The following is a 55475-nucleotide window of genomic DNA, read 5'->3' as shown; positions in this document are numbered from 1 at the left end:
GATCGTCCTCGCTGATGCTGGCCGTGGCATCGCGGCCCGCCAGCACGATGCGCTGCGGCATCGTCACGGTAATCGAGCCGCTGTCGACCGGCGTCGAGATGCCAAGGACGATGCGGATCGCGGCACCGTCGCGCAACACGTGCCGCCTGGCCTCGATCCCCGACATGGCGCGGGGTGCGGGCAGCCGCAGTTCGAGCGAGCGCCGCCCCGATCCGTTCAGCGCCTGCGCCACTTCCTGGAGCACCATGGTCGAGACATCGGCCTCGATCGACGACAGCTCGCGCTCGATCGGCGACACCGGCATATCCGGGTCGCCGCCGAACAAGGTGGAGACCATGATCGCGATTGCGGGAGCATCCATGACGAGTGTCATCGCGTCCGAGGACGCCGGCGAGCCGACGACGGTCATCGCGAAATTGTCGCCGGCGCGCGAGCGCGCCTCCGGGACGCGGCTGACCTCGACGGCCTTGAGGTCGACAATTACGGGAATGCCGAGCTCGCCCGAGAGTCCCTTCTGCAGCAGCGGCACGGCGCGTTCGGCCATGGCACGGCCGGCGTCGACGACCTGATCGGTCTCACCGCTGTCGCCGACCAGACGCTCGATGATCAACGAACGCGCCTGCGAGGGGCTGCCCGGACTCGTCATGACAGTTTTGGCACCGATCTGTCGCGCATCGCTCAGGCAGCCTTCTTCTCGGCGCTGCCGGTGTTCATGGTGCTCTGCTCGACCGCGTCGATGGTCGGCCGTTCATAGGAGGAGATGGTCTTGCGGCCGAACTCGATCGCCACCTGCGGCAGCGCACCGTTCATGTAGGCGAGCAGCGTCTGCTTGACGATGATGTAGAGGCGGTTCTTCTTCTCGCGCACCGTCTTGATCTTGGTGGCGACAGGTCCGACCACCGCATAGGACAGGAAGATGCCGAGAAAGGTGCCGACCAGCGCTGCGCCGATCAGGCCGCCGAGGATTTCCGGCGACTGGTCAAGCGCGCCCATCGCCTTGACCACGCCGAGCACGGCGGCGACGATGCCGAGCGCCGGCAGGCCGTCGCCGACCGCGACCAGCGCGTGATAGGCCTTCATCTTGTCGGATTTGATGGTCTGGATTTCCTCGTCCATCAGCGCCTCGATCTCGTGTGAGCGGGCATTGCCGATGATGATGATGCGGCAGTAGTCGCAGATGAAATTCATCAAATCGTGATTCTTGAGCACGGTCGGAAAGGCCTGGAAGATCGCCGACTCCTCCGGATTGTCGATATGCGCCTCGACCTCGCTGCGCGACTTGGAGCGCAACTCGCGCATCAGGCTGTGCAGCACGCCGAGCGTTTCCAGATAGTCCTGCTCCTTCGGCACCGCCTGCTTGAAGGCTTCCAGAATGCCCTTGCCGGTATCCTTGACAGTCTTCATCGGATTGGCGACCAGGAAGGTGCCGAGTGCGGCGCCGCAGATGACCACGGCTTCCCATGGCTGCACCAGCACGTGCAGATGCCCGCCCATGGCCATGAAGCCGCCAAGGACGCAGCCAAGCGTCACCACAAGTCCAATCAGAATGCCCACGACCGGTCCTTCCGCATTTCACGTCGGACAAGGGATAGTCCCCGTGCCTTGTGTGAGGCTTGAATCCGAGCCGCCATGGCACGAAACTTGGCGATTCAGTTTCGCGCAAGGAAGTGAGCTTATTGTGCTGGCATAGCTTCGGCCGGAGGCGCGTCCTTGCTCAGTACCTATACCAGCTACCAGTTGATCACCAAAGACATCAACAAGTCGATCGACCGCATCGAGCAACAGCCGACGGTCGACCGCGACACCCAATATTATCTCGCCAACATCACCAAGGTGAAATCGATCGACGATTTCGTCAAAAATGACCGGCTGTTCAAATACGCCATGAAGGCCTACGGCCTGGAGAACATGGACTACGCCAAGGCGTTCATGGTGAAGGCACTCAAGGAAGGCGTCTCCGATCCCAACAGTTTTGCCAACAAACTGACCGACAAGCGCTACGCCGCGTTCGTCAGCGCCTTCAATTTCGCCGCCAACGGCACCAATGCGACGATCTACAACAAGGCGCAGCAACTGGTGACCAGCAACTATGCGCTGCAAGTCCAGATCGGCGCCTCGCAGGCAGGACTCTCCTACTATCAGAGTGAAACCGCCTACTATGTCACCAACATCTCCAAGGTGAAGTCGATCGACGACCTGATGGGCAACAGCCGCCTGCTGACATACGCGATGGCCGCGTTCGGCCTCGACGCCGAGACCGAACCGGCGGCAACCGTCAGGGCCATGCTCGAAGGTGGCGTCAGCGACCCCAACAGTCCCGCCAACAAACTGACCGACAAGAGCTACGCCAACTTTGTCTCGGCCTTCGATTTCGCCCAGTATGGCGATCAGACAACCACGCGCGATGCTGCCCAGCAGGCGGTGCCGAAAGGCTATGTGGCCGGAACCGGACTGAAATTGGTCGAACCGAGCGCCCAGTATATCAAGGGCGAGGCGGACTATTACGCGGCAAACATCTCCAAGGTGAAGTCGATCGACGATCTCATGGCGGACAAGCGCCTGCTCACCTTCGCCATGGCTTCCTACGGATTGGATGCGTCGACTGAAAAGCCGCTGCAGATCAGCACGATGCTGGCGGGCGGCGTCAGCGATCCCAACAGCCCGGCAAACAAGCTGACGGACAAACGCTACGCCAACTTCGTCACGGCGTTCAACTTTGCCCAATATGGCGATCAGACAACGTCGCGCGACGAGGTGCTGAAAGACACGCCGAAGATCTACACCACCGGGTCGGCCCTTGGCCTGATCCCGCCGAACGCGGACTCCATAAAATCGGAGACCGCATACTACCTTGCCAACGTCACGAACGTGAAATCCATCGACGACCTGATGGCCAACAGCCGGTTGTACAACTATGCGCTCTCGGCTTACGGACTCGATCCAGCGACGGAAAGCAAGGATCTCATCCGCAGCGTGCTGACCGGGGGCATTCGCGACGCCGACAGCGTCGCCAACAAGATGACGAACAAGGCTTATGCCGGGCTCGCCGCCGCTTTCAACTTCGAGCAGTACGGCGAAGCAGCCACCACCATCAATCCGGCGCAGCAGCCGACCGTCGACAACTACATGCGCCAGACTCTCGAGGAGGACGCCGGCAAGACCAATGAGGGCGTGCGGCTGGCGCTCTATTTCAACCGCAAAGCATCAACCATCACCAGCTGGTACGACGTGCTGGCCGACACGGCGCTTGCCAGCGTGGTGCGCACCGCGCTGGGGCTGCCCGATTCTTTCGCCACCGCCGACATCGACAAGCAGGCGCAATTGTTCGGGCAGAAGCTCGACATCTCGGATTTCACCGACCCAGTGAAACTGAACAAGTTCCTGACCCGCTTCACCAGCATGTACGAGATCAACAATCCGACCTCGACGGCGGTGACGTCGGTCAGCGTGCTCTTTGCCAAACCGGTCACATCGGGCATCTCCACCGACCTGATGATGGCCATGCAGAAACTGAAGTTCTGATCATGCGAGACAGTCTCTACGTTGCCCTCTCCGCGCAGATAGCCCTCGAGCGCCGGCTCGACACGATCGCCGACAACGTCGCCAACGCCAGCACCGTCGGCTTTCGCGCCACCGGCGTGAAGTTCGAGGACGTGGTGTCTGGCGCAGGGCAGAAGTCGGTTTCGTTCGCCTCCTCCGGCAAGACCTTTCTGTCGGGGGCACACGGCGCCATGACGGAGACCGGCAACCCGTTCGATTTCGCCATCCAGGGCGACGCCTGGTTCGCCATCGACACGCCAGTTGGCACCGTCATGACCCGCGACGGCCGTTTCTCGATGAACGAGAATGGCGAGCTGATGTCGGTCGAGGGCCATCCGGTGCTCGACGCCGGCGGGGCGCCGATCCAGCTCGATCCCCGCAACGGTCCGCCCAAGGCCGGCGCCGACGGCTCGCTGCGCCAGAACGAACAGCTCGTCGGCTCCATCGGCCTCTACAATTTCGACCCGGGCGAGAATTTCGTGCGCTACGGCAATTCCGGCATTGTGCCGGCACGCACGCCCGAACCGGTCACCGACCGCTCCGACATCGGCGTCGCCCAGGGTTTCCTCGAGGAATCCAACGTCAATCCCGTGCTGGAAATGACCCGGCTGATCATGGTCCAGCGCGCCTTCGAGAACACTGCCGCGCTGATGCGGCAGACCGATTCCTCCGCCGAGGAGGCGATAAAGACGCTCGGCTCGAAGTCGTAGCATGTCGTCAGAGCAGCCAGCCCTCCGCGCACCCGAAAGACAGCTCCAGCCGGCGCCGCTGGATCGGCTTGCCGCTTTGGAGCGGATTATCAGGCGCTTTGGCGACAGCGACGGGCTGGTCAAGCGCGGCGGGCTCGTCACCGAAGTCACATCAACGCACTACAAGGTGCGCGGTCTTTCCGATTTCACCAGGCTGGGTGACATTGTCGAGCAGCGCGGCCAGACCGGCTCGCGCCGCGGCGAGATCGTCAAGATCAGCCGTGACGAGGTTGTGATCGCCCCCTTCGAACGCAGCGCCGACGCCGGCATCGGCGATGCCGTGTTCCGCAGGGGTCCGCTCGCGGTGGCGCCGCATGCCTCGTGGCGCGGCCGCGCCATCGACGCGCTCACCCGGGCAATCGACGGTGGTCCGCCCTTGGTCAGGGGCGACGACATGTCGGCGGCCGCCGCGACACCCGGCGCCATGGCGCGGCAGCGCGTCGGTACCGCCTTCATGACCGGCGTCAAGGTCATCGACATCTTCACGCCACTCTGCTTCGGCCAGCGCATGGGCGTCTTCGCCGGATCGGGCGTCGGCAAGTCGACGCTGCTTGCCATGCTCGCCGGCGCCGACGCGTTCGACACCGTCGTCGTGGCGCTGATCGGCGAACGCGGCCGCGAGGTCCGCGAATTCCTCGAGGATACGATCGGCGACAGCATGGCCAAGACCGTGGCCGTCGTCGCCACCAGCGACGAGAGCGCCATGATGCGCCGGCGCGCGCCAGACACCGCCATGCGCGTCGCCGAGCATTTTCGCGACCAGGGCCACCGTGTGCTGCTGGTGCTGGATTCAATCACCCGCTTCGCTCACGCCCTGCGCGAGGTGGCGACGGGAACCGGCGAGCCGCCGGTTGCCCGCGGCTATCCCGCCTCGGTCTTCACCGAACTGCCCAAGCTGCTCGAGCGCGCCGGGCCTGGAACCGAAGGCCCAGGATTGGAAGGCAAGGGATCGATCACGGCCATCATTTCCGTGCTGGTCGACGGCGATGATCACAACGATCCGGTCGCCGATTCGGTGCGCGGCATCCTCGACGGCCATGTCGTGCTCGACCGCGCGATCGCCGAACAGGGCCGCTATCCGCCCGTCAATCCGCTGTCGTCCATCTCGCGACTGGCCGGCAAGGCCTGGAGTGTCGAACAGCGAGCCCTGGTGACGCGGCTGAAGTCGATGATCTCCCGTTTCGAGGACACGCGCGACATCCGGCTGCTCGGCGCCTATCAGGGCGGCGTCGACGCTGAACTCGATATGGCCGTACGCCAGGTGCCCGTCATCTATGAGGCGCTGACGCAATCGCCCAGGGACCGTCCGTCCGCCGATCCGTTCTCCGATCTTGCCCGCCATCTCAAGGGAAAGCAGAATGCCGAACCAGGAGACTGAACGCCAGTACACCGAGCGACTCCTGAACGAGATGATCGCCGAAGCGAACGCCGCGGAGCAGGCTCGAGCGGAGGAGGCCAGGGTCGCCAGGGCAAACGCCGCCGCCGCCATGGCTGCCCGGACCGCGGTTGTTCTGGCCAAGGCCGTCAAATCGGCTCTCCCCAGATCCGAGCCTTTGCCGGCCCGGACTGCCGAGCCCCCTGTGAATTCCCTTCCCCGCGTCGAGGCTGCCGATATGGCTCAAGCCAGTCGCGAATCGCTGATCGATGGCCTGTTTGCCGCCAGCGAATGGCCGCAGCCGCCAAAGCCGCAATTCCCCAGACTGGGCAAGAAGAAGGCGGACCGTCGCAGCGACGTCGTCATCGCCGCGCTCGGCATCACGCTCGGCCTGACCTGCGCCCTGTTTCCCTGGTACATCTTCTTCAACCAGGACCAGTTCGGCGTGCAGGCGATCAAGTTCGGCGGCACCGGTACCAATTCGGGACGTGCGGGAGGTGGCGTGGTCGCCGAGCGCAGCGCGCCGCTGACCGCCAGGGACGTTCCCAACGCCGATGTAGATCTGCTTGCCACCGGCACGGTGCAGGACGATTCCAAAACGCAGCCGCCCGGCGAGCAACCCTTCCCCGCCGACATCGCGAAGTTCCGCATGGTCCATGTCGCCAATGGCCGCGCCATGATCGAGGACGACACCGGCCTGTGGATGGTCCAGCGCGGTTCGACGCTGCCGGATTCCAGCAAGGTATCGGCGATCGAGCAGCGCAACGGCAAATGGGTAATGCTTACCAGCGCCAACCAGGTGATCGAGCTTTCCAGATAAGCCGTCACGGTTTTGTGCCGAGGATGATTTCAGGTCGGATCGTCCTGAAATCATCCGTCTCCATTTCAAGGGATGGAGCATGATGTCGTCCGAAAACCGCTTCACCGTTTTCGCCTTCACGTTCTAGCGACCGATCGCAAGGTCCGCGCAAGACTGGCGTCCTAGTCTTTGGGCACATGCCCGGAGATTCCCATGGAGCCTGTTTCCCTTTTCGATCTCGCCGCCAAGCAAGCGCAGTGGCTGTCGGTGCGTCAGTCGGCGATCGCCGGCAACATCGCCAATGCCAACACGCCGGGCTACACGGCAAACGACGTCGAGCCGTTCGAGAAGGTGCTCGACCGCACCGCGGTGTCGCTCCAGATCACCGAGCCCGGCCATCTCGGCACCGCGGCGACCAATGCCGGCTTCTCCATCAAGCCGCAGGAAGACGACGGCGTGGTCATGCCCTCCAAGAACACGGTCGTGCTTGAAGACCAGCTTCTCAAGGCCGGCGAGGTGCGCCGCTCCTTCGAACTCAACACGGCCATCGTCAAGGCATTCCACTCAATGATGATGATGGCGGTCAAGAGCTGACCATGGACGCACTGACCGCAGCCCTCAAAGTCGCAGCATCAGGCCTTGGCGCTCAGTCCGAGCGCCTGCGCGTGGTTTCGGAAAACCTCGCCAACGCCCAGTCGACAGGCACCACGCCGGGCGCCGACCCGTATCGCCGCAAGACCATCAGCTTCGTCTCCGAACTCGACCGGGCCTCCGGCAGCTCGACGGTGGAGGTGAATTCGATCGACCGCGACCCGAGCAATTTTCCGGTCGAATTCCAGCCCGGCAACGAGGCCGCCGACGACAAGGGCTACGTCAAGATGCCCAATGTGAACGTGCTGATCGAGATGGCCGACATGACCGAGGCCAACCGCTCCTACGAGGCCAACCTGCAAGTCGTGAAGCAGGCGCGTGATCTCATTTCAATGACCATCGACCTGATGAGGAACCAATGATCGTCAACGGCATCGGCGCGCTTAACCTGAAGCCTGGGCTGGGCGATACAGCCACCGATCTGCTGCAGGGTGGCGTTGCGCCGGCGGCATCGGGCAACCTTGGCACCTCCTTCGCCGAAGCGGTGAGCCAGGCTGCCTCCAAGACCGTCAGCACCATGCAGAATGCCGAGCAGGTGTCGATGCAGGCGCTCAAGGGCGACGCCGACACCCGCCAGGTGGTCGATGCCGTGATGAGCGCCCAGCAGGCGCTGCAGACCGCCGTCGCCATCCGCGACAAGGTGGTCTCGGCCTATCTCGAAGTCAGTCGCATGGGCATCTGAGGAGCAGGCCATGAAAGCACTCGCCATCGCCGCCACCGGCATGAATGCCCAGCAGACCAATCTGGAAGTCATCGCCAACAACATCGCCAACATCAACACCACCGGCTACAAGCGCGCGCGCGCCGAATTCTCCGACCTGCTCTACCAGGTCGATCGCACGCAAGGCGTCCCCAACCGCTCCAATGCCTCGCTGGTGCCGGAAGGCGTTTCGATCGGTCTCGGCGTCAAGACGACCGCCGTGCGCAACGTCCACACCCAGGGTGAACTGACCAGCACCGGCAACAGCTTCGACATGGCGCTCACCGGCAGGGGCTGGTTCCAGATCGAAGGCGCCGATGGCGGTACGCTCTATACCCGCGCCGGCGCCTTCAACACCAACGCCACCGGCCAGCTGGTGACGGTGGACGGCGCCAGTGTCATTCCGGCCATCACCGTGCCGACTGATGCGGTCGAAGTCATCGTCAACAAGACCGGCCAGGTCTTCGCCCGCATCGACGGCCAGACCGACCTGCAGAACCTCGGCCAGCTCCAGATCGTCAACTTCGCCAACGAGGCGGGCCTCGCGCCGCTCGGCGACAATCTCTTCCAGGAGACAACGGCTTCCGGCCCGGCCAATGTCGGCGTGCCCGGCGATCCCGGCTTCGCCACCATCCAGCAAGGCTATCTCGAGGCCTCCAATGTCGACCCGGTCAAGGAAATCACCGAACTGATCTCGGCGCAGCGCGCCTATGAAATGAACTCCAAGGTCATCCAGGCCGCCGACGACATGGCCTCCGTCGTCTCCAAGAACATCAGGTAACGGATGATGGCCATGCCGATCTCCTGCTCCGCATTCCGTCGCGCCGCGCTCGCCCTTGCGCTGGTGGCCTGCGGCATGCCGGCTTTCGCCCAGGACTCGGCCAACCAGATCGCCAGCAACCAACCTGCTGGCGAGGTCGTGCTGATCCCCAACCGGGTCATTTATCCCGGCGATACCATCGAACTCGCCGCCCTGAAGCAGGTCACCCTCATTCCCGGCAAGCATAAGCCCGATGCTGTTGCGACCCGTTCCGAGGAATTGCAGGGCAAGATCGCCAAGCGCACGCTGCTGCCCGGCCGCTACATTCCTTCAGCCGCCGTCCGTGAGGCCTGGCTGGTCGAGCAGGGTGCCGCCGTGCAGGTCTTCTTCGTCGCCGGCGGGCTGACGATCACGGCCACCGCCGTGACCTTGCAGCCGGGTTCGGCGGGCGACTTCATCAAGGTCCGCAACAGCGACAGCGGCAAGATTCTCTCGGGCACGGTGATGGCCGACGGCACCATCCAGGTCGGCGCTTCATGATGCGCCCGCTTGCCCTTCTGATTGCGGCCACGCTCGGTCTGCAGCCGGCACTAGCCGATGGCCTGACGCCCAAGGCCAAGCGCGAACTCGCCGCCAGGAATGGCGGTGTCTACGACGATCCCGAATATGATCCCGCCACCACCGCGCGCATGTTCCGCGTTTCGCCCGGACCAAGCTCGCTGCCGCCTGGCCAGGTCGCCTCGCGCATCAAGGATATCGCGCAGCTGCAGAGTTCGCGCGACAACCAGCTCGTCGGCTACGGCCTCGTCATCGGGCTCGCCGGATCCGGCGACAGCCTGCGCAACTCGCCGTTCACCGAACAGTCGATCCGCGCCATGCTCGAAAATCTCGGCATCGCCACGGAAGGCGGCAGCGCACGCGCCAAGAACGTCGCCGCCGTCATCGTCACCGCCAACATGCCGCCCTATGTGCAGTCCGGCGCCCGCATCGACATCGACGTCTCCTCGATGGGCGACGCTACCTCGCTTGCCGGCGGCACGCTGATCATGACGCCGCTGAAGGCGGCGGACGGGGAGATCTACGCCGTCGGCCAGGGCGCGGTCATCGTTTCCGGTTTCACCGCTCAAGGCCAGGCCGAGCAGTTGACGCAAGGCGTACCGACCGCCGGCCGCGTGCCGAACGGGGCCATAATCGAGCGGCAGGTGAAGGCCGAGTTCGATGACCAGTCGACGCTGACACTGCAATTGCGCAATCCCGATTTCTCCACCGCCATCCGCATCGCGGACGCGATCAACGACTACACCGCCCAGCGCTTCGGCATGCGCGTGGCGGCGGAGCGCGATTCCCGCACCGTGCAGATCAGGCGGCCGAAGAGCGTTTCGGCGGCCCGCTTCTATGCCGAGATCGAAAACCTGGTGGTCGAGTCCGACACGCCGGCCCGCGTCGTCATCGACGAGCGCACCGGTACCATCGTCATCGGCAACGACGTCAAGATCTCACGTGTCGCCATCAGCCACGGCACGCTGACGGTGCGCATTACGGAAGCGCCGCGCGTGGTGCAGCCCGAACCCTTCTCTAAGGGCGAAACCGCCGTCGAACCGTTCACAGCCATCGATGCCACCCGGCCCAACGCCCGCGTCGCCGTGCTCGACGGGCCCGACCTGCAAACTCTCGTTTCCGGCCTCAACCGTCTCGGCGTCAAGCCGGACGGCATCATTGCCATCCTGCAAGGCATCAAGTCGGCCGGCGCCTTGCAAGCCGATCTGGTTCTCCAATAGCGATGCCGATGATCACCTCCCTCTCATCCCATCAAGGACGCCCTCCCAGCGCAATCTTGTTCGCGGCCACGGTCCTCGCGGCCATGTCCGTTTCGAGCTGCGGCGCACGCGGCGAGGATGTCGTTCGTCAGATTCTGCCCGGAGCGCAGCCCGCGGTCGCACCGCAGCAACTGACACGAGAAAAGGCGCCGGACCAGAGCGAGATCGAGCGCTTCTGCTCCAACATCGCCGACGCCGCGCGCGACCGCCGCTATGCCTTGCAGGCGGAGGAGTTAAAACAGCTGCAGGCAGGCATCGACGAGCGCATGAAGGCGCTGGACGCAAAAAAAGCCGAATACGAAACCTGGTTGAAGCGGCGCGAGGTGTTTCTGGCCCGGGCCGAGGACGGCGTCGTCAAGATCTATGCCGGCATGAAGCCCGATGCGGCGGCCGAACGCCTGGCGATCGTCAATGCGGACCTCGCCGCGGCCATCCTGATGAAGCTCGATTCACGGAAGGCGGGTGTCATCCTCAACGAAATGGACCAGAAGGCGGCGGCGACGCTCACCGGCATCATGGCCAGCGCAGCCCGAAGGGTAGATCCGTCATGATCCGCAGAATGCTCATCCTGTGCGCGGCGGCAGCCTTGTCCGGCTGCGCAACCAATTTCAAGGAAATCGGTAGGGAACCATCGCTGTCGCCGGTCGGTTCAGGCATCGGCAGCGACGGGACAGCACCCTACAGCTATCCTCAGCCGCCCGCCGCGCCGGTCAAGAAGTTCTCTTTGTGGGACGACCGCCAGAGCCGGCTGTTCACCGATCCCAGGGCGCTGCGCGAAGGCGACATCCTGACCGTCAGGATCAAGCTCAACGACAAGGCCAACTTCAAGAACCAGAACGACCGGAGCCGCACCGCCGCACGCAAGCTGGGTTATGACGTCACGCTCGGATGGGAAGGCAACAGCACCAGCGGCAAGGGCGACGCCGGCTTGAGTTCCAGCACCGAAACCAATGCCGACGGCGAAATCAAGCGCTCCGAAAACCTGGAGCTCAACGTCGCCGCCGTCGTCACCGAGGTCCTGCCCAACGGCAATTTGATGATCAGGGGTTCCCAGGAAGTGCGCGTCAACTACGAGCTCAGGGTGCTCACCATTGCCGGCATGGTGCGCCCGTCGGACATCGGCGCGGAAAACACCATCTCCTATGAACGCATCGCCGAGGCGCGCATCTCCTATGGCGGCCGTGGCCGCGTCAGCGAGGTCCAGCAGCCGGCTTATGGCCAGCAGGTCCTCGACCAGGTTCTTCCGTTCTAGGCATTGGAGAGCGCGGCACCATGGCCAATGTCGATCAGATTCAGCCTCGCAAGGGTCCTTCCCTTGCCGTGCAGGGCGCCATGCTGCTCGTGGTGACGGCCGCCGCCATCGGCATGGGCTGGATGTCGGGCGGCTATCTCAAGGGCGTCGGCGCACCATCGTCGGTGCCAGTCGCGCCTGAAAACGAGGGCAAGGTACCCCAGCCCGAAGCCGCTCAACAAGCTGGCGCGGGGCCGACGCTCGTCGCGCTGGCGCCGATCACCACCAACATCGCCTCGCCCGCGGACACTTGGATCAGGATGGAAGTGTCCGTGGTCTACGACGCTCCGCAGCCGCCGGCGATGGCGGAGGACGTCCAGCAGGATCTTCTGGCCTTCGTGCGTACCCTCAAGATGCACCAGATCGAAGGCGCCAGCGGCTACCAGCATCTGAAGGCCGATCTCGACGAACGCGCCTCGATCCGCAGTCAGGGGCACGTCAAACAGGTTCTCGTCAGGACATTGCTGCTCGAATGAGAAAATTCCTTCTTGCCGCGGCACTGATCGGTGCCGCCACCTCCGTCGCGGCGGCCCAGCAACTGGACCTTGGCGGCATCGGCAAGGCCGATGGCGCCACCGTCGGTTACATCATCCAGATGTTCGGCCTGCTCACCGTGCTGTCGGTGGCGCCGGGGCTGCTGATCATGGTGACCAGCTTCACCCGCTTCGTCATCGCCTTCTCCATCCTGCGTGCCGGCATCGGCCTGCAATCGACGCCGGCGAACCTCATCCTCATTTCGCTGTCGCTGTTCATGACCTTTTATGTCATGGCGCCGACCTTCGATCAGGCGTGGAATACCGGCGTCAAGCCGTTGATGGACAATCAGATCAGCCAGACAGAGGCCTTCGAGAAGATTTCCGATCCGTTCCGCACCTTCATGCTGCACAATGTGCGCGACAAGGATTTCGACCTTTTCGCCGACCTCGCCCGCGAACGCGGCCAGGTCGTTGCGAAGGAGACGGTCGACCTGCGCATCCTGGTGCCTGCCTTCATGATCTCCGAGATCCGGCGCGGCTTCGAGATCGGCTTCCTGATCGTGCTGCCATTCCTGGTCATCGACCTGATCGTGGCCACCATCACCATGGCGATGGGCATGATGATGCTGCCGCCCACGGTCGTGTCGTTGCCGTTCAAGATCCTGTTCTTTGTCCTGATCGACGGCTGGAACCTGCTCGTCGGCAGCCTGGTGCGCTCTTTCACCTGACCGTGCGCGCTCGACATCGGGTATGGCCTGCCTGCGGAATGAGGCAGCGCGCCGCGTCATCGAATTCCTCCGAATTATTTTCGATTAACCGTCCAGTTTAGTCGTTTGGTAGGGACTCGCCGCCATAGTCGCTCGCAGATGGCGGGTGACCCAAACGCAACGGTCATTGGCATGATGCCGCTCCGTCATACCGGACAAACCGGTATGCAAAAAACACCCTGTAAAACAAGGTACGAGTAGCCATGGCCAGTATCATGACCAACGCCTCGGCGTTGACCGCTCTGCAGAGCTTGAACGCCACCCAGAAGAACCTCGACACCACCCAGGCCCGCATCTCGACGGGTTATCGCGTCTCCCAGGCGTCGGACAACGCCGCCTACTGGTCGATCGCCACCACGATGCGCTCGGACAACTCGGCGATGTCCACCGTTTCGGACGCGCTCGGCCTCGGCGCCTCGAAGGTCGACACCGCCTACACCGGCATGGACAGCGCGATCACGACCATCAACCAAATCCAGCAGAAGCTGACCGCATCCTACGGCCAGACGGACGCTTCCAAGGAAAAGACCCAGGTCGAAATCGCCGCTCTTCAGAAGCAGTTGAAGGCCTATGCCGATGGCGCCACCTTCTCCGGCACCAACATGCTCTCGGTCAACAGCGGCGCCACCGCCACGACCGCGGCCGACGTCAAGATCGTTTCGGCCTTCAACCGCAGCGCCACCGGCGCGGTTTCGATCTCGACGATCGACGTCAACGTGGAAAGCATCAAGCTGTATGAAGCCGGCACTGCTGCCGGCGTGACGAAGGGTATCCTCGACGCCGACCGCCTCGGTACCGATGGCAGCGTCGCGGCCGCGGCCTCGAACCCGACCTTGGGCGCTGCCGCAGCGGCCACCGACACTTATTCGGTCGCCAGCCTGAAGATCTTCTCGGGCACCACCGCTGCGAGCGATACCCAGATCCAGGCTATGATGAACGTCGTCGATGCCGCGCTGAAGGGCATGACCAACGCTGCCACCAAGCTCGGCGCCGCCAAGAGCTCCATCGACCTGCAGAAGACCTTCACCTCGAGCCTGATGGACTCCATCGATCGCGGCGTCGGCCAGCTCGTCGATGCCGACATGAACAAGGAATCGACCCGCCTCCAGGCCCTGCAGGTTCAGCAGCAGCTCGGCGTCCAGGCGCTGTCGATCGCCAACGGCTCGTCGCAGTCGATCCTGTCGCTCTTCCGCGGCTGATCCCTCTCGACCGATCAAACCAGGCAAACGGGCCGCGCCAAAAGCGCGGCCCGTTTTGCGTTTGCTCCAGCCCCGCGCAACCCTCGTTTCTTAACCCTCGAAAGCTGGCTTTTAACAGGCCGTTAACCATAACGCGCTAGTCATGGTTAACCAATGACTTACAACGGATTGCCGAATCGGCCCGATCGGGTGACGGTAATCCACGAGCGGGTCGAGCGGCTCGCGAGGGCAACGCCGGTTTGAGAAAGACCGGTCTGGAAAAAGGAGCGAGTTTCTTGGCGAGCATCATGACGAACGCCGCGGCGTTGACCGCACTTCAAAGCCTTAACGCCACCAACAAGTCGCTCGAGCAAACGCAGTCCCGAATCTCGACGGGCTACAGGGTCTCCGAGGCCTCCGACAACGCCGCCTACTGGTCGATCGCCACGACGATGCGCTCCGACAACCAGGCGCTGTCGACAGTCCAGGACGCGCTCGGCCTGGGCGCCTCGAAAGTCGACACTGCCTATACCGGCATGAACAATGCGCTGGATACGATCGGCAAGATCAAGACCAAGTTGCTTTCGACCATCGGCCAGACGGGTGCCGCCAAGGCAAAGACGCAGACTGAAATCACCGCGCTCCAGGCGCAGATGAAGTCCTTTGCCGATGCCGCCACCTTTTCGGGCTCGAATTATCTTTCGGTAACGTCGACGCAGGTCGCCGCCGCCAATGATGGCGTCCAGGCCGACGCCAAGATCGTGTCGTCCTTCAATCGCTCATCGTCGGGCGCCATCTCGCTCGGGACGATCGACATCGATGTCGAGAGCACCAAGCTGTTCGATTCCGGTCTCTCCACCGCCGTCAAGAACCAGGGCACGCTTGACCGCCAGACCTCGGTCTATTCCACGGCGGCCGCCCAGGACCTGTATGATACCGCTTATGCGGCCGCAATCGCCGGCGGCGGCACGGACATTGCCGCCAACAACGCCGGCCAGACCGCGGCCGGGACGGTGGTTCCCAGGATCGACAATGTTTCCGCCTACAATCTCGATATCACCGCGGCCGGCGTGACCGACGACATCATCACCCAGATGGTCGGCAAGATCGACAAGGTCATGAGCCAGTTGACCGACTCCGCCACCATTCTCGGTGCGGCCAAGAGCTCCATCGACCTGCAGAAGACCTTCACGCAGAGCCTGATGGACTCGATCGATCGCGGCGTCGGCCAGCTCGTCGATGCCGACATGAACAAGGAATCGACCCGCCTCCAGGCGCTCCAGGTCCAGCAGCAGCTCGGCATCCAGTCGCTGTCGATCGCCAACAGCTCCTCGCAGTCGATCCTGTCGCTGTTCAAGAACGGCTAACCTTGGACTAGCTGACGGATACTTCGAAATTCACGGGCCGCGCCGCAAGCGCGGCCCGATTTCATTTTCGCACAAGCTTCGGGGGCTAGTGTTCCGGCGGACAGTCATGCTGGGAGTCGCTCAATCGTGCCGGAACAGATCCAGAGCATCATCTCGAATCTCCGCGGCTTTGGCGTCAGGCGCCTGGCCATGCTGGCGGGCATCGCCGTCCTGGTGATGGGCGTCATCGGCATTGCCTCGGTCTACCTCAACCGCCCGGCCTACGACACGCTCTATGTCGGGCTCGATCGCTCCGACGTGAACCAGATCGGCCTGGTGCTGGGCGAGGCCGGCATCGGCTTCGACGTCGGCGCCGACGGAACCTCCGTGCTGGTTCCGGCCGGCACCACGGCGCAGGCGCGCATGCTGCTTGCCGAAAAGGGCCTGCCGACCAGCGCCAATGCCGGCTACGAATTGTTCGACAATGTCGGCGCGATGGGTCTCACCTCCTTCATGCAGCAGATCACCCGGGTGCGCGCGCTCGAAGGCGAGATCGCCCGCACCATCCAATCGATATCGGGCATCAAGGCGGCGCGCGTCCACATCGTCATGTCCGAGCGTGCCAATTTTCGTCGCGACGAACAGCAACCCTCCGCGTCGGTCGTCATCCGCTACGCCGGCATCGACGCGGAGAAGAGCGCCATGTCGATCCGCCATCTCGTCGCCGCCGCCGTCCCTGGCCTGTCGGCCGACAAGGTGACGGTGCTCGATTCCAACGGCAATCTGCTGGCCGCGGGCGATGATCCATCCAACACCAGTGCCGCTCGCACGCTCGGCGTCGAGCAGACCGTGGAGGCGCAGATCGGCGACAACATTCGCCGCGCGCTCACGCCCTATCTCGGGCCCGACAATTTCCGCGCCAGCGTCAAAGCTGATGTCAACACCGACACCCGCCAGACCGAAGAGACGATCTTCGATCCGGAGTCCCGTGTCGAGCGCTCGGTGCAATCGGTGCGCGCCAACGAGAACAGCAACCAGAAACAGGCCTCGACCCCGGCCAGCGTCGAGCAGAACCTGCCGGAGACCCAGGCGACCAGCACCGAGGGTCCGCAGACCTCCTCGGCCAACGACCGCAAGGAGGAGATCACCAACTACGAGATCAACTCCAAGAAGATCGCCACCGTCTCCAATGGCTACAGCGTCACCAAGATGTCGATCGCCGTCGTCGTCAACCAGGACCGGCTGAAGACGATCCTGGGCAAGGACGCCACACCGGACCAGATCGCCAAGCGCGTCGCCGAAATCCAGAAGATGGTAAGCTCCGCCACCGGCTTCGACGACAAGCGTGGCGACGTCATCGACGTCTCGGCCGTCGAGTTCATCGACGGGCTGGACGGCGAGGCGGTGCCACAGGCGGGAATGCTCGATTCCATCGGCCAGCATGCCGGCACGCTGATCAATGCCGGCGCCTTCATCGTGGTGGTGTTCCTGGTCGCCTTCTTCGGCCTGCGGCCGATGGCGGCCGCGCTGACGGCAAAGGCGACGCCCGCTATAGCAGGCCCCAATTTCGATGAGGTCCAGCGCTCCCTGCCCACCCCCGAGGCAGCCGCTTCCGCCGATGCGGGTGCCGCCATTGGCGCTCTGCCCGGCACGCGTGCCGGCGCCACCCCGCTCGACGATCTGCGCCAGAAGATCAGGCCGGCTCCGCAGGAGCGGCTTGCCCGCATGGTCGACATCAACGAGGAACGCACCGCGCAGATCCTGCGCAAATGGGCGGCCCAGGAAGTCGCGGCGTAGACCATGCCCTCCGCAGCCCTCTTTGATCTTCTCCCGGATTTCGGCACGCGCGCGCAACGCGCCAGCCAGCCGCAGGCCACCGCCGAGCACAAGCCCGAGGCGGCAGCACCGACGGCCGATATCGGCACGCTGATCGCCGAAGCCGTTGCCCAGGCGGAGGCGGCGCTCGGCGAACGGCTTGCCGCGGCCCATGAAGCGGCGCTGCAAGCGGAACGCCAGGCAAATGCCGAGGAAGCAAAGGCCTTTCTCGACAGTTTCGGCGGCGATGTCGGCAAGGCGGTCTCGTCGCGCATCGACGCCATGGAGGGGCGCGTGACGGATCTTGTCGCCGCCACTGTCGCCCGCATCATCGGCGGCGTTGTCAGCGACGATCTGCGGAAGCGCTCGCTCGAAGCGCTCGCCGGCGCGATCCGCGAAGCAGTTGGCGACGACGAAGCGGTGCGCATTGCCGTTCGCGGGCCGCTCTCGCTGTTCGAAACGCTGAAGGCGTCGCTTGGGTCCCGCGCCGCAAACCTCGACTTCATCGAGGCGCCCGGCTTCGACCTGATGGTCACCATCGACGAGGCCGTGTTCGAAACGCGCATGGCCGAATGGTCGGTAACCCTGTCCGAGGTCCTGTCATGAGCGTCGCCGAAGCCGATCATGGCAGGCGCGAGATCATCATCGTGCGGCGCGGCCATGAAGACCACGACGAAGGTCATCATGGCGGCGTCTGGAAGATCGCCTTCGCCGACTTCATGACCGCCATGATGTGCTTCTTCCTGGTCATGTGGCTGATCAATGCCGCCAACGAACAGACCAAGACGGCCGTCGCCAGCTATTTCAACCCCGTCAAGCTGGTCGACCGCGAGTCGAGCCGCAAGGGCCTTAAGGATCTCGGCAATGGACCGCGCACGGCCGGGCCGACGGCCGACGACCCGCAGGAAGCGACCACCAAGACTGGACAGGACGGCACCGGCGCCGCGGGCTCGTCCAATCGCAAACAGGACAAGCAGGAGCCGCAGCAGTCGCAACAGTCCGACGAGCATCTTTTCGCCGACCCCTATGCGGTGCTTTCGGAGATCGCCACGGATACCGGTGTCATGCAGAATGTCAGCCAGAAGGGCGATGGCGGCGCGCAGAATTCCGGCCCGGCGACGGGCGCCTCGGGTGGCGCGTCCTACCGCGATCCTTTCGAGCCGGACTTCTGGTCGCAGCAGGTCGCCGCGCCCGGCGCCGAGGCGAGTGCCCAGCGCCCCAGGGTCGAGGGCGATCCGCTCAAGCCCGGCGACAAGGCTGCCGAGACACAGATCGCCAAGGTCAAGGCCGTGCCACCGGCGCCGCCGATCAAGGATGCACCACTGGAGCCCCTAGCCGGGGACGGCAAGGACGCCGCGGCGACAATGGTCAAGACTGCTGATGCCAAGGCCGGCGATACCAAGGCCGAGGCTGGAGACGGCAAGGCCGCGGACATGGCCAAGGCGGGCACGACCGCTGCGATGCAGGAGGCCACACAATCCGAGGCGGCGGACAAGGCTCCGACCGCCGCGGCGCGCAAGGCGGCCGCCGACGTCAAGCAGCAGCTGGCCGATGCCTTCAAGCCCGGCGATAAGCTGCATGACGGCGTCTCGGTGGAAGCCACCGACAAGGGTGTCGTCATCTCCATCACCGATCAGCTCGACTTCGGCATGTTCGAGGTCGGCTCGGCGGTGCCGAGCCGCGAACTGGTGCTGGCGATGGAAAAGATCGGCCGCATCGTCAACGGCCAGAAAGGCACCATCAGCATCAACGGTCACACCGATGCGCGTCCCTTCCGCGGTGCCAACTACGACAATTGGCGGCTGTCGACGGCGCGCGCGCACTCGGCCTATTACATGCTCGTGCGTGGCGGCGTCGATGAACGCCGCATCACCGAGGTTGCCGGCTTCGCCGATCGCCAGCCCAAGGATGCCGCTGATCCGCTGTCGGCGGCCAACCGCCGCATCGAGATCCTGATGGCGACCGGCGGATGAAACGGGCGGCGCTCACCAGCCGTATGATAGGCCTGTTGCTGCTGGCCACGGCTTGTCCCTCTGCGGGCCTCGCCCAGGACACGCTGCAGCCTTATCAGCTGGTCCGCTCGTTGCAGCTCGTTCAGGACCGCATCGCGGCCGGCGATCATGCCGCGATGCCGATGCAGGCCAAGCTGCTCGAGATGACCGATGCGCGGTTGCGTGCGGCGGACGCCGAGGATTTCAAGGATCCCAAGAATTTTCGGGCGTTGCTGGTCTACGGCATGAGCGGCGGCAATCCGGTGACCGTCGAGGCGGCCGTGTCGCGCGCCGCCTCCGATCCGCGGAACCTTGCCATGGCCAAAGGGGTGATCGACTATCTGAACGGCCGGCCAGGCGAGGCGATCGAAGCCCTGAGGCCGATCGACCCGATGACCCTGCCAGGCGACCTCGGCGCGTTCCTCGCTTTGGTCAAAGGCTCATTGCTTGCCACGGATCAGCCGGCGGCCGCACTCACGCTGCTCGATGAAGCCAAGCTGCTCAGCCCCGGCACTCTGGTCGAGGAAGCGGCCTTGCGGCGCTCGGTCGGCATTGCCGTGACGCAGGGCGACGCGGCGCGGTTCGCGCTTGCCTCCACCCAATATGTCGAGCGCTACCTCTATTCGCCTTACGCCAGCCAGTTCGCCGACTCCTTCGTCTCCGGCGTCATTGCACTGCATATGTCGATCAGCCAGGACAAGCTGGCCGACATCACCTCGATGATGGACCCCGAGCGCGAGAAGGTGATCTATCTGCGTATCGCACGCCGCGCCGCGATTGACGGCATGAGTGACTTGTCGGCCTTCGCCTCGGCGCGGGCCGAACAGGGTCGCGACGGCAACACCAATCAGGGCGATCCGCGCGCCCTGCTCTATTCCAGCCTGTCCACGGTGACCTCCGATACCATCGAGGACGTGCGCACCAAACTTGGCAAGATCGACCGCAGCAGATTATCGGACGGCGACCGGGCCTTGCTCGACGCGGCCCAGGCCATCGCCGGCGAAGTGGTGGCGCCGCCTGCTTCCCTTCCGGTCGCAAATCCGGCGCCCGCGCCGGTCGTACCATCGCCCGAACCCGAAATTGCGGCCGCATCGACCACGGATGCCGCCGGATTGCCACCCGTCGAGGGTGCCGTGTCCGAGAAGCCGGCCTTGGCGCCCCTGGCCGCTGCGCCCGCTGCGCCCGCTGCGCCGAACACATCCGCGCCGGCAACCGACGCGGCAACCGTCCTGCCGGCATCGGCCCCGGCGGTCGCGGCCAGCGCCGACACGACAGACCCGACCGACGCCGCCATGACGAAAACCCGTCGACAGCTAGACCTGATCGACCAGATGCTTGGAGCCGCCCCGAAATGACCCCCAGCCTCGGCCCGGCCCTGCCCGGATTTACCGCCGCGCGCACGGCCGAGCAGCCGGCCGCGTCCGGAAAGAAGGACGACACCGGGTTCGGAGGGATGGTGCACGGCGGCGCAAGCCCTGCCCATTCGGAGAAGCAGCCACCGGCCGAGCCAGGCTCCCGCGATCCGCGGTGGAGCAAGCTTGCCGCGGAGCTCGCGGCAAAGGCAGGCGAGGACGAGCCTAGGCCCGCCGGCAAGGCAAGGACCACGCCGAGCGGATCGTCTGCCGCGAAATCCATGAAGGACGGCAAGGACGCCGGGACGGACAAGGATGCCGATGCCGACGCGCCGGCCGCCGAATCGGGCGCGACGCCACTCGACGAGCATCTAGCGCTGCTGATGGCGTTTCATGACCTGCGCCATTTCTCGACATCGACCAAAACGGCCGACCAGAGCGCGGCCGGAACGGGACAGGACGCCGCGGTCGTTGGACAGCTTCCGCCGAAGGCCCACCGGCAGAAATCCGCCGCCGGGCGTGACGGTCTCGAACCCATGGCCAAGCCCGAGCGGGTATCGCTGGTCGACGGACCGTTGACGAAACTCGACGGCCGGCTCATTCGTGATACCGCCGGCACGCCGAAACATGACAGTACGATCGCGGCCGGCCCCTTGCCCGAGGCGCCTGCGGAGGTGCCGGGCGTGGAGACGAAGCAGGCGGCGCCGCAGTTGAAATCGATCGCCGATCTCCAGTCCGCGTTGCGGTCCGAGCCGGGAAAACAGCAGTCGGCGGCGGCACGCATCGACGTCGTTTCCGAGCGCAGCTTCCCCGCCCCGCCGCAGGCACCGATAAGCCAGGCAGCCCTCAACGTGATCGGCGCCATTTCAGCCGATGGCGGTCCGAACCAGGCGCTTTCCACGGCCTCCGCGACCGCTCAGCTGACAGGCTCTGTTGCCGTTCCGACACATGTGTTGAAGATCGAACTTCACCCGGCCGAACTGGGCATGGTGACGGCCCATCTTCGGCTCTCCGGAGAACAACTGTCGATTGAATTGAAGCCCGAAACACACGATGCCTATCGCCAGCTTTCCAGTGACAGCGAGGCGATCGTCAAGTCGCTGCGCGGGCTGGGCTTCGAGGTTGACAAGGTCACCATTCTGCAACCTTCGGTAGCAATTCCCTCTACAACCCGCACGGATGCAACCGCCTCGATGAGCGCTGCACCCGGCCGCGATCCGTCATCCTTCCAGCCCGGAAATTCCGGCGGCGGCAACAGTGGAACCGGCGGCCAGCAGTCAGGTCAGCAATCCGCAAGGGGTAATCATGATGAAGCGCAAGCACATGGCCGCGCCGCTTCGCCTTCTCGCGAGCGCGCTGGCGGCGGTGTTTTTATCTAGCCTCGCGAGCAGCGCAGGCGCCGCCACCAATCCTTGCGAACCCGAGATCCTGCGTGCCGCCGACCGCTATGGCGTGCCTGCCGGCATCCTCTATGCCGTCGGGTTGACGGAAACCGGAAACAAGGGCAGCCTTCAACCCAATGCCTTGAATATAGAGGGAAAAGCAGTCTTCCCGAGAAGCCGGGACGAAGCACTTGCCGCCTTCGCCAACGCCCAGCGCGAGGGCAAGACGCTGATCGATCTCGGCTGCATGCAGATCAACCATCGCTACCATGCCTCGCATTTCCGCAGCGTCGAGGACATGCTCGACCCGCGCCAGAACGTCGACTACGCGGCACGCTTCCTGGCCAGCCTCCATGCCCGCCATGAGACCTGGTCCATGGCCGTCGCCCGCTATCATGCCGGACCCGACAACGACCCGGCGCAGAAGGTCTATGTCTGCAGGGTGATCGCCAACATGGTGGCCACCGGCTTCGGCAAATGGACCACGAACGCACGCGTCTTCTGCAACCCGTAAGCGCATTTTCCACTTCTAATACGTCAGTCCCGTGGCTGCGAAGCGGTCGATTCGACTTGGCCGAGACTTGGACCCGCAAGCATATCTGGCTGCACGCTAATGCAACCGATACGATTCCGGACTCCCAAGAAACTAGTTACAAGAAATGACGGTTGTTCAGGATTCCCGCCAGCGGATACGCCTTTCCCCACGGGGCAAATGTGCTGATTCGGAGGCGGGGCCGATGATCGTTATCGTTGACGAGCGAGAGCTCGTGACAGAGGGCTACAATTCACTTTTCGACCGCGAGGGGATCGCCTGCGCCGGTTTCGCGCCGGGCGAGTTCGGCGAGTGGGTCAACTCGGCCGCCGACACCGATCTGCGATCGGTGCGGGCCTTCCTGATCGGCGACTGTCGCGACGGCGCGATCTCGCCGCGCCAGATCCGCGACCGCACCGGAGCTCCGGTCATTGCGCTCAGCGAGCAGCATTCGCTGGAAAACACGCTGCGGTTGTTCGAGAGCGGCGTCGATGACGTCATTCGCAAGCCGGTGCACATCCGCGAAATCCTGGCCCGCATCACCGCCATCCGCCGCCGCGCCAGCGAGGACGTCGCCTATACCGAGATCGGCGCCATGCGCATCTTCATGGACGGCCGCGATCCCGAGATCGACGGGCAGCCGCTGCCCTTACCGCGCCGCGAGCGCCGTATCCTGGAATATCTGGCGAGCAACCGTGGCCGCCGCGTCACCAAGACCCAGGTGTTCAATGCCATTTACGGCATCTTCGACGAAGAGGTCGAAGAGAACGTGGTTGAAAGCCACATCAGCAAGTTGCGCAAGAAGCTGCGCGAGAAGCTGGGCACCGACCCGATCGATTCCAAGCGCTTCCTCGGCTACCGGCTCGTGTTCTGATGCGGCACCGCGCCAGCCTCGCGCAAGACAGGACGCGTAGCCTCGAAGCCAGTGGCATGGATATTGCGGAGACATCTCGATGAGCCTCTACGGAATGATGCGGACCGGCGTTTCGGGCATGAACGCCCAGGCGAACCGCCTGTCGACGACAGCCGACAACATCGCCAACTCCGATACCACCGGCTACAAGCGGTCCTCGGCCGAATTTTCGACATTGATCATGCCGTCGACCGGTGGCGCCTATAATTCCGGCGGCGTCACCACCACGATCCGCCAGGCGGTCAGCGATCCGGGCGTACTTCAATACACGACCTCGGTCTCCGACCTTGCCGTCAGCGGCGATGGTTTCTTCGTCGTCCAGGATCCAAGCGGCACGCCTTTCCTGACCCGCGCCGGCGCCTTCGTTCCCGACGCACAGGGCCGGCTGGTCAATGCCGCCGGTTTCCAGCTGATGGCCTACAGCTACGCCAATGGCACGCCGGCGGCCACGGTGAACGGCTTCGAAGGTCTCGAGCCGGTTGTCATCTCCGACCAGGGACTGACCGCGACGCCGAGCACCCAAGGCAATTTCAGCGGCAATCTGCCGGCAGGTGCGACACCGGTCGCTGCCATCAACCTGCCCAGCACGAACTCGGCGGGAGCGCAGTATACTTCGAAGTCGTCGATGGTCGCCTATGACAATCTCGGCAACAAGAAGTTGCTCGACGTCTATTTCACCAACACCGGCGCAGGCACCTGGGAGGTGGCGGTCTTCGACCAGTCGAAGGCGACAGCCGGAACTGGCTTCCCCTACGCTGCCGGCGGCGCCCTGGGCACGGCCAACCTGACCTTCGATACCACCACCGGCAAGCTCACCGGCACCCCGACCGGCATTTCATTCACCGTACCGGGCGGCGCCAGCCTTGCCCTCGACCTGTCAAAGCTGACCCAGCTCGGCACCGGCTTCACCGTCACCGACGCCCAGGTGAACGGCAACGCGCCGAGCACCATCGACAAGGTGCAGATCAGCAAGGACGGCACCATCTACGCCCAGTACAAGGATGGCACCTCCAAGCCGCTCTACAAAATTCCGCTGGCCGACGTGCAGAGCCCTGACCAGCTCAAGGCGCTGCCTGGCAATGTCTACGCGCAAGGCACCGACTCCGGTGCGATCCGTGTCGGCTTTGCCAACGAAGGCAAGGCCGGTTCGATCATCTCGGGCGCGCTCGAAAATTCCAACGTCGATATCGCGGAGGAATTGACCGACATGATCGCGGCCCAGCGCAGCTACACCGCCAATTCCAAAGTCTTCCAGACCGGTTCCGACCTGATGGACGTCCTTGTCAACCTGAAGAGATAAACCGGGCTTCGCCCGTGAAAGACCAGCATGTCGCTTTCCTCCGCACTGAGCATCGCCCAATCGGCGCTTCTGGCCACCTCGCGGCAGACAAGCGTCGTCACGCGCAACGTGGCAGACGCCGACAATCCGAACTATTCGCGCCGCATCGCGCTGGTCACCAGCACGACGCCCGGCGCGCGTTCGGTTGATGTCCAGCGTGCGGCCAACGACCTGCTGTTTCGCCAGAACCTCGGCGCTCTGTCCGCCTATGCCGGCCAGAGCGCGCTCTACAACGGCATGGATCAGCTCGACGTATCGGTGAATGGCGTCGACAACGCCTCCTCGCCTTCGACAGCGATCGGCAATCTGCAGCAGGCGCTGCAGCTATACGCCACCTCGCCGTCCAACCAGAATCTTGGCTCGAGCGTCATCGACGCGGCCAAACAGGTCGTGCGGTCCCTGAATGAAGGCTCCAAGGCCATTCAGGATTTTCGTACCCAAACCGACGGCCAGATCGATACCGCCGTCAAGGATCTCAACTCGCTGCTCAACCAGTTCCAGGATGCCAACACCGCGGTCATGTCCGGAACCCGTTCAGGCACCGACGTTTCCGATGCGCTCGACCAACGCGACGCATTGTTGAAGAAGATCGCCAATTACATTCCGGTGTCGACTTTCACGCGTGGCGACAACGACATGGTCATCACCACGGGTGACGGCACGACATTGTTCGAGACGATCCCACGCACCGTCAGCTTCGCCCCGTCTTCGGGGTACGCCGCGGGTGCGGCCGGCAACACGGTCTATATCGACAACGTACCGGTCTCGGCGGGCAGCGGCGGCAACACCACCGCCAGCGGCACCATTGCCGGCCTGCTGCAATTGCGCGACGGCGTCGCCTCGACCATGCAGAGCCAGCTCGACGAAACCGCGCGCGGCCTGATCACCGCCTTTGCCGAAACGGCACCGTCGATGCCCAATGCGGCGGGCCTGTTCACCTGGTCGGGCGCACCGGCGGTGCCAGCCGCGGGCACGCTCGTCGACGGCCTTGCTGGAACGATCAAGATCAATGCCGCGATGGATCCCAGCACCGGCGGCAACCCGACATTGCTGCGCGATGGGGGGGCCAATGGCGTCGCCTACGTCGCCAACACCACTGGCGGGGCTTCATACTCCAACCTTCTGGTCGCCTATGGCGACCAGCTCGACAAGCCGATGACGTTCGATCCCTTGGCCGGGATTTCGGCAACCTCCAGCGTTGCCGACTACGCCGCCAATTCGATCGGCTGGTTGCAGGGCGTTCGTCAGCAGGCTTCGACCGCCGCCGACGCCAAGGAAGCCCTGGCACAGCGCAGTGCCGATGCCTTGTCCAACGCAACGGGCGTCAATGTCGATCAGGAAATGTCGCTGATGCTCGATCTCGAGCACACCTATCAGGCATCCGCCCGGATGATGAAGACCATCGACGACATGATGACGGCGCTGTTGAGCGCGGTGGGATAAGCCATGACCTTTGTCTCCTCTGCTGCCCTTACGAATGCCATGCGCTATCAGCAGATGCGCATGCAGGCCGATCTCGTCAAAGCCACGAAAGAGTCCTCGACCGGCAAGGTCGCCGATGTCGGTCTGGCACTTGGTGGGCGTACCGCCCAGTCCGTCACCTTTTCGCGCGACCTCGACCGGCTCAACGTCGTTGTCGATTCCAACGGACTGGTGGCCGCCCGGCTCTCATCCACCCAGACCTCGCTCGGCCAGCTCTCCAGCGTCGCGCAGACTTTCCTGTCCAGCCTGACCACCGCGTCGTCGGGCGACAACTCCGACAGCCTGACCCAATCGACCGGCCAGACAACGATCCAGCAGCTTACGTCGATCCTCAACACCAGCGTCAACGGCGAATATCTGTTCGCTGGCACCAACACCGACGTCAAGCCGATCAACGATTTCACGGCCGCCGGCTCTCCCGCCAAGGCTGCCTTTGACGCCTCCTTCGTCGCCAAGTTCGGCTTCCCGCCCAGTGACCCGGCCGCGGCCAACATCACCGCGGCCCAGATGGACGATTTCATCACCAACGATGTCACGCCGCAGTTCCTCGGCGCGGGCTGGCAGACCAACATGTCGAATGCGACCGACCAGCAGATCGTCAGCCGCATCGCGCTCAACGAAACCACCGAGACCTCGACCGGGGCCAACAGCGACGGCATCAGGAAGCTCGCCATGGCGGCGGCCTTGGTCTCCAGCCTGATGTCCACCAACATCAGCCAGGCGGCGAAGGACACCATCATCGACCACTCGCAGAAATTGGTCGGCGAGGCGCTGAGCGGCATCGCGCAGGTCCAATCCCAGACCGGCATCGTGCAGAAGCGCGTCTCCGATGCCAGCGACCGCATGAAGACGCAGATCGACCTGTTCGAACGGCACATTCTGGATCTCGAGGCAGTCGATCCGGCGGAAGCGGCGACCCGCGTCGCCAATCTGACGCAGCATATCGAGACGTCTTTCGCCCTGACGGCGCGCCTGCAGCAGCTCAGCCTGTTGAATTACCTGACCTGACACCTCCAGCGGAACGGTAGAGCCACCGATGTACCAATTCTCCTACGCCGACGTTCAGAGCACCTCCGTCGCGGACGCCAAGGACCGCGAGCGGGACCTCCTGACCCGCTCGATCGACATGCTGTCGGCCGCCGCCGCGGCAGGCCAGCATTCGATGGAGGCGGTCGAGGCGCTGCATTTCACCAATCGCGTCTGGACCACCTTCGTCGAGGATCTCGGCTCCAGCGACAATGCGCTCCCCAAGGAATTGCGCGCCAACCTGATCTCCATCGGCCTGTGGCTGCTGCGCGAGGCCGAGGACATCCGCCAGGGCCGCACCGACAATTTCGAGGGGCTGATCGAAGTATCCCAGATCATCCGTGACGGCATTCAATGACCAACACGTTGAAGTTATCGCTGAAGCCCAATGAGAAGATCTACATCAATGGCGCGGTCATCCGCGTCGACCGCAAGGTCACCATCGAGCTGATGAACGACGTGCAGTTCCTGCTCGAGAGCCATGTGATCCAAGCAGACGACGCGTCGACGCCATTGCGGCAGCTCTATTTCATCGTGCAGGTCATGCTGATAAACCCCGCTGGTGCCGACGAAGCGCGCGAGATGTTCCGTCGCTCGCTGCCACTGCTCATTGCAAGTTTCGAAGACGCCGAGATCGGCAGCGCGCTGAAACAGGTCGACCGCATGGTCGGCGAGGATCACATCTACGAGGCCCTGAAGGCGATCCGCTCGCTTTATCCTCTCGAACGCCGCGCGCTTGGCGGCAATGACGATGTTCCGGGCGCCGCGCGCCCGCTGGCCGTGGGAGCACGATACTGATGACCGTGGACATGACGACGACGGTGCCGGTTGGCGCCAACCAGACCACCACGTCGACCTCGAAGACGGCGGTCGACTATCAGTCCTTCCTGAAGCTTCTGATCGCGGAGATGAAGAACCAGGATCCGACCAAACCGATGGATTCGACGGCGTATGTCGCCCAGCTCGCCACCTTCTCCCAGGTCGAGCAATCGGTGCAGACCAACACCAAGCTCGACCAGATCATGCAGTCCTCGGCGCTGTCGCAGGCCGACGCTCTCATAGGCCGCAACATCACCTCGGCCGATGGCAAGACAACGGGCACGGTGGCGTCGGTTACGCTTGGCAGCAACGGACTGATCGCGGTGTTGCAGGATGGCACCACGGTCCCTGTCGGCGCGGGCGTGTCGATCAAGCCGGCGAGCTAGGCCAACCGCCGACATGAATGAGGCCGACGCACTCGACATCGTCCAGTATGCGGTGTGGACGGTGCTGACCGCATCCGCTCCGGTGGTCCTGGTCGCCATGGCGGTCGGCATTGGCATCGCCTTGATCCAGGCGTTGACGCAGGTCCAGGAAATCACCTTGACCTTCGTGCCCAAGATCGTCGCCATCATGCTGGTGGTGGCGCTTACGGGTCCCTTCATCGGCGGCCAGATATCGGCCTTCACCAATGTCATCTTCGAGCGCATCCAGAACGGTTTCTGAGCGATTTCCAGCAAGGGTGCTCGACGCTTCCGCCCAGATTTGCGCCGGGATGGAACGCAGCTAGCAGGCGTCCGGGTTGCGGCTAATGCATTTCGCCCGGAAGTGGTTCCCGGTTCCGGAACAACGACCTGTATAGAATCAGAAGCTTACAGCAAGGTCGGGCGAATCCTGTTCGCCGCGACATGCTGTGGAGTGCCATTCAGGGCGCGACGGTTTGCGGTGGCGGCGCCAGCGTGTGGCCCTTCGCTATCCCCTTGTTGGACCATGATCTTCCCTGCAAGGCATTCGCCCTTTGCGCCGCGATGCCATAGTTTCGGCAAATCATGCGGGGAAACGGATTCCCGCAAGGATCAGCGCGCCGTGGCAGGAACCCATCCATGATTGACGAGAAGCCGGATAGCGAAAGCGTCTCGGCGCTGGCGCCGTTCCGGCATGGCATCTTCCGGGCCGTATGGGGCGCGAGCCTCGTCTCCAATTTCGGCGGCTTGATCCAGGGCGTCGGCGCCGCCTGGATGATGACCACCATCGCCACCTCGCCCTATCAGGTCGCCCTGGTCCAGGCCTCGACCACCTTGCCGATCATGCTGTTCGCGCTTGTCGCCGGCGCCATCGCCGACAGCTTCGATCGCCGCAAGGTGATGCTGGTCGCCCAGACCTTCATGCTGGTCGTTTCGGTGCTTTTGACCGCGTTCACCTATTTGGACCTGATCACGCCGTGGACGCTGCTGGCCTTTACCTTCCTGATCGACAGCGGCACGGCACTCAACAGCCCGTCATGGCAGGCCTCCGTCGGCGACATCGTTCCGCGCAACAAGGTGCCTGCCGCCGTGGCGCTGAATTCCATGGGCTTCAACCTGACACGCAGCGTCGGCCCGGCAATCGGTGGCATCATCGTCGCGGCCGCCGGCGCGGCCGCGGCCTTCGCGGCGAACGCGGTGAGCTATGTCGGGCTTATCGTCGTGCTCGCACGCTGGAAGCCGGATCTGCCGGCCTCGACCTTGCCGCGCGAGTCATTGGGGGCCGCCATGGGCGCCGGCCTGCGCTACGTCGCCATGTCGCCCAATATCGGCAAGGTGCTGGTCAGGGGCGCCGCCTTTGGCTTCAGCGCCGGCGCGGTGCTGGCGCTGCTGCCGCTGGTGGCGCGCGATGTGGTCAAGGGCGATGCGCTGACCTACGGCATCATGCTGGGCGCCTTCGGCATCGGCGCCGTCGGCGGGGCGCTGATCAGCGTGCGGCTGCGGCAGCTGCTCTCCAGCGAGACGATGGTGCGCTGTGCCTTCGCCGGCTTTGCGGCCTGCGCCTTCAACGCCGCCGTCAGCCAGCATGCCTGGCAGACCTCGCTCGGCCTGCTGGTCGGCGGTGCCTGCTGGGTGATCGCGCTCTCGCATTTCAACGTCACCGTGCAGATGGCGACACCGCGCTGGGTGGTCGGCCGGGTTCTGTCGGTCTACCAGACCGCAACCTTCGGCGGCATAGCACTGGGCAGCTGGATCTGGGGTGTCGTCGCCGACGCGCATGGCGCCGAGACGGCGCTGATCGCCGCGGCCATCGCCATGCTGGCCGGGGGCGCCATCGGCCTCGTGCTGCCGCTGCCGCAACAGCAGGTGCTCAACCTCGACCCGCTCAACCGCTTCAAGGAGCCGCACCTGGCACTTGACCTGAAGCCGCGCAGCGGTCCGATCGCCATTATGATCGAATACATCATCCGGCACGAGGACGAGGCGGAATTCCTCGCCACCATGGCCGAGCGCGGCCGCATCCGCCGTCGCGACGGCGCCCGCAACTGGACACTGGCGCGCGATCTCGAAAATCCGTCGATCTGGATCGAGCACTACCACACGCCGACCTGGCTCGAATATGTCAGGCATAACGGTCGCATCACCCAAGCCGACGCCATGGTCGGCGAACGCTTGCGGGCGCTGCACTCGGGCAACGAGCCGCCGCGCGTGCGCCGCGTCATCGAGCGCCCGACGACCGCCGGCACCGCGTTGGTGATGGCCAAGGGGCCGATCGAGCACTGACGAATTCGAAGGTTCGCGGCGCCTCACCCCTCGCCCGACAGGTCCCGCCGCGCCTTTTCGAGTTCCTCGGCATAGCGCCGCATCAAATGGCCCTCGGTAAGCAGCCCGAGCACGATGTGGTCGGCGAAGTCCTCGACCACGGCCAGTTCCTCGGCGCCGGCGCGCTGGAAGGTCTCGGCGGCAGCCTGCACGTTCATGCTGGGCACCAGGACGGCATCCTTGTACTGGGCAAGGTCGCGCACCGGCACCTCGCCCCCGGAGGGATCGCTATGCAGTTCGGCCACGATCAGCACGCCGACATACTCATCCCCCGGGTCGACGGCGATCACGCGCTGGGCCGAACCCAGCGGGAATTCCTTGCGGAAGGCGGCCAGCGTCGTCGACGCATCGACGGTCTTGATGTCCTCGCGCATCATCGAGCCGACGGTCAGGCTGCGCATCCAGCCGACATCGTGGGCGCTGCGGATCGTCTCGCCGCGCAGGTGGAAGCGCCAGGTCGAGAACGAATAACCGAAGGTCTCGCGCACCAGGATCGCCGCCATGATCGAGGCGGCCAGCACCACGCCGGTGAGCGTCAGGTCGCGGGTCGATTCCAGCGCCAGGAAGGTCATGGTCAGAGGCCCGCCGACGACGCCGACGGCAAGCGACGTCATGCCGACAACGGCGGCGACGGAGGGGTCGATACCGGTCGCCGGCGACACGAGCGCCATGACACCGGCGAACGACTTGCCGAGCAGCGCACCAAGGAACAGCGAGGCGAAGAACAATCCGCCGCGAAAGCCCGAACCCAGTGAGATCGCCGACGCCGCCAGCTTCAGCACGAAGACGCTGGCCACCACCGCCAGCCCGTAATTCATGGCGAACTCGCGATGCAGCGCGCCGTGGCCGCTGGACAGGACCTGCGGCGTGATCAGGCCGAGGAGGCCGACCAGCACACCACCGATGACGGGGCGCAGCGAGGCGTCGACCGACAGGCGGTTGAACCCACGCTCGATCAACGTCACGAGTTGCATGATGGCGATCGAGGCAGCACCGCCAAGCAGGCCGAGCAACAGGAAAGGCACATATTGGCTGGCGGTGAGTTGCGGCAACCCTGAAAGCTCGAGCGGAAAGGGCACGCCGCCGAACACTTCCGCCGTCAGCGACGCCGAGATCGCGGCCGTCATGACGGGGGCGACATTGGCGACCGAGTAGATGCCGATGACCAGTTCGAAGCCGTAGAAGGCGCCAGTCAGCGGCGCGTCGAAGGCGGCCGATATGGCGCCGGCGGCACCACAGCCGACCAGGATGCGGACGTCGTTGCGGCGCAACCGGAAAGCGCGCGCCAGCCGTGAGGCGACGCCTGAGCCGACCTGCGTATAGCCCGCCTCCAGACCGACCGAAGCGCCGAAGCCGCTGGAAATCATCGTCTGCACGACGATGATGAAGGTATCGGTCAGAGACATGCGCCCGCCATAGAGCGCGTTGGCCTCGATCGGATCGACCGGCGTGCGGAATTTCCGGAGCCTCAGCCAGACCACCGATATCCCGAGCAGGATACCGCCGATCGCCGGGATCAGCGCCTGTATCGGATTGGCGAGCGAGAACATGCCAGACAGGCGCCCGCCGGGCTGGACGCCGAACAGCAGCCCGTGCAGGTCCTGTACGATCTGGCTCATCGCGGTGACCAGTATGCCGGCTATGACGCCGACAACGCCCGCCAGCATGACCACGGCGATGCCGCGTGCCTCCAGCAGAGGGACTGACCTCAAAAGAACCGCGCGCAGCCGGCGGGCGTAGACTTGGGGTTGGTTTCTGGAAAGCACCGGGGCGGCTCGCCGATATCAAGGCAAAGGAAGACCCGCCTGATACGCCGCGCGGCACGTCGTGACAACCACAACGCCGACATCAAAGGCGCCATTATGGCCGCGAAACCGCCCGATCCGGCCTTTCCCGCCTTTCCCGCCTTGGGCGGGCGGGGCTGCCCGCCAGTTGCGAATTCACCATGCCCTTTCGGCACGATGCGTACACCGAGCCGGAGCCGGCGAGGATCTAGCCGCCGGACCGCTCAGGTCGGCATGGCTTCGCCGGCCTCGTAGAGCACGAGATTGCGCTCGCCAATGCCGAGCCCCGGCCAGCTCGCGCGCCAGTCGGCAAGATGCGGCGAGCGGAAATGCGCATCCAGGGCCGGTCTGGCGCGCCACACCTCGGTGATCCGGATCAAGCCGGGATCGAGCACATCCTGCGCATAGGAATATTCAAGGCAGCCGTCCTCGGCGCGGCTGGCGCGAACCATGCGCTCCATCACCGGCCTTGCCTCGTCGAACCTGTCGGGCGGCAGGCGGATCGTACCGATGATCAGCAGCATGAAGTGTCCTTCGCGAGAGAGTCGATCCCGTCACTCTCCCACCCTCGCGCAAGCTTGGCCAGCTACCCTCGCCGGGCTGTCGCATGCTCGGCAGCCCAGGGGTTCGAGGACGAGAATGGCGATCAGCGAAAGCATCCAGCCCGGCGCGGTGGCCAAGAACGGCCGCGACGTCTTCTTCGCGCTCGGCATCGTCGTCATCCTGGCCGTTCTGTTCCTGCCGATCCCGGCCTTTCTCATCGACATCGGGCTTGCCTTCTCGATCGCGCTTTCGGTGCTGATCCTGATGGTGGCGCTGTGGATCCAGCGGCCGCTCGATTTCTCGTCCTTCCCGACCGTGCTGCTCATTGCCACCATGCTGCGCCTGTCGCTCAACATCGCCACCACGCGCATGATCCTGTCGCATGGCAATGAGGGCACGCACGCCGCCGGCTATGTCATCGCCGGCTTCTCCAAGCTGGTGATGGCCAGCGATTTCGTCATCGGCCTGATCGTCTTCATGATCCTGATCGTGGTGAACTTCATCGTCATCACCAAGGGCGCCACCCGTATCGCCGAGGTCGGTGCGCGCTTCACCCTCGACGCCATCCCCGGCAAGCAGATGTCGATCGACGCCGACCTCTCCGCCGGCATGATCGACGACAAGACCGCGCAACTGCGCCGCCGCGAACTGGAAGAGGAATCCTCCTTCTTCGGTTCGATGGACGGCGCCTCGAAATTCGTCCGCGGCGACGCCATCGCCGGCCTCATCATCACCGCCATCAACATCGTCGGCGGCATCGCCATCGGCTACATCAGGCACGGCATGGGCATGGGCGAGGCCGCCGACGTGTTCATCAAGCTGTCGGTCGGCGACGGTCTCGTCACTCAGATCCCGGCGCTCATCGTCTCGCTCGCCGCCGGCCTGCTGGTCTCCAAGGGCGGCACGCGCGGCTCGACCAACCAGGCCGTGTTCGGCCAGCTCGGCGCCCATCCGCGCGCGCTCTACGTGGCGGCCGCACTGCTGGTGCTGCTCGGCCTGATGCCCGGCCTGCCGCTGTTCCCGTTCTTCGCGCTCGCCGCCGGCATGGCCGGCCTCGGCTATGTCATTCCAATGCGCCACAACCGGGCCGTCGCCGAGGCCGAGGCGCTGAAGAGCCAGGAAAAAGCGAGCAAGGCCGAGGAAGAAAAGAACTCGGTCAAGGCCTCGCTCGCCACCGCCGAGATCGAACTCCTGATCGGCAAGCAGCTTTCGACCCGGCTCCTGGTCTCGCATCAGGAACTGGTCTTCCGCATGTCCAAGATGCGCAAGAAATTCGCCCAGCAGTATGGCTTCGTCGTGCCGGAAGTGCGCGTCGCCGATGACTTCGCCATCCCGCCGAAAAGTTACCAGATCAAGGTGCACGGCACCGTGGTCGCCGAATATTCGATGCGCGTCGGCGAGATCATGGTGCTGCTCGGCAACCGCGACATGCCCGAAATCCCCGGCGAGGAAATTCGCGAGCCCGCCTTCGGCATGCGCGCCTACTCCGTCATGGAAACCTTCGCCGAGGATCTGAAGCGCGAGAACTTCACCTTCGCCGACAACATGTCGGTGCTGCTCACCCATCTCTCGGAAGTCATCCGCAACAACCTGCCGCAGCTCCTGTCCTACAAGGACATGAAGGCGCTACTCGAACGCCAGGACCAGGAATACCGCAAGCTCGCCGACGAGATCTGCACCACCCACATCTCCTATCCCGGCCTGCAGGCGGTGCTCAAGCTGCTGCTTGCCGAACGCGTCTCGATCCGCAACCTGCATCTCATCATCGAGGCCATCGCCGAGATCGCGCCGCATGTGCGCCGCACCGAGCAGATCGTCGAACATGTGCGCATCCGCATGGCCCAGCAGATCTGCGGCGACCTCTCCGAAGGCGGCGTGCTCAAGGTGCTGCGCCTCGGCAACCGCTGGGACCTTGCCTTCCACCAGAGCCTCAAGCGCGACGCCAAGGGCGAGGTGCGCGAATTCGACATCGATCCGCGCCAGTTGGAGGAATTCGGCCAGGACGCCACCAAGGCGATCAAGAAACACCTCGAAGCCGGCGAGCGTTTTGTCCTCGTCACCGCGCCCGACGCCCGCCCCTATGTGCGCATGATCATCGAGCGCCTGTTCACCACGCTGCCGGTGCTCTCCCATGTCGAAATCGCCAAGGGCGTCGAGATCAGGGTGCTCGGGACCATATCGTGAGCGTTCTCTCGCAGGCCGTCGTCATCGCGGCGTTCCTCGCCTTCTGCCGCATCGGCGCCTGTTTCATGCTGATGCCTGGCCTGTCCAGCGCCCGCGTCCCGGTCCAGGTCAGGCTGTTCGTCGCGATCGCCGCCACCGGCGGCCTGCTTGCCTTCCTGTGGGACAAGATCTTTCCCTTCGTTGATCCGCGTCCGCAGATCCTGGTGCCGATGATCATCTCGGAGTTGCTGGTCGGCGGGCTGATCGGCGCCATGACCAGGCTTTACATGGAGGCGCTTCGCTTCATGGGCTCGGCCATCGCCATGCTGATCGGCTATGGCGGTTCCGGCGGACCGGCGATCGAGGAACCGGAGCCGCAGGCAGCCCTTGCCGCCATCATTTCGTTCTCGGCGCTGCTGATGCTGTTCGTCTTCGACTTCGATCACGAGATCGTCCGCGCCCTCGTGGCGTCCTACACGGTCGCGCCGGTCAACGTCTTCTTCAACCCGCAGGCGGCGCTGGTCGACATCACCGACACCGTGTCGGACACTTTCTTCCTGGTCATCCGCCTCGGCAGCCCGTTCGTCGCCTACGCCATTCTCGTCAATCTGACGATCGGCTTCGTCAACAAGCTGACGCCGCAGATCCCGATTTATTTCATCTCGCAGCCCTTCGTCATGGCCGGCGGCATGCTGATCTTCTATTTCGCCGCCGGCACCATGCTGTCGCTGTTCGTCGACGGCTTCGTCGACCTCACGCTGGCGAGGTGACATGAGCACGCGCAAGGATCGCCTGAGGAAACTGGTCAAGGTGCAGGAACAGCTGAAAGCCCTGCACGAGACCCGCCACGCCACCTTCGTCGCCGCGGCAAGCGCCGCCGAGACCGAGGCCCGCGAATTGATCAGCCATTTCGACCAGGACAATTCCCTCTCCAGCCTGTTCCCCGATCTCTATCATCGCCGCATCGCCCAGGCCGTCGTGCGCCAGGAGGAGAGCCTGGAAAGCGCCAGGCAGGAAGCCGGCCTCATCGCCGCGGCAACCGCCCGCACGAACATGGTCGAGCGCGCCTACAGGGACCTGCGCAACCGCGACGAGCGCGAGACATCAGACCGCGAGCGGCTTGACCTGATCGCGCAGAAGCGGGGACAGGAGTAATTGGCGGAGCCGGAACGTTGCCCGAACTCATCAATGTTGCGTAGAGAGTCCATCCGCCTGCCGGCTAACGTCCATGCTTACTTCCGTAACCAGCTTGCGGCGAAGGGCCATCACATAGTCACTCGGTCCCTTCGGCGTTATGACGAAGGCTTGGGAGCCGCCAATGACCGATTTGGCAAAATAGGATGCCAACGGTTGATCGGGATCCTCATCCTGCGTTGGAATGGCAATCGCGTTGATTGTATACCCCTTGGCAACGGCGTTCAGCCTGCTCGGCTGAACAGGAAGCCCATCATTATTCTCGCCGTTGGCTGAGATGTCGATTACTTTCTTTGCTGCCGTTCCCGGAAACTGGTCGAGCAGAAGGGTACCGACATCAATAGCCGACGATACGGACGTTCCGCTCCGCCCCCGACGGGCGAAGCCGGTATCTCCTTTCTTGCTAATCACCGATGCGGCCGCTCTGGCGTCTTCCAGCCCGCAGATGTTTGTCCACGGCAGCACGACGCGTGAGTGTCCGGGACTTGACCACTCAAAGTAGGCAACGCTGATGCAGCCGACGTAATTGCGCGCGATGGCGGCGATGATCTCTGGAGAAGTAAGTGCCGCAGCATGACCTTCGCGCTGTAGATCGGCGACCTTTGGATCGACCGAGGATGAGAAATCGACAGCGAATACTACGGCAACATCGACGTTGGCCGCCCAGGCCTGCGGCGCCCAAACCACCGAAGCTCCAAGTGTCCCTACCAGCGCCAAAAATAGGCCGGCACGCTTTGCTGGCCCTTCGGCTGACCGCTCTGTCCCCGATATCAGGGTACCCCTGCATATCGCGCACGCCTGCTCGCGAAAAGAGGCCGCTACGGACAGGGCACCTACGCCCCGATGCATACTACCCAACATGTTATTCTCCACCTCAAGAACGGGCATTTTCAAACAGCATTTTTTCAACATGTGGAAATCTCGCGAAGAGCCTTGCTCCGCACGCCGAGCAGCAGCAGATCCGCCTTGGTCCATAGAAGGTAACAGCCCAGCAAAGTCAGTTGCATGGCGAGCGCCGCGAAGGACTCGCCCAACCAGACCCGCGGGAAGGTCCCCCCGAGGGCTACGGTTGTCGCTAGCATTGCCGGCAACCGGCTGGCGAGCACTGCACTACGGAAGGGATCGGGCCAGGCGAGGCCCCATATAGCGGCCGCCAACAGCAGCAGCAAATTGGCTCTGATCTCAGACACCCGGCACCCCTCAAGCCAAGTTCTTGATGACTCGGCCCCCTAACTCGCCGGACCTAGACGATCCTGCATCACGGCAGCGCTTGAGGGTGGGGCGCTACTGTTTGCGAAGCGTTAGTTTTGAGTTAGAATTTCGTCAGGCGGGGAGAGCAAATGCAAAATGAAGAGAAGGACGAGACAAATAGAATCTCACTCTTCGGTGGTTTCAGGATCGAAAATGCCATGGCGGATTCGCTCCGGCTGACAGGAAAACGAGGGCCTGCGATCATCGCTTATCTGTCCCGGTCTCCAGGCATGGCAGCGACACGGGAGAGGCTGGCTGATCTATTCTGGAGTGACAGCGATAGCGAACACTCCCGCAACAGTCTGAGGCAAACCCTCAGTATTCTGCGCCGGGATTTATCGCGGGCAGGCGTGAATCTTATCCATTCCCGCGGGGAATCGATTGGCCTCACGCCAGACGCGGTTCGGGTTGACGTGGACGAGTTCGAAGCAGGCCTCACGGCCCGTTCTGTGCCGGAACTCGAAAAGGCTCTGGCGAACTACAACGGGCCGTTCCTCGACGGGTTTTATCTGGGAAGCGATGGGTTCGATGGCTGGGTCGCATCCGAACGCGACAGATTGCTGAGCCGCGCACTTGAAGCTTTCGAAAAATTGGCCCGTCTCGTTGACACGGAAACCGGAATCATACTGGTCGATCGCGTTCTCGTCATGGAACCGACGCGGGAAGAGGCCTATCGGCTCAAGATGGAATTACTGCTTGCGTCGGGTCAACGCGACAGGGCGATCAGGACATACGAAGTTTGCAGAAGCATGTTGAAGAAAGAATTCGGGGTCGAGGTCGGCCCGGAAACGCGAGCGCTTTGGCAATCCATGCTGTCTGCCGATACGGCGTCGAATACACAGTCGGCAAATACTGTTCCAGCCAACCAGCGCCACGGGCGCCCATCGATCAGCGTTGCCGACTTCATCAATCTGACCGGAAAGCAAGGCGACGACTTTTTCTCCAAGGGGCTCATGCAGGATATCACCACGGCTCTTTCCGAGGTGGCCGATTACGTCGTGCTCTCCGCACAGCCGCCTGCGGAGAAAAGTGGTGCCGAAGGAACCAAGATCCCGGGAACGCTCCGTGCGCGATACGTGCTTAGCGGCAGCGTCCAGAGATCGGGCAATGGGCTGAGGGTGAACATCCAGCTTGTCGATGCCGCTGGCGGCCACAACGTCTGGGCCCAGAAGTTCGACGGGCAGTCCGAGAATGCGCTCGAATTCCAGGACAGGATCGCACAGTCTGTTGTCTTGGCCGTGATCCTCGACCTTCAACTGACCAACTGGAAAGTCCGCGACAAGAGCCCGCCTGGTCCCCCCGAAGTGCGCAGGTTGGTGAACGAAGCTTTGATGAAGTATTTCGAGATGACCCGGGACTCGCTTCTGATCGGGCTAGAACTTGCCGAGAAAGCTGTCTCCATAGGCGCCGACAACGCGCGTGCGAAGCGGACGCTCTCGATTATAATTTCAATGGGCGTGGCGTTCGGCTCGTTACCTAGGGAGCCGGGCCAGATCGAGCGGGCGGTCGAGCTTGCGGCGGCGGCGGTACGGGCGGTGCCTGACGACGAAATTGCCCGCTGCATCCTGTCATTCGCGCTCGAAAGCTGTGGCCGCATCGACGAAGCGATCGCCGAATGCCAGCACGCGATCAGTCTCAATCCAAGCTATCCGACCGGCCACGGCGACATTTCGATGCTGTTGGCATTGCGCGGAGAGGTAAACGAAGCAGTGCGAGAGGCGAACGAGGCAATCCGGCTCGGAACGCATGACGTCATCGATTTCTGGCGTCATCATGGCTTGGTTGTCGCACTGTTTGCGGGCGGCGACGATCGGCGGGCGCTCGAAGTCGCCCGCAGGGTGGTCAGGACAAAGCCGGGATTTGTTCGCGGCGCCCTTTACTGGGCCGCGTCCGCGTCGGCGACCGGAAACAACGAAGAAGCCTCTAGGGCCATACACCATTGCCTGTCACAACTTCCTCATCTCAACCTGGGCAATGTCTGCCCCGGCTTTGTGCCTCGCTATGTGAAGGATCATCATCACGCGAGATTCCTCGAAATGCTGTCGAGAGCTGGCCTTCCTGCTTCCTGACGGAAGGTGGCTAGACGGCTTGGACCCGGAGAAACCAGATCAAGCCCGCCTCCGCAAGCCTGCCACAAGCTTGTTGAGGCATGGTCCTGGCTAAGGAAACCCGGCAAAAGGCGGACCTTCTTGGCGATTTCTCCACCCAGCGACATCGTGATGGATGTCGCCCGAGCTGCCGATCCGATGGATATCGAGGCTGCCCGCGCCGCGCTGACCAAGCGCGCCGGCAGCGTCGCCGGCACGTTTTCGGTCGACACTGCGGCTTCGCTCGATGCCGGCTCGATCCTGTCGCGCGAGACGGCGGACAAGGCCGCCGCGACAGCCGACCCGGCCAAGAAGTTCAAGAAGTTCGAGGCGATGGTCCTGCAGACCTTCATCCAGAACATGCTGCCCAAGGACACCGAGGGCGTCTATGGCACGGGTCTCGCAGGCGACATGTGGAAATCGCAGCTCGCCGAGCGTGTCGCCGACGTCATGGCTGACCGCGGCGGCATCGGCATCGCCAAGTCGCTGCTCGCCGACCACTACATGGACGGCAAGCGCAAGATTCCGATCGGCCCGGTCTCGAATGGGCCGGAAAAAACCGAGATCGATCAGCAGACCCGTCTGTCCACCTCGCTCGTCCAGGAGCTGCAGCGCAAGGCCGCCAAGTCGATGACCGGCGACGAGACAACCAAAAAAACAGACATCAAGATCTAGGACTGGGAAACACATGGCCGACTCTTCGGAATTCACCGCCAAGCTGCCCGCGCGCACCACCGCGTCGGACGCACCGACTCCTTTCGCGCGGCCTGGAAACCTTGCCGCCATCATCGGCCGCATCGAGGAGGTGGTCGAGGAAGAGACCGCCGGCATCCGCAGCGATACAAGCTATGACCTCAAGGCGTCGAACGCCCGCAAGAGCCGCTATCTCTACGAGCTGACCCGGGCCATGAAGGGCGGCAGCGAAGCCGAGTTCCTCGAGCAGCACCGCGAGGGCCTGACCCGGCTGCGCCAGAAGCTGGCGAAGAACGAAGCCGCTATCCTGGCGCATCTGAGCGCCGTCAACGAGGTCGCCAGCCTGCTGCGCAGTGCCATCCAGCGCGCCGAGACCGACGGCACCTACTCCGCCGGCGAGTTCGGCAGGATGAAAGGTTAGAGCGCGGCAATGCCGAGCTCGCGTTCAAAATGATCAAGGTCATCGCCATAGCGGTCTGGATCTGCGCCGCCACGCTCGGCGCGGTGTTCTATTCGTTCCAGGCCGCCGGTGAACAGGGCGTCGGTGAGAAACCCAAGCCGATGCTGGGCGGGCTGGACTACGTCAAGACCGACATCATTTCGGTGCCGCTGATCCACGACTCCAAGATCGACGGCTATTTTCTGGCCAAGCTCGTCTACACCGTCGAGCCGGAGCAGATAAAGAAGCTGTCGATCCCGGCCGAGGCGCTCATCACCGACCAGGTCTACACCTACCTCTACGCCAACCCCCAGATCGACTTCACCAAGAAGGCGACGCTCGACCTCGATGCCTTTCGCGCCGCGATCCGCGACACGATCAACACCCGGGTCGGCGCAACCCTGGTCCATGAGGTCCTGATCGACCAGGTCAATTTCCTGAGCAAGGATGAGATCCGCGACAACTGGCTGCGTCGGCGGCAGGATGCCAGCACCCAGGCGACCGAGACTCCCAAGCCGGTCAGCGCGCACTAAGCCATCGGCCCGGTGCCGGTGGCCCTAGAGCAGTCGGCGTTGGGGCCAATCCCTGCAATTCGCGTTGACGTAAACGTCAATCCGAAGCTATATGCGGCAGCGATCATGATCGCCAGTGATGCCGCATGAACTTCGGCTGGACCGAAGTGCGTAGCGTGACAGATGCAACCAGACAGGGAGAACAGCGTGAGCGTTCAGGATATAGCCGAGAAGATCAAGTCGCGCGTGGCCAGCAGCGGCTTCGACCGTTCCGTGAAGTTCGACACCGGCAGCGACGGCGTCATCGTCATCGACGGCGCGACCGTCTCGACCACGGACGCTCCCGCCGACTGCACCATCAAGCTGTCGCTCGACGATCTGGATTCGCTGATCGCGGGTGACCTGAACCCGACCATGGCGTTCATGACCGGCAAGATAAAGGTCGAGGGCGACATGACCGTCGCCATGGCGCTGAGCCAGTTGATCGGTTGACAGGCACGACTTCGAGATAAACGAAACGCCGCCTTTTCAGGCGGCGTTTCGTTTGAAGGGCAGTCGCGCTTAAGGCTTCATGCGGCCAAGGTCGGCGCCTGTGCCTTGAGCTTGCGGCCGGACGCCTTCAGCGTACCCCTGGCGCCGTCAAGCACGCCCTCCACCAGTTCCAAGGCCAGCAGACGGTGCCGTTCGTAAGGCCCCGGCATGGCGAGCGCCCCGGTCCTGGCAGCCGAAAAGCCGAAGCGGCCATAGTAAGGCTCGTCCCCAACCAGCAGGATCGCGGCGTGGCCGAGGCGCGCGGCTTCCGCGATGGCATGCCGCATCAGCGCCGAGCCGATGCCGGCACTCTTGAGCGACGGGTCGACGGCGAGCGGGCCAAGCAGCAGCGCTGGCGGACCGCCCTCGCCCAGCGTGACATCCCATAGCCGCACGGTGCCGGCCACGCCGCCCGAGGCATCGCGTGCGACGAAGGCAAGCCCCTCCGAGGGCCGGCGGCCGCGGCGCAGCTTCTCCGATGATTTGGTCTTGCGCTTCGGCCCCATGGCGCGATCGAGCAAGGCTTCGCGCGCCGCCACGTCGGCAGCGGTTTCGGCGACCATGGCGAAGGCCGGCGCATGAGCTACGAATTCGACTGACATTTCCATTTCCGCGATCCCTTCACGAGCGGAGATATGTTCCACAGGCGAGCCCAAGTGGGCGACGGGCGCCCACCTGGGATGATCTGAACAGCTCTAATGAGCCGTCAGATCACGTAGGATCGGAGAGGCTCGAAGCCGTTGAAGGCGACCGCCGAGTAGGTGGTCGTGTAGGCGCCGGTGCCTTCAATCAGCACCTCGTCGCCGATGGTCAGTGACAAGGGCAGCGGATAGGGCGTCTTTTCGTACATCACGTCGGCCGAATCGCAGGTCGGGCCGGCGAGCACGCAAGGCGCGGTCTCGCTGCCGTCATGGCGGGTGACGAGGGGATAGCGGATCGCCTCGTCCATGGTCTCGGCCAGACCGCCGAACTTGCCGATGTCGAGGAACACCCAGCGCACATTGTCGTTGTCGGCCTTCTTCGAGATCAGCACGACTTCCGACTTGATGACGCCGGCATTGCCGACCATGCCGCGACCCGGCTCGATGATCGTCTCGGGAATGGCGTTGCCGAAGTGCTTGCGCAGCGCCGAGAAGATCGCCTGGCCATAGGCCTGGGCCGCCGGCACGTCACGCAAATAGCGCGTCGGGAAGCCGCCGCCCATATTGACCATCTTGAGCACGATGCCTTCTTCCGCGAGCGTCGCGAACACCTTCTTGGCGTCGGCCAGAGCACGGTCCCACGCGGTCAGGTCGGTCTGCTGCGAGCCGACATGGAACGACACGCCATGGGCGTCGAGGCCGAGGCCCCTGGCATGGCGCAGCACGTCGACGGCCATGTCGGGCACGCAGCCGAACTTGCGCGACAGCGGCCACTCGGCGCCCTCGCCATCGGTCAGCACGCGGCAGAACACGCGGGAGCCTGGAGCAGCGCGCGCGATCTTCTCGACTTCCTCGACGCAATCGACCGCGAACAGCCGGATGCCGAGCTGGTAGGCGCGTGCAATGTCACGCTCCTTCTTGATGGTGTTGCCGAAGGAGATGCGGTCCGCCGGCGCACCGGCGTCCATCGCCATCTCGACTTCGGCAACGGAAGCGGTGTCGAAGGACGAGCCCATCGCAGCAAGCAGGCGCAGGATTTCCGGCGCCGGGTTTGCTTTCACCGCATAGTAGATCTTGGAATCGGGCAGAGCCTTCTCGAAGGCGCGGAAATTGTCGCGGACGACGTCGAGGTCGACGACGAGGCAGGGGCCGGACGGACGTCGGGTGGCGAGGAAGTCGAGGATGCGCTGTGTGGCCATCGGGTTTCTCCATCGCGCCTTTCGGCGCGCACAAGGGTGCGGGCGCGGGCTGTCGGCCTCGCGAACACGCGGTCAAACAAAGGCGGGACGGAAAATCCATGGAACCAGCCGGTGGAGACCCCGGAACCATGAAACGCCGTCTCGCGGCGATGAACCTTAGCCTTGCCCGGCTTCGGTTCGCTTTGTCTGCCTTGGCTTGGATTGGGAGAACCCCGTTCCGCACTGCCGGCAATGAAGGTGTGCCTCTTCAGTAACCCCGGTCTTTGGACAACCGGCAGAGAACCAGAAAGGCCCGCACCGTCGTTGCTTCAAGGTGTCCTCGGTCTGGCGGTTGGCCGCTAAACCGACTGGAGGGGTTAGCTCCAGTTACCTTACCGATTTCCCTCACCATTCGAGGATCGGCGGACACCCACAGGCACGTGCGACTTTGGGCAAGCGCGATATAAGAGCGAAGCATTTCACAATCAATAAAAATCGTATCGCAGGTTGTAAAATTTCTGGCATCGAACAATGTTGGCCCACCGTATACGGATATCGAACGATGACAGGCACGCACGGCCCTTTCAACGCCTTTCTCGACCTTCGCCAGATGCCGGTGGCGCATGCCGAACTTGGACCCCTGGCCGGCCTGCGGCTGGCGGTCAAGGATATTTACGACGTTGCCGGCTACCGCACCGGTTGCGGCAATTTGCAGAAATTCGCCAATGGCCACGCCGCTTCGCGCACGGCGCCGGCCGTGCAGGCAATTCTCGACGCCGGTGCGCGCTTCATCGGCAAGACGCAGACCGACGAACTCGCCTTCGCTCTGTTCGGCCAGAACGCGCATTTTCCGTTTCCGGTGAACCCCGCGGCTCCCGACCGTGTCACCGGAGGTTCGTCGTCGGGGTCGGCGGCGGCGGTGGCGGGCAGATTGGCCGACATCGCCACGGGATCCGACACCGGCGGTTCGATCCGCGCGCCGGCGAGTTTCTGCGGGCTGATCGGGCTGCGCACCACGCATGGCCGCATTTCCCTCGACGGCACCATGCAACTGGCGCCGAGTTTCGACACGTTCGGCTGGTTCGCCGACGACATCGAAACCTATGAGACTGTCGGCAAGCTGCTGCTTGGCCGCGATCCGCACCAGCATTCCCTGGACCGTCCGCTGGCGCTCAGTTGGCTGGACGAGATGGTCGCCCGGCCGGCGGCCGCCGAATATGCCGGAATGAAGGCGCTGGTGGGCACGGTGTTCGGCACGCCGGCGATGCCAACGACGCGCTTCAGCTCGTCCCCGGACGAACTCTACTGGTGCTTTCGCCGCCTGCAGGCCAGGGAGGCCTGGACAGTGCATGGCGAATGGATCACCAGCGGCGAGCGCGAACTCGGGCCCGGCGTCGAGGAGCGGTTCGGCTTTGGCCGTGCGGTCGACGACCGGACGGCACAGACCGAGAAGGTGCGCCGGCTGACCTTTCGCGGCGAACTCAGCGCCTTGCTTGGCAAGGACGGCTTCCTTGTCCTGCCGACAGTGCCGGGTCCGGCACCCTATATCGACAGCACACCGGAGCAATTCCAGGCCTACCGCGAACGCGCGCTCCATCTTCTATGCCTGGCCGGGCTCTCCGGCTTTCCGCAGATCACCTTGCCGATCGGCTCGGTCGCCGGCGCTCCGTTCGGCCTGTCGCTGCTTGGCCCTTCCGGCAGCGACATTGGCCTGATACGGCTCGGCCGAAAACTTCTCGACGCAGCACAAAGAGCCTGAACAATGGACACACTGACCCGCATGCGCGCCTTCATCGACGTCGTCGAAGCCGAGGGCTTTTCGGCGGCGGCGCGCAAGATCGGCCGCTCCAAGGCGCTGCTGTCGAAATATGTGCGCGAGCTGGAGGACGAGCTCGGCGCTCTGCTGCTGAACCGCACCACGCGCCAGTTCTCGATGACCGAGGCCGGCCACACCTACTACCGCCGCGCCTCGGAAATCGTGCGCGAAGTCGATAGCCTGGCCGACGCCGTGCGCGAATCCTCCGGCGACGTGCGCGGCCGCATCAAGCTGTCGGCGCCGCGCACCTTCGCCGACGCGCCGATCGGCCAGTCGCTGATCGACTTCGCCAAGCAGTATCCCGACATCGTGCTCGACATCCAGCTCGACGACCGCTTCGTCGATCTGGTCGAGGAGGGCTTCGACCTCGCCGTGCGCATCTCGCGGCTGGAGAACTCGTCGCTGATCGCCAGGCGGCTGGCGCCGTTTTCGATCAAGCTCTGCGGCTCTCCAGAACTGATCGCCAAGCATGGCATGCCGACACGACCGCAGGATCTCGGCCACATGCCCTGCATCGTCGACACCAATGGCCGCGGACTGAACAACTGGCCCTTCAAGGGCGACAATGGCGATCCGGTAAGCATCGCCGTCTCCGGCCCGATCGAGGTCAACAGCCCGATGGCCGCGCGCGCCGCGGCCTTGTCGGGGCTTGGATTTTGCATCCTGCCGGATTTCATCGCCGCGCCAGACCTCAAGAGCGGCCAATTGGTGGCGGTGCTCGACGACCGCATCCTGTCGGGCGGCGGCATCTTCGCCGTCTATCCGCATCGCCGTTACCTCCCGGCGAAGGTCCGCGTTTTCGTCGACTTCCTGGTGCAGTGGTTCAGGACGCGCGAGAGCGCCTGACCCGCCCCAGCCCGGATACCGCACGCGTTGAACTCTCGTGCGTGCGTGGCGCTATCCCAAAGCCTCGCGCACTTTTAGGTGACATCCGCCGGCAGTCCCAATTTCGCCCCCTTTCTGGTAACCTTCGACAACGCTTTCGAAAGCCAAGGGAATCGCTACCGCGAATGCATCTGAAACGGCACGCAATCATGCTGGCTTCGGCCCTGGCCGCGACATTTGCCGCCGTTGGGCCGGCCGAGGTGCATCCGCACGTCTTCGCCGAGGCGCGCCTCGACGTGATCCTGTCCCCGGATCACCAAAGTGTGAAAGCGTTGCGTCATCTATGGCGCTTCGACGATCTGTTTTCGAGTACGGTGATGATGGAGTTCGACAAGAACTCCGACCTGAAGCTTGACGACAAGGAGCTGAAGGAGGTCGCCGACACCGTCCATGCCTCGCTGGCCGAGTTCAATTATTTCCAGCTCGTCACGCAGGACGGCAAGGACGTGGCGATGACGCCGCCGCCGCATCTGATGGCCAATTTCGACAACGACCAGTTGATCATCCTGTTTGAATCCGAACCGAAGGCGCCGATCAAGCTGTCCGGCACGATCGACATCGGCGTCTACGATCCGACCTTCTACACGGCGATCGACTTCACCGAGGATTCCAACATCACCGTCGAGGGCCTGCCGTCGAACTGCACGAGCAAGGTCGTCCGGCCGGACCCGGACGAAGCGATCAAGGAAAACCAGAAGACCCTGACGGATGCCTTCTTCAACGATCCGACAGGCACCGACATGAGCAAGATCTTTGCCACCAAACTCGAACTGACCTGTCAGCCAGAAGGATAGATCCGGTGAACCCGATCGGGAACTGTTCGAAACCGTCCCTGCGTTTGGCAGTCGGCCTGTTGGCCCTTGCCTTTGCCATGATGCATTTCGCCAATGCCGCGCACGCCCAGAGTTCGCTCGGCATCGGCGTCAATGACGGCATGGCACCCACCACCGGTCCGTTCGCCCATATCCTGATGTGGATCAATCTGAGGCAGCAGGAATTCTACCGCGCGCTGGCGACCGCCATGAAGGCAATGCGCCAGGACAACAGCAAGATCTGGATACTCATCGGCCTGTCCTTCGCCTATGGCATTTTCCACGCCGCCGGCCCCGGCCACGGCAAGGCGGTGATCTCGTCTTATATGGTGGCCAACGAAGTGGCGCTGAAGCGCGGCATCCTATTGTCCTTCGTCTCGGCGCTGCTGCAGGGCCTGACGGCGATCCTGGTGATGCTGCTGGCCTATTTCGTCCTGCGCGGCACCACCATCTCGATGACCGATGCGGCCTGGTTCATGGAGATCATGAGCTTTGCCCTGGTCACCCTCTTTGGCGCCTGGCTTTTGTGGCGCAAGCTCGGCCCAGCCGTCCTGCGCCTGTTTGGCAAGGGCCCGGCCTACAGCCTGTCGGCGGCTCACGCCGGTCATTCCCATGCCGGCCATTCGCATGGCGCTCACGACCATGCGGCGCACGCTCATTCCCACGCACTGCACGGGCATGGCGATCACGACCATGGGCATGGCCATTCGCACGATCATTACGGCCACGGCGCGCATGATCGTGCGCATCACGACCACGCCAGCGGCGAGGTCTGCGACACCTGTGGCCACTCGCATGCGCCCGATCCGGCGCTGCTGTCGGGTGACCGCTTCGACTGGCGCACCGCCTGGTCGGCGGTGGCCGCCGTCGGCATCCGCCCTTGCTCCGGTGCGTTGATCGTTCTCAGCTTCGCGCTGCTCAACGGGCTCTGGCTCGGCGGCCTGCTGTCGGTGCTGGCAATGTCGATCGGAACCGCGATCACCGTCTCGGCCCTGGCCACACTGGCGGTGACCGCCAAGAACTGGGCGGTGTATTTCGCCGGCGACGGCCGCATGGGCAACCGCATCCACTCGATCGTCGAGATCGGCGGCGCGGCCTTCGTCTTCCTGTTCGGACTGCTGCTGCTGTCCGCGAGCCTGACGGGCAGCGTTTAGACCCTACCATTCCGTTGGAATGGGATAGGCACCGTGCGCTACTGACCGAATCTTGCCGCCCAGCTCATCCTCGATATGCGCGCGGATGATCTCGTCAAAACTCTTTTCGGCACTGAAGCCAAGTTCCCTTGACCGCCGCGCCTCGAAGCGGGTCGGCCAGCCCTTGACGATTGCCCAGATCGTCTCGTCGGGCACCTCGCGGATCAGGCTTGTCGCCTGCGATCCAGCCACCCGTTCCAGCGCCTCGATCTGCTCGCCAACGGTGACGGCGACACCCGGCATCGTCAGGTTGCGGCGCGGCCCCACGGCTGCGCCCTCGATCTCCGCGCCATGGATCAGGAAACTCACCGCCGAGCGCGGGCTGGCATGGGTGTGCACGACCGAGCGCGGCACCGGCAGGATCGCCTCCTGCCCGCTCAAGGGTTCACGAATGATACCGGAGAAGAAGCCGGACGCCGCCTTGTTGGGCTTGCCGGGCCGCACGCAGATCGTCGGCAGCCGGATGCCGATGCCGTCGAAGAAGCCGCGCCTGGAATAGTCTGCCAGCAGCGCTTCGCTCATTTGCTTCTGCGTGCCGTAGGAGGTCAGCGGCGTCGGGTGGAATTCGTCCGGTATGACATCCGGGAACGGCGCGCCGAAAACGGCGATTGACGACGTGAAGACGACGCGCGGCGCAAACCCTGCCAGGCGGATGGCGTCGAACAGCGCACGCGTGCCGTCGAGGTTGACGCGGTAGCCGAGGTCGAAATTCGCTTCCGCCTCACCCGACACGATGCCGGCGAGGTGGAAGACGACATCGGGGCGCGACACAACCAGGCTTTCCGCGGCGCCTGCTTCGGCAAGGTCCCCCGTGTGCAGCGCGACGCTGACGCCGTCCATGGCTGGCGCTTGCGGCGGCACGATGTCGTGCAGGTCGAGCGCGGTGATCTTCTCGCCGCGCAGCGTGCCGTCCTTGGCCAGCCGGGCGATGAGCTTGCGGCCGACCATGCCCGCGGCGCCGGTGATCAAAATGCGCATGTCCGATATCCCTTACTTCCGATTTTTGCGCTGGGTGCGCGCGCGCAACCAGAACACCAGGAAAAACGCCAGCACGAAGACGGTGCCGAAGATACCCGCCAGCACGGTCGAATAACTGCCGAGTGCCAACATCACGGTCGGCAGGTAGAAAGCGGCAATGCCGAACAGAAGCATGATCCAGACCGCCGCAATGGCCGCATTGCGCGTGTCACGGTCCATCATGCCGCACCGGAACGGCGGTCGTTCATCGAGCTGAGTTGCAAAGCTGGAGGACTCCTGAGGGTCCGATCAATGGTCATCGATCGATCCTAGTGATAGTGGCCGTGATGCGCGGCCGCATCGTGCTCATGCTCGTGATGATGGTCGTCGCCATCGTCGGCGCACCGGCCGAATTCCGGTTCCACGGTGGCATGGCTGATGCCGTGCTCGCTGGCAAGCCGCTTCTTGATGGCGCTGACCGCCTGATGGGCATCGACGCCCTCGTTGAGGCAGGCATGCAGCGTCGCCATGCTGCTCGACCCGTCGAGCGACCAGATGTGCATATGGTGCACCTCGCGCACGCCCTGGACCGTTGCCTGAATGTCCCCGGCGATCAGGTCGCGATCGAGGCTTGGCGGCACGCCTTCGAGCAGGACGTGGGCGGCGGCGCGCATCAGCGACCACGCGGTGGACAGGATCAGCAGCGAGACCAGCACGGACAGGATCGGGTCGATCGGCGTCCAGCCGGTCGCCAGGATGACCAGTGCCGCGACGATCGCGGCTGCCGAGCCGAGCAGATCGCCGAGCACATGCAGGATGGCGCCGCGCATGTTGAGGTTGTCTCGATCGCCGCCATGCAGCACAAGGAAGGAGCCGATATTGACCAGCAGGCCGAGGATCGCCACCACCAGCATCGGCCCGCCCAGCACCGGCGCCGGTGTCAGCAGGCGATCCCACGCTTCGTAGACGATCCACAGAGCGATGACGAAAATGGCGATGCCATTGGTGTAGGCCACCAGCGTCTTGACGCGGCCGAAGCCGTAGGTGAGCTGGCCGGTTGCCGGCCGGCCCGCCAGATGGAAGGCATACCAGGCCAGGCCGAGCGCAATGGCGTCGGCGAGCATGTGGCCGGCATCGGCCAGCAGCGCCAGCGACCCGGTAAACAGGCCGCCGAGCGCCTCGGCCACCATGAAGCCGGCGGTCAGGCAGGCCGCGATCAGCACGCGCTTCTTGTCCGTCGAGCCGTGCACATGGCCACCGCCGTGATCGTGCCCGCTGTGATCGTGGATATGCGCCAAATGGCAAACTCCCGTTAGGCGCCGAATTCCGCGCGAAAATCCTCGAGCCGGCGGTTCTGCTGGCCATTGGCGTCGAAGTTGGCCGGATCGAGCCAGGCTCCATAAGCCTTGCGCAAAGCCGGCCATTCCTTGTCGATGATCGAATACCACGCGGTGTCGCGGTTTTCACCCTTGACGATGAGATGCTGGCGGAAAATACCCTCGAACTTGAAGCCGAACCGTTCCGCCGCGCGCTTCGACGGCTCGTTACGGTTGTTGCACTTCCATTCGTAGCGGCGATAGCCGAGCTCGTCGAAGATGTATTTCATGAACAGGAACTGCGCTTCCGTCGCCGCCGGCTTGCGCGAGATGAGCGGTCCCCAGTAGATGTTGCCGATCTCGATGACGCCATAGGTCGGATCGATGCGCATCAGCGTCTGGCGGCCGGCGACCTTGCCGCTTGCCTTGTCGACAATGGCGAAGAATAGTGGATCCTCGCTCGCCTCCACCTTGTCCAGCCAGGGCTGGAAGGCGGCGCGGGTTTCCGGCGGATAGTCGGGCAGCCACGCGAAGCGGCCGTCGACGTCGGCCACGGACGACGCTTCATAGAGGCCGTCGCCATGTGTTGCGGCACTCAATGGCTCGAGCCTGACATAGCGGCCCTCTAGAACCTTGCGCTCCGGGCGCGGGCGCGGCTGCCAGTCTTTGATATTTTCCGACACCGAAAACTCCAATCCGTTTGACTTTTGCGGGCGGACGCTCACAAAAACGCTCGCCAACAGTAAGAACCACAGGGACGGGAAAAATGCTCCACACGATTTCGGCCTTCGACCGTCTCGGCGAGGAAAACGCTTTTGCCGTGCTGGCGCGGGCAACGGCGCTGGCGAGCCAGGGCCGCGACATCGTCAATCTCGGCATCGGCCAGCCCGACTTCAAGACGCCGCAGCACATCGTCGAGGCGGCGATCAAGGCGCTGCGTGACGGCCACCATGGCTACACGCCGGCCAATGGCCTGCTGGCGACCCGCGAGGCGGTGGTGCGGCGCACGCTGACGACCACCGGCGTCGAGGTCTCGCCGGAGGCGGTGATGATCCTGCCCGGCGGCAAGCCAACCATGTTCGCCGCCATCCTGATGTTCGGCGAGCCCGGCGCCGAGATCCTCTATCCCGACCCCGGCTTTCCCATCTACCGCTCGATGATCGAGTTCACCGGTGCAACCCCCATTCCGGTGCCGATGCGCGAGGAGAACGGCTTCGCCTTCTCGGCCGAAGAGACGCTGGGGCTGATCACGCCGAAGACCAGGCTCTTGATCCTCAACTCGCCGGCCAACCCGACCGGCGGCGTCACCCCGCGCGCTGAGATCGAGAAGCTGGTCAAGGGGCTTGAGAAGCATCCAGACGTGGCCATTCTCTCCGACGAAATCTACGATGTCATGACTTATGACGGCGAGACGCATTGCTCGCTGCTTGGCTTTCCCGAGATCCGTGACCGGCTGATCGTGCTCAACGGCTGGTCCAAGACCTGGGCGATGACCGGCTGGCGCATGGGCTGGTCGATCTGGCCGAACGGCGACAAGGGCGCCCACCTCTACGACAAGGTGCGCAAGCTGGCGGTCAATTGCTGGTCCTGCGTCAACGCACCAAGCCAGTTCGCCGGCATCGCGGCGATCGACGGCCCGCAGGATGACGTCGACACTATGATGCGCGCCTTCGACAACCGCCGGAAAATCGTGGTCGAGGGCCTGAATGCCCTGCCAAACATCTCCTGCATCACGCCCAAGGGCGCCTTCTATGCCTTCCCCAATGTCTCGAAGACCGGCTGGAAGGCCAAGAAACTCGCCTCGGCCCTGCTCGACGAGGCCGGTGTGGCGCTGATCGGCGGCCCCGATTTCGGCATTCTCGGCGAAGGCTACATCAGGCTCTCCTACGCCAATTCCGAGGAGAACATCCTGCGCGCGCTGGAGCGGATCGGGGCGTTTCTGGCCAAGTGAGCATCAGCGTCGCCGCGCGAGCCGGATAGCTTGCCACCGCATTCCATGACGGTGTCATGAGCCGTCCGGAGGCGCGCAGCCAAGGCTGTGCGGGCATACCGAAAACGGCTACGAATTCCCGTATCAGGACCAATGAGGGTATCTCGCATGTTCTACGCAATCCTTGCCTATCACGTGGAAGATGCGATCGAGGCGCTGACGCCGCAGGAAGATGCGGCGCTGATGGCCGAGTTGCTCAAGATCAACGGCAGGCTTCATGCGGAAGGCACGCTTGGGCCGTCAGCGCGTCTGGGAACGACACGGGATGCCTGCACCTTGCGCGGCCCGGGCGACGGTATGATCATCGATGGGCCCTTCGCCGAGACCAAGGAACAGTTGCTCGGCCTCTATGTCGTCGACTGCGTCACCAGGGACGACGCCATCGCGATCGCGCGCGATCTTCGTCGTGTCAATCCGACCGCCGTTTACGAGATCAGGCCCATTCTACTCTTCAAGCCCGGCGTGCCGCTGGCGGAAAAATGAGGCACGGGCAAAAGCGCCGCCAGCGCCCGCTGCTCACCCACGCCCCACGAACGGCATCTTGGTCGCCATCACGGTCATGAACAGCACGTTGGCGTCGAGCGGCAGGCTGGCCATGTGCACGACCGCGTCGGCGACGCGTTGGACATCCATCACCGCTTCGGCTGATATCGAGCCATTGGCCTGCGGCACGCCGACGGTCATCGGCTGCGCCATGTCGGTCAATGCATTGCCGATGTCGATCTGTCCGCAGGCGATGTCATAGGGGCGGCCATCGAGCGCCAGCGTCTTGGTCAGCCCGGTGATGGCGTGCTTGGTCGCCGTATAGGGCACCGAGCCCGGGCGCGGCGCATAGGCCGACACCGAACCATTGTTGATGATGCGGCCGCCCATCGGCTTCTGCTTGCGCATGGCGCCGAAGGCCGCGCGCGCGCACAAGAAAGATCCGGTGAGGTTGACGCCGACGATATCGTTCCAGACCTCGACCGGGATCTCGTCGATCGGCGTCGACTTGTAGCCCATGCCTGCATTGTTGAAGAGCAGATCGACCCGCCCGAAAGCCTCCGCCACGGTCTCGAACAGATCGTCGACCTCACCGGCCTTGCTGATGTCGCAGGCAACCGCCAACGCTCTGGCCTCGGTCGGCCCGATCTCGGCGATCGCGGCATCCAGCACCGGCTTGCGGCGCCCGCAGAACACCGTATTCCAGCCGGCCTTGAGCAATGCCGTGGCTACGCTCTTGCCGATCCCGGTGCCGGCCCCGGTGACGATGGCGGTCTTTTGCTCGGTCATGGCTGATGTCCTCCGGCAGCGATGTGCGTGCTCGCCTGATCTACAAATTTGGTTCGGGTGGAGAAGGCATCGCAAATGATGGCAGCGATGGCAAGCGCGGCCACTGGGACATGGCCTCGAAAAGTGAACCCATTTACTTGGAGGGCAGCCGGCGAGGACGGACAAAAAGGGCGGTCATTGGCGACCGCCCTGATCTGAACCGGGCTTGGGAGGAGGAAAAGCCGATCCGACTGTGTAGAATCATGCGCTTCCTGAGTTAACGAAAGGTTAACGCCTCCACGGCCTGTGTGCCAATCCGGGTTACCACTGCGGATTGGGTGGCGTACCCTCGGCCGTGGGCACTTTCGCCGCCGAAACCGTCGCCTCGACATGGTCGATCAGCGAGTCCGGCAGGCCGAGCCGCCCGGCAAGCAGGTCGAGGTAACCGCGCTCGGCGCGCGTGTCGGGGTCGATCGTGAGGCGCGACGCCGTGTAGAGTTCGAGCTTCTGCGCATCAGTATGAGCACCCGCCACCAGCGTGTCGAGGTCGAGTGGGCTCTCCAGTTCCGCCATCAGGAATTTTTCCGCATCGGTGCCGATCCCGGCGAGGCTGAGCTTGCCGGCGATCTTCCGCCGTTCTTCGTCGTCGACATGGCCGTCGGCCTTGGCCGCCGAGATCATCGCCCGCACCAAGGTCAGCGTGAACTCATCCTCGCCTTGCGGCGCCTGCGACGGGTGGAAGGCGGTGTCCTTGGGCGGCGGCAGCAATTCCGGCTCGCCGGCGGCGGGCACCTGTTCCGGTGCGTTGCCGGCCTTGTAGTTCTGGTAGGCCTTGTAGGCGAGACCACCGATGGCGGCCAGTCCGCCGAGCTTCACCGCGGCACCCGTCACCTGCCGGCCGGCGCCGGTCCCAAGCAGCACGGCGGCCAGCGCACCGGCGGCCAGCGGATTGTCCTTGGCCATCTGCACCGCTTGGCCGGCCTTGTCGCGGACCGTGCCGCTAGCACCGGGAACTTGCGAGCCGAGCAGATCGTCGAGAAGCTTCTTGGGATCGAACATCGATGCCTCCAGGATTTGCCCAGCCGAACGGGCAGGTTTCGAACGCCGAAGACGTAGGTCCCGAAGTTTGACATTGCAATGACAGTGCCCCGGTTTGCCCGGCCCCGGCGCCCTCGATCAGGACCCGATGTGCGGTCCCCTGCCCCGCGCTTGCGCGAACTCGACCTGTCGCTGCCGCTCCGCGTAGCGCTTCCGGTCTTCGTCCGAGCGGGCGTCAAAACAATGCGGGCAAGAAACGCCGGCGGCATATCGAGGCGAAGCCAGCTCGCTTGCCGTCAGCGGATGGCGGCAGGCACGGCAAAGCTCCGCATCACCCTCGGTGAGGCCGTGCGACACCGAAACCCGCTCGTCGAA

60 protein-coding genes (2 of these 60 running past the window's edge) are annotated in these 55475 nt (G+C 64.0%); 45 read left to right on the top strand and 15 right to left on the bottom strand.

Annotated elements, in window-relative coordinates; genetic code table 11:
- Together FJ527_RS11480 and motA are read right to left on the bottom strand one after the other, a co-directional pair.
- Positions 1-646: the 5' portion of a FliM/FliN family flagellar motor switch protein gene (locus FJ527_RS11480; protein ID WP_140619462.1), read on the bottom strand. The gene continues 302 nt to the left of window position 1, outside the view; the window shows 646 of its 948 coding nt (coding positions 1-646); the start codon lies at positions 644-646; the stop codon falls past the left edge of the window.
- Positions 647-678: 32 nt separating this feature from the next.
- Positions 679-1554 carry a flagellar motor stator protein MotA gene (gene motA, locus FJ527_RS11475; RefSeq protein WP_015315920.1) on the bottom strand — a complete coding sequence of 292 codons (876 nt, stop codon included), beginning with the start codon at positions 1552-1554 and terminating at the stop codon, positions 679-681.
- Positions 1555-1710: 156 nt separating this feature from the next.
- On the opposite strand from motA, the gene FJ527_RS11470 reads away from it, so the two are divergent.
- The 31 genes from FJ527_RS11470 to FJ527_RS11320 all read left to right on the top strand — a co-directional run bounded on the left by FJ527_RS11470 (position 1711) and on the right by FJ527_RS11320 (position 30787).
- Entirely contained in the window at positions 1711-3522 is a 1812-nt protein-coding gene (locus FJ527_RS11470; RefSeq protein ID WP_140823146.1) for a DUF1217 domain-containing protein, read from the top strand.
- 2 nt (positions 3523-3524) lie between these two features.
- A complete protein-coding gene (flgF, locus tag FJ527_RS11465) occupies positions 3525-4250 on the top strand; it encodes a flagellar basal-body rod protein FlgF (protein WP_015315918.1) in 726 nt (241 codons plus the stop codon).
- Between the two features lies 1 nt (position 4251).
- Complete coding sequence (fliI, locus tag FJ527_RS11460; protein WP_140823145.1) at positions 4252-5667, top strand: flagellar protein export ATPase FliI; 1416 nt, start codon at positions 4252-4254, stop codon at positions 5665-5667.
- Positions 5668-5902: 235 nt separating this feature from the next.
- Positions 5903-6484 (top strand): hypothetical protein, encoded by a 582-nt coding sequence (locus tag FJ527_RS11455; protein WP_224583355.1) that lies wholly within the window; start codon positions 5903-5905, stop codon positions 6482-6484.
- Positions 6485-6676: 192 nt separating this feature from the next.
- Positions 6677-7057, top strand: a complete 381-nt coding sequence (gene flgB / locus FJ527_RS11450) for a flagellar basal body rod protein FlgB (protein ID WP_140823144.1) — start codon at positions 6677-6679, stop codon at positions 7055-7057.
- Between the two features lie 2 nt (positions 7058-7059).
- A complete protein-coding gene (flgC, locus tag FJ527_RS11445; protein ID WP_015315914.1) occupies positions 7060-7476 on the top strand; it encodes a flagellar basal body rod protein FlgC in 417 nt (138 codons plus the stop codon).
- Positions 7473-7796, top strand: coding sequence for a flagellar hook-basal body complex protein FliE (locus FJ527_RS11440; RefSeq protein ID WP_181166333.1), 324 nt, complete (start codon positions 7473-7475; stop codon positions 7794-7796). The genes flgC and FJ527_RS11440 overlap by 4 nt, the downstream gene beginning before the upstream one ends.
- Before the next feature lie 10 nt (positions 7797-7806).
- Positions 7807-8595: a flagellar basal-body rod protein FlgG gene (gene flgG, locus FJ527_RS11435; RefSeq protein ID WP_015315912.1), complete on the top strand. Its 789-nt coding sequence runs from the start codon at positions 7807-7809 to the stop codon at positions 8593-8595.
- A gap of 6 nt (positions 8596-8601) precedes the next feature.
- Complete coding sequence (flgA, locus tag FJ527_RS11430; RefSeq protein WP_181166332.1) at positions 8602-9114, top strand: flagellar basal body P-ring formation chaperone FlgA; 513 nt, start codon at positions 8602-8604, stop codon at positions 9112-9114.
- Entirely contained in the window at positions 9111-10352 is a 1242-nt protein-coding gene (locus FJ527_RS11425; protein ID WP_140823142.1) for a flagellar basal body P-ring protein FlgI, read from the top strand. The genes flgA and FJ527_RS11425 overlap by 4 nt, the downstream gene beginning before the upstream one ends.
- Before the next feature lie 8 nt (positions 10353-10360).
- A complete protein-coding gene (locus FJ527_RS11420; protein WP_083883185.1) occupies positions 10361-10942 on the top strand; it encodes a MotE family protein in 582 nt (193 codons plus the stop codon).
- On the top strand, positions 10939-11643 hold the full coding sequence (gene flgH, locus FJ527_RS11415) for a flagellar basal body L-ring protein FlgH (protein ID WP_140823141.1): 705 nt from the start codon (positions 10939-10941) through the stop codon (positions 11641-11643). The genes FJ527_RS11420 and flgH overlap by 4 nt, the downstream gene beginning before the upstream one ends.
- Before the next feature lie 20 nt (positions 11644-11663).
- Entirely contained in the window at positions 11664-12158 is a 495-nt protein-coding gene (locus tag FJ527_RS11410) for a flagellar basal body-associated FliL family protein (protein WP_015315907.1), read from the top strand.
- Positions 12155-12886 (top strand): flagellar type III secretion system pore protein FliP, encoded by a 732-nt coding sequence (fliP, locus tag FJ527_RS11405; protein ID WP_015315906.1) that lies wholly within the window; start codon positions 12155-12157, stop codon positions 12884-12886. The genes FJ527_RS11410 and fliP overlap by 4 nt, the downstream gene beginning before the upstream one ends.
- A 242-nt stretch (positions 12887-13128) precedes the next feature.
- Positions 13129-14124 carry a flagellin gene (locus tag FJ527_RS11400; protein ID WP_015315905.1) on the top strand — a complete coding sequence of 332 codons (996 nt, stop codon included), beginning with the start codon at positions 13129-13131 and terminating at the stop codon, positions 14122-14124.
- A gap of 275 nt (positions 14125-14399) precedes the next feature.
- Positions 14400-15470 (top strand): flagellin, encoded by a 1071-nt coding sequence (locus FJ527_RS11395; protein ID WP_140619449.1) that lies wholly within the window; start codon positions 14400-14402, stop codon positions 15468-15470.
- Between the two features lie 126 nt (positions 15471-15596).
- Positions 15597-17246: a flagellar basal-body MS-ring/collar protein FliF gene (fliF, locus tag FJ527_RS11390; RefSeq protein ID WP_023781317.1), complete on the top strand. Its 1650-nt coding sequence runs from the start codon at positions 15597-15599 to the stop codon at positions 17244-17246.
- Positions 17247-17249: 3 nt separating this feature from the next.
- On the top strand, positions 17250-17870 hold the full coding sequence (locus tag FJ527_RS11385; RefSeq protein ID WP_140823140.1) for a hypothetical protein: 621 nt from the start codon (positions 17250-17252) through the stop codon (positions 17868-17870).
- Entirely contained in the window at positions 17867-19237 is a 1371-nt protein-coding gene (locus tag FJ527_RS11380; RefSeq protein WP_140823139.1) for a MotB family protein, read from the top strand. Before FJ527_RS11385 ends, FJ527_RS11380 begins: the two co-directional genes overlap by 4 nt.
- Entirely contained in the window at positions 19234-20610 is a 1377-nt protein-coding gene (locus FJ527_RS11375; protein ID WP_140823138.1) for a chemotaxis protein MotC, read from the top strand. Before FJ527_RS11380 ends, FJ527_RS11375 begins: the two co-directional genes overlap by 4 nt.
- On the top strand, positions 20607-21986 hold the full coding sequence (locus FJ527_RS11370) for a flagellar hook-length control protein FliK (RefSeq protein ID WP_140823137.1): 1380 nt from the start codon (positions 20607-20609) through the stop codon (positions 21984-21986). The genes FJ527_RS11375 and FJ527_RS11370 overlap by 4 nt, the downstream gene beginning before the upstream one ends.
- Positions 21916-22503, top strand: a complete 588-nt coding sequence (locus FJ527_RS11365; RefSeq protein ID WP_181166342.1) for a transglycosylase SLT domain-containing protein — start codon at positions 21916-21918, stop codon at positions 22501-22503. Before FJ527_RS11370 ends, FJ527_RS11365 begins: the two co-directional genes overlap by 71 nt.
- A 223-nt stretch (positions 22504-22726) precedes the next feature.
- Positions 22727-23395, top strand: coding sequence for a response regulator transcription factor (locus tag FJ527_RS11360; protein WP_015315897.1), 669 nt, complete (start codon positions 22727-22729; stop codon positions 23393-23395).
- 79 nt (positions 23396-23474) lie between these two features.
- Complete coding sequence (locus FJ527_RS11355; RefSeq protein ID WP_140661810.1) at positions 23475-24734, top strand: flagellar hook protein FlgE; 1260 nt, start codon at positions 23475-23477, stop codon at positions 24732-24734.
- Between the two features lie 27 nt (positions 24735-24761).
- Positions 24762-26216: a flagellar hook-associated protein FlgK gene (flgK, locus tag FJ527_RS11350; protein ID WP_015315895.1), complete on the top strand. Its 1455-nt coding sequence runs from the start codon at positions 24762-24764 to the stop codon at positions 26214-26216.
- Positions 26217-26219: 3 nt separating this feature from the next.
- Positions 26220-27263 (top strand): flagellar hook-associated family protein, encoded by a 1044-nt coding sequence (locus FJ527_RS11345; protein ID WP_015315894.1) that lies wholly within the window; start codon positions 26220-26222, stop codon positions 27261-27263.
- A gap of 28 nt (positions 27264-27291) precedes the next feature.
- Positions 27292-27639, top strand: coding sequence for a flagellar biosynthesis regulator FlaF (gene flaF / locus FJ527_RS11340; RefSeq protein WP_015315893.1), 348 nt, complete (start codon positions 27292-27294; stop codon positions 27637-27639).
- A complete protein-coding gene (gene flbT / locus FJ527_RS11335; RefSeq protein ID WP_015315892.1) occupies positions 27636-28079 on the top strand; it encodes a flagellar biosynthesis repressor FlbT in 444 nt (147 codons plus the stop codon). The genes flaF and flbT overlap by 4 nt, the downstream gene beginning before the upstream one ends.
- Positions 28079-28486, top strand: a complete 408-nt coding sequence (gene flgD, locus FJ527_RS11330; protein ID WP_140661809.1) for a flagellar hook assembly protein FlgD — start codon at positions 28079-28081, stop codon at positions 28484-28486. The genes flbT and flgD overlap by 1 nt, the downstream gene beginning before the upstream one ends.
- 13 nt (positions 28487-28499) lie before the next feature.
- Positions 28500-28766, top strand: coding sequence for a flagellar biosynthesis protein FliQ (fliQ, locus tag FJ527_RS11325; protein WP_013893193.1), 267 nt, complete (start codon positions 28500-28502; stop codon positions 28764-28766).
- Positions 28767-29143: 377 nt separating this feature from the next.
- The gene (locus FJ527_RS11320; protein ID WP_015315890.1) at positions 29144-30787 is read left to right on the top strand and encodes an MFS transporter; all 1644 of its coding nucleotides are present in this window, start codon (positions 29144-29146) and stop codon (positions 30785-30787) included.
- A 23-nt stretch (positions 30788-30810) separates the two neighbouring features.
- Here the strand turns inward: FJ527_RS11320 and FJ527_RS11315 are convergent, their stop codons facing one another.
- Together FJ527_RS11315 and FJ527_RS11310 are read right to left on the bottom strand one after the other, a co-directional pair.
- Complete coding sequence (locus tag FJ527_RS11315; RefSeq protein WP_140823136.1) at positions 30811-32592, bottom strand: chloride channel protein; 1782 nt, start codon at positions 32590-32592, stop codon at positions 30811-30813.
- A 242-nt stretch (positions 32593-32834) separates the two neighbouring features.
- Positions 32835-33134: a putative quinol monooxygenase gene (locus FJ527_RS11310; RefSeq protein ID WP_140789075.1), complete on the bottom strand. Its 300-nt coding sequence runs from the start codon at positions 33132-33134 to the stop codon at positions 32835-32837.
- A gap of 115 nt (positions 33135-33249) precedes the next feature.
- Here FJ527_RS11310 and flhA point away from each other — a divergent pair, with 115 nt between their 5' ends.
- From flhA to FJ527_RS11295, 3 genes are read left to right on the top strand one after another with little or no spacing between them, the layout of a single operon-like run.
- Positions 33250-35337 carry a flagellar biosynthesis protein FlhA gene (gene flhA, locus FJ527_RS11305; RefSeq protein WP_140823135.1) on the top strand — a complete coding sequence of 696 codons (2088 nt, stop codon included), beginning with the start codon at positions 33250-33252 and terminating at the stop codon, positions 35335-35337.
- Positions 35334-36086 (top strand): flagellar biosynthetic protein FliR, encoded by a 753-nt coding sequence (gene fliR / locus FJ527_RS11300; protein ID WP_140619428.1) that lies wholly within the window; start codon positions 35334-35336, stop codon positions 36084-36086. The genes flhA and fliR overlap by 4 nt, the downstream gene beginning before the upstream one ends.
- A 1-nt stretch (position 36087) precedes the next feature.
- A complete protein-coding gene (locus tag FJ527_RS11295) occupies positions 36088-36471 on the top strand; it encodes a hypothetical protein (RefSeq protein ID WP_140823134.1) in 384 nt (127 codons plus the stop codon).
- Between the two features lie 30 nt (positions 36472-36501).
- Here the strand turns inward: FJ527_RS11295 and FJ527_RS11290 are convergent, their stop codons facing one another.
- Positions 36502-37371, bottom strand: a complete 870-nt coding sequence (locus FJ527_RS11290; protein ID WP_140823302.1) for a DUF1194 domain-containing protein — start codon at positions 37369-37371, stop codon at positions 36502-36504.
- A gap of 44 nt (positions 37372-37415) precedes the next feature.
- Positions 37416-37700 (bottom strand): hypothetical protein, encoded by a 285-nt coding sequence (locus tag FJ527_RS11285; protein ID WP_246677707.1) that lies wholly within the window; start codon positions 37698-37700, stop codon positions 37416-37418.
- A gap of 150 nt (positions 37701-37850) precedes the next feature.
- Between FJ527_RS11285 and FJ527_RS11280 the strand changes: the two genes are divergently transcribed.
- From FJ527_RS11280 to FJ527_RS11260, 5 genes are all read left to right on the top strand, one after another.
- Positions 37851-39830, top strand: a complete 1980-nt coding sequence (locus FJ527_RS11280) for a BTAD domain-containing putative transcriptional regulator (RefSeq protein WP_015315882.1) — start codon at positions 37851-37853, stop codon at positions 39828-39830.
- Between the two features lie 120 nt (positions 39831-39950).
- Entirely contained in the window at positions 39951-40523 is a 573-nt protein-coding gene (locus tag FJ527_RS11275; RefSeq protein ID WP_015315881.1) for a rod-binding protein, read from the top strand.
- A 13-nt stretch (positions 40524-40536) separates the two neighbouring features.
- Entirely contained in the window at positions 40537-40962 is a 426-nt protein-coding gene (locus tag FJ527_RS11270) for a hypothetical protein (RefSeq protein WP_015315880.1), read from the top strand.
- Between the two features lie 29 nt (positions 40963-40991).
- On the top strand, positions 40992-41513 hold the full coding sequence (locus FJ527_RS11265; protein ID WP_015315879.1) for a hypothetical protein: 522 nt from the start codon (positions 40992-40994) through the stop codon (positions 41511-41513).
- A gap of 186 nt (positions 41514-41699) precedes the next feature.
- Positions 41700-41984 carry an SCP2 sterol-binding domain-containing protein gene (locus FJ527_RS11260; protein ID WP_015315878.1) on the top strand — a complete coding sequence of 95 codons (285 nt, stop codon included), beginning with the start codon at positions 41700-41702 and terminating at the stop codon, positions 41982-41984.
- 77 nt (positions 41985-42061) lie between these two features.
- Here the strand turns inward: FJ527_RS11260 and FJ527_RS11255 are convergent, their stop codons facing one another.
- Both FJ527_RS11255 and odc2 read right to left on the bottom strand, forming a co-directional pair.
- Entirely contained in the window at positions 42062-42631 is a 570-nt protein-coding gene (locus tag FJ527_RS11255; RefSeq protein WP_015315877.1) for an N-acetyltransferase, read from the bottom strand.
- 98 nt (positions 42632-42729) lie between these two features.
- Positions 42730-43863: an ornithine/lysine decarboxylase gene (odc2, locus tag FJ527_RS11250; protein ID WP_015315876.1), complete on the bottom strand. Its 1134-nt coding sequence runs from the start codon at positions 43861-43863 to the stop codon at positions 42730-42732.
- A gap of 541 nt (positions 43864-44404) precedes the next feature.
- Here odc2 and FJ527_RS11245 point away from each other — a divergent pair.
- From FJ527_RS11245 to FJ527_RS11230, 4 genes are all read left to right on the top strand, one after another.
- On the top strand, positions 44405-45601 hold the full coding sequence (locus tag FJ527_RS11245; protein WP_015315875.1) for an amidase: 1197 nt from the start codon (positions 44405-44407) through the stop codon (positions 45599-45601).
- 3 nt (positions 45602-45604) lie between these two features.
- Positions 45605-46504 (top strand): LysR family transcriptional regulator, encoded by a 900-nt coding sequence (locus FJ527_RS11240; RefSeq protein ID WP_015315874.1) that lies wholly within the window; start codon positions 45605-45607, stop codon positions 46502-46504.
- Between the two features lie 164 nt (positions 46505-46668).
- A complete protein-coding gene (locus FJ527_RS11235) occupies positions 46669-47337 on the top strand; it encodes a DUF1007 family protein (RefSeq protein ID WP_140823133.1) in 669 nt (222 codons plus the stop codon).
- A 77-nt stretch (positions 47338-47414) separates the two neighbouring features.
- Positions 47415-48509, top strand: a complete 1095-nt coding sequence (locus FJ527_RS11230) for a nickel/cobalt transporter (protein WP_246677713.1) — start codon at positions 47415-47417, stop codon at positions 48507-48509.
- 3 nt (positions 48510-48512) lie between these two features.
- On the opposite strand, the gene denD is transcribed toward FJ527_RS11230, so the two are convergent.
- From denD to FJ527_RS11210, 4 genes are all read right to left on the bottom strand, one after another.
- Positions 48513-49526 carry a D-erythronate dehydrogenase gene (gene denD / locus FJ527_RS11225; RefSeq protein ID WP_140823132.1) on the bottom strand — a complete coding sequence of 338 codons (1014 nt, stop codon included), beginning with the start codon at positions 49524-49526 and terminating at the stop codon, positions 48513-48515.
- 12 nt (positions 49527-49538) lie between these two features.
- Positions 49539-49748, bottom strand: a complete 210-nt coding sequence (locus tag FJ527_RS11220) for a hypothetical protein (RefSeq protein ID WP_015315870.1) — start codon at positions 49746-49748, stop codon at positions 49539-49541.
- Between the two features lie 86 nt (positions 49749-49834).
- Positions 49835-50803, bottom strand: coding sequence for a cation diffusion facilitator family transporter (locus FJ527_RS11215; protein WP_140823131.1), 969 nt, complete (start codon positions 50801-50803; stop codon positions 49835-49837).
- Positions 50804-50817: 14 nt separating this feature from the next.
- Positions 50818-51504, bottom strand: a complete 687-nt coding sequence (locus tag FJ527_RS11210) for a GNAT family protein (RefSeq protein WP_140823130.1) — start codon at positions 51502-51504, stop codon at positions 50818-50820.
- An 83-nt stretch (positions 51505-51587) separates the two neighbouring features.
- Between FJ527_RS11210 and FJ527_RS11205 the strand changes: the two genes are divergently transcribed.
- Together FJ527_RS11205 and FJ527_RS11200 are read left to right on the top strand one after the other, a co-directional pair.
- A complete protein-coding gene (locus FJ527_RS11205) occupies positions 51588-52772 on the top strand; it encodes a pyridoxal phosphate-dependent aminotransferase (protein ID WP_140823129.1) in 1185 nt (394 codons plus the stop codon).
- 147 nt (positions 52773-52919) lie between these two features.
- A complete protein-coding gene (locus tag FJ527_RS11200; RefSeq protein WP_015315862.1) occupies positions 52920-53294 on the top strand; it encodes a YciI family protein in 375 nt (124 codons plus the stop codon).
- 33 nt (positions 53295-53327) lie between these two features.
- Here the strand turns inward: FJ527_RS11200 and FJ527_RS11195 are convergent, their stop codons facing one another.
- The 3 genes from FJ527_RS11195 to FJ527_RS11185 form a co-directional block, all read right to left on the bottom strand.
- Positions 53328-54083, bottom strand: a complete 756-nt coding sequence (locus tag FJ527_RS11195) for an SDR family oxidoreductase (protein WP_135881316.1) — start codon at positions 54081-54083, stop codon at positions 53328-53330.
- Between the two features lie 300 nt (positions 54084-54383).
- Positions 54384-55121: a tellurite resistance TerB family protein gene (locus FJ527_RS11190; protein ID WP_140823128.1), complete on the bottom strand. Its 738-nt coding sequence runs from the start codon at positions 55119-55121 to the stop codon at positions 54384-54386.
- 117 nt (positions 55122-55238) lie between these two features.
- Positions 55239-55475 carry the end of a rhodanese-related sulfurtransferase gene (locus tag FJ527_RS11185; RefSeq protein WP_140823127.1) on the bottom strand. It continues 696 nt past the right edge of the window, so the window shows 237 of its 933 coding nt (coding positions 697-933); its start codon lies off the right edge, out of view; its stop codon occupies positions 55239-55241.

Origin of the sequence: Mesorhizobium sp. B2-4-18 (assembly GCF_006441385.1) — a bacterium.
Classification (GTDB): Bacteria; Pseudomonadota; Alphaproteobacteria; order Rhizobiales; family Rhizobiaceae; genus Mesorhizobium; species Mesorhizobium australicum.
This window is presented reverse-complemented; position numbering and strand designations above follow the sequence as displayed.

What these genes read in the sequence shown, in the direction of transcription:
- FJ527_RS11295 (WP_140823134.1), top strand. Translation starts at nt 36,088, where the DNA reads ATGAGCACGCGCAAGGATCGCCTGAGGAAACTGGTCAAGGTGCAGGAA.
- FJ527_RS11410 (WP_015315907.1), top strand. Translation starts at nt 11,664, where the DNA reads ATGGCCAATGTCGATCAGATTCAGCCTCGCAAGGGTCCTTCCCTTGCC.
- flgG (WP_015315912.1), top strand. Translation starts at nt 7,807, where the DNA reads ATGAAAGCACTCGCCATCGCCGCCACCGGCATGAATGCCCAGCAGACC.
- odc2 (WP_015315876.1), bottom strand. Translation starts at nt 43,863, where the DNA reads ATGGCCACACAGCGCATCCTCGACTTCCTCGCCACCCGACGTCCGTCC.
- FJ527_RS11240 (WP_015315874.1), top strand. Translation starts at nt 45,605, where the DNA reads ATGGACACACTGACCCGCATGCGCGCCTTCATCGACGTCGTCGAAGCC.
- flhA (WP_140823135.1), top strand. Translation starts at nt 33,250, where the DNA reads ATGGCGATCAGCGAAAGCATCCAGCCCGGCGCGGTGGCCAAGAACGGC.
- FJ527_RS11385 (WP_140823140.1), top strand. Translation starts at nt 17,250, where the DNA reads ATGCCCTCCGCAGCCCTCTTTGATCTTCTCCCGGATTTCGGCACGCGC.
- FJ527_RS11310 (WP_140789075.1), bottom strand. Translation starts at nt 33,134, where the DNA reads ATGCTGCTGATCATCGGTACGATCCGCCTGCCGCCCGACAGGTTCGAC.
- FJ527_RS11365 (WP_181166342.1), top strand. Translation starts at nt 21,916, where the DNA reads ATGAAGCGCAAGCACATGGCCGCGCCGCTTCGCCTTCTCGCGAGCGCG.
- FJ527_RS11400 (WP_015315905.1), top strand. Translation starts at nt 13,129, where the DNA reads ATGGCCAGTATCATGACCAACGCCTCGGCGTTGACCGCTCTGCAGAGC.
- flgH (WP_140823141.1), top strand. Translation starts at nt 10,939, where the DNA reads ATGATCCGCAGAATGCTCATCCTGTGCGCGGCGGCAGCCTTGTCCGGC.
- flgK (WP_015315895.1), top strand. Translation starts at nt 24,762, where the DNA reads ATGTCGCTTTCCTCCGCACTGAGCATCGCCCAATCGGCGCTTCTGGCC.
- FJ527_RS11370 (WP_140823137.1), top strand. Translation starts at nt 20,607, where the DNA reads ATGACCCCCAGCCTCGGCCCGGCCCTGCCCGGATTTACCGCCGCGCGC.
- FJ527_RS11190 (WP_140823128.1), bottom strand. Translation starts at nt 55,121, where the DNA reads ATGTTCGATCCCAAGAAGCTTCTCGACGATCTGCTCGGCTCGCAAGTT.
- FJ527_RS11270 (WP_015315880.1), top strand. Translation starts at nt 40,537, where the DNA reads ATGGCCGACTCTTCGGAATTCACCGCCAAGCTGCCCGCGCGCACCACC.
- fliI (WP_140823145.1), top strand. Translation starts at nt 4,252, where the DNA reads ATGTCGTCAGAGCAGCCAGCCCTCCGCGCACCCGAAAGACAGCTCCAG.
- FJ527_RS11290 (WP_140823302.1), bottom strand. Translation starts at nt 37,371, where the DNA reads ATGTTGGGTAGTATGCATCGGGGCGTAGGTGCCCTGTCCGTAGCGGCC.
- denD (WP_140823132.1), bottom strand. Translation starts at nt 49,526, where the DNA reads ATGCGCATTTTGATCACCGGCGCCGCGGGCATGGTCGGCCGCAAGCTC.
- flgA (WP_181166332.1), top strand. Translation starts at nt 8,602, where the DNA reads ATGGCCATGCCGATCTCCTGCTCCGCATTCCGTCGCGCCGCGCTCGCC.
- FJ527_RS11375 (WP_140823138.1), top strand. Translation starts at nt 19,234, where the DNA reads ATGAAACGGGCGGCGCTCACCAGCCGTATGATAGGCCTGTTGCTGCTG.
- flgC (WP_015315914.1), top strand. Translation starts at nt 7,060, where the DNA reads ATGGACGCACTGACCGCAGCCCTCAAAGTCGCAGCATCAGGCCTTGGC.
- FJ527_RS11420 (WP_083883185.1), top strand. Translation starts at nt 10,361, where the DNA reads ATGATCACCTCCCTCTCATCCCATCAAGGACGCCCTCCCAGCGCAATC.
- flaF (WP_015315893.1), top strand. Translation starts at nt 27,292, where the DNA reads ATGTACCAATTCTCCTACGCCGACGTTCAGAGCACCTCCGTCGCGGAC.
- FJ527_RS11345 (WP_015315894.1), top strand. Translation starts at nt 26,220, where the DNA reads ATGACCTTTGTCTCCTCTGCTGCCCTTACGAATGCCATGCGCTATCAG.
- FJ527_RS11360 (WP_015315897.1), top strand. Translation starts at nt 22,727, where the DNA reads ATGATCGTTATCGTTGACGAGCGAGAGCTCGTGACAGAGGGCTACAAT.
- fliP (WP_015315906.1), top strand. Translation starts at nt 12,155, where the DNA reads ATGAGAAAATTCCTTCTTGCCGCGGCACTGATCGGTGCCGCCACCTCC.
- flgB (WP_140823144.1), top strand. Translation starts at nt 6,677, where the DNA reads ATGGAGCCTGTTTCCCTTTTCGATCTCGCCGCCAAGCAAGCGCAGTGG.
- FJ527_RS11280 (WP_015315882.1), top strand. Translation starts at nt 37,851, where the DNA reads ATGCAAAATGAAGAGAAGGACGAGACAAATAGAATCTCACTCTTCGGT.
- FJ527_RS11380 (WP_140823139.1), top strand. Translation starts at nt 17,867, where the DNA reads ATGAGCGTCGCCGAAGCCGATCATGGCAGGCGCGAGATCATCATCGTG.
- FJ527_RS11195 (WP_135881316.1), bottom strand. Translation starts at nt 54,083, where the DNA reads ATGACCGAGCAAAAGACCGCCATCGTCACCGGGGCCGGCACCGGGATC.
- FJ527_RS11455 (WP_224583355.1), top strand. Translation starts at nt 5,903, where the DNA reads ATGGCTCAAGCCAGTCGCGAATCGCTGATCGATGGCCTGTTTGCCGCC.
- FJ527_RS11425 (WP_140823142.1), top strand. Translation starts at nt 9,111, where the DNA reads ATGATGCGCCCGCTTGCCCTTCTGATTGCGGCCACGCTCGGTCTGCAG.
- FJ527_RS11355 (WP_140661810.1), top strand. Translation starts at nt 23,475, where the DNA reads ATGAGCCTCTACGGAATGATGCGGACCGGCGTTTCGGGCATGAACGCC.
- FJ527_RS11235 (WP_140823133.1), top strand. Translation starts at nt 46,669, where the DNA reads ATGCATCTGAAACGGCACGCAATCATGCTGGCTTCGGCCCTGGCCGCG.
- fliQ (WP_013893193.1), top strand. Translation starts at nt 28,500, where the DNA reads ATGAATGAGGCCGACGCACTCGACATCGTCCAGTATGCGGTGTGGACG.
- FJ527_RS11230 (WP_246677713.1), top strand. Translation starts at nt 47,415, where the DNA reads ATGATGCATTTCGCCAATGCCGCGCACGCCCAGAGTTCGCTCGGCATC.
- FJ527_RS11245 (WP_015315875.1), top strand. Translation starts at nt 44,405, where the DNA reads ATGACAGGCACGCACGGCCCTTTCAACGCCTTTCTCGACCTTCGCCAG.
- FJ527_RS11265 (WP_015315879.1), top strand. Translation starts at nt 40,992, where the DNA reads ATGATCAAGGTCATCGCCATAGCGGTCTGGATCTGCGCCGCCACGCTC.
- flgF (WP_015315918.1), top strand. Translation starts at nt 3,525, where the DNA reads ATGCGAGACAGTCTCTACGTTGCCCTCTCCGCGCAGATAGCCCTCGAG.
- FJ527_RS11320 (WP_015315890.1), top strand. Translation starts at nt 29,144, where the DNA reads ATGATTGACGAGAAGCCGGATAGCGAAAGCGTCTCGGCGCTGGCGCCG.
- FJ527_RS11220 (WP_015315870.1), bottom strand. Translation starts at nt 49,748, where the DNA reads ATGATGGACCGTGACACGCGCAATGCGGCCATTGCGGCGGTCTGGATC.
- FJ527_RS11200 (WP_015315862.1), top strand. Translation starts at nt 52,920, where the DNA reads ATGTTCTACGCAATCCTTGCCTATCACGTGGAAGATGCGATCGAGGCG.
- FJ527_RS11440 (WP_181166333.1), top strand. Translation starts at nt 7,473, where the DNA reads ATGATCGTCAACGGCATCGGCGCGCTTAACCTGAAGCCTGGGCTGGGC.
- flgD (WP_140661809.1), top strand. Translation starts at nt 28,079, where the DNA reads ATGACCGTGGACATGACGACGACGGTGCCGGTTGGCGCCAACCAGACC.
- FJ527_RS11205 (WP_140823129.1), top strand. Translation starts at nt 51,588, where the DNA reads ATGCTCCACACGATTTCGGCCTTCGACCGTCTCGGCGAGGAAAACGCT.
- FJ527_RS11255 (WP_015315877.1), bottom strand. Translation starts at nt 42,631, where the DNA reads ATGGAAATGTCAGTCGAATTCGTAGCTCATGCGCCGGCCTTCGCCATG.
- flbT (WP_015315892.1), top strand. Translation starts at nt 27,636, where the DNA reads ATGACCAACACGTTGAAGTTATCGCTGAAGCCCAATGAGAAGATCTAC.